Annotated in this window: 48 protein-coding genes and 2 tRNA genes; 37 read left to right on the top strand and 13 right to left on the bottom strand. The window is 67.6% G+C overall.

Annotated features, from left to right (window positions below; all coding sequences use genetic code 11):
• Both OPF83_RS14040 and OPF83_RS14045 read left to right on the top strand, forming a co-directional pair.
• The coding region (locus OPF83_RS14040) for a type ISP restriction/modification enzyme (RefSeq protein WP_309297793.1) at nt 1-632 on the top strand (632 nt) is incomplete at its 5' end.
• 6 nt (nt 633-638) lie between these two features.
• Complete coding sequence (locus tag OPF83_RS14045) at nt 639-1,856, top strand: hypothetical protein (protein WP_264888155.1); 1,218 nt, start codon at nt 639-641, stop codon at nt 1,854-1,856.
• Nucleotides 1,857-2,410: 554 nt separating this feature from the next.
• Here the strand turns inward: OPF83_RS14045 and OPF83_RS14050 are convergent.
• Entirely contained in the window at nt 2,411-2,950 is a 540-nt protein-coding gene (locus OPF83_RS14050) for a hypothetical protein (RefSeq protein ID WP_264888156.1), read from the bottom strand.
• Nucleotides 2,951-3,234: 284 nt separating this feature from the next.
• Here OPF83_RS14050 and OPF83_RS14055 point away from each other — a divergent pair.
• Both OPF83_RS14055 and OPF83_RS14060 read left to right on the top strand, forming a co-directional pair.
• Nucleotides 3,235-3,307: transfer RNA gene (locus OPF83_RS14055), tRNA-Ala, on the top strand.
• Nucleotides 3,308-3,406: 99 nt separating this feature from the next.
• Nucleotides 3,407-3,820 (top strand): hypothetical protein, encoded by a 414-nt coding sequence (locus OPF83_RS14060; protein ID WP_264888158.1) that lies wholly within the window; start codon nt 3,407-3,409, stop codon nt 3,818-3,820.
• Nucleotides 3,821-4,001: 181 nt separating this feature from the next.
• Here OPF83_RS14060 and OPF83_RS14065 read toward each other — a convergent pair whose 3' ends face one another.
• On the bottom strand, nt 4,002-4,184 hold the full coding sequence (locus tag OPF83_RS14065; protein ID WP_264888160.1) for an AlpA family transcriptional regulator: 183 nt from the start codon (nt 4,182-4,184) through the stop codon (nt 4,002-4,004).
• Between the two features lie 104 nt (nt 4,185-4,288).
• Between OPF83_RS14065 and OPF83_RS14070 the strand changes: the two genes are divergently transcribed.
• Both OPF83_RS14070 and OPF83_RS14075 read left to right on the top strand, forming a co-directional pair.
• A complete protein-coding gene (locus OPF83_RS14070) occupies nt 4,289-4,924 on the top strand; it encodes a helix-turn-helix transcriptional regulator (RefSeq protein ID WP_264888161.1) in 636 nt (211 codons plus the stop codon).
• A complete protein-coding gene (locus OPF83_RS14075) occupies nt 4,914-6,092 on the top strand; it encodes a site-specific integrase (RefSeq protein WP_264888162.1) in 1,179 nt (392 codons plus the stop codon). The genes OPF83_RS14070 and OPF83_RS14075 overlap by 11 nt, the downstream gene beginning before the upstream one ends.
• A gap of 12 nt (nt 6,093-6,104) precedes the next feature.
• Here OPF83_RS14075 and OPF83_RS14080 read toward each other — a convergent pair.
• Nucleotides 6,105-6,181: transfer RNA gene (locus OPF83_RS14080), tRNA-Leu, on the bottom strand.
• A gap of 96 nt (nt 6,182-6,277) precedes the next feature.
• Between OPF83_RS14080 and polA the strand changes: the two genes are divergently transcribed.
• From polA to OPF83_RS14100, 4 genes are all read left to right on the top strand, one after another.
• Complete coding sequence (gene polA / locus OPF83_RS14085; protein WP_375546272.1) at nt 6,278-9,076, top strand: DNA polymerase I; 2,799 nt, start codon at nt 6,278-6,280, stop codon at nt 9,074-9,076.
• Between the two features lie 89 nt (nt 9,077-9,165).
• Nucleotides 9,166-10,065 (top strand): ABC transporter substrate-binding protein, encoded by a 900-nt coding sequence (locus OPF83_RS14090; RefSeq protein WP_264888163.1) that lies wholly within the window; start codon nt 9,166-9,168, stop codon nt 10,063-10,065.
• Nucleotides 10,066-10,073: 8 nt separating this feature from the next.
• Nucleotides 10,074-11,048: an amino acid ABC transporter permease gene (locus tag OPF83_RS14095; protein WP_264888164.1), complete on the top strand. Its 975-nt coding sequence runs from the start codon at nt 10,074-10,076 to the stop codon at nt 11,046-11,048.
• Entirely contained in the window at nt 11,045-11,806 is a 762-nt protein-coding gene (locus OPF83_RS14100; RefSeq protein ID WP_309297794.1) for an amino acid ABC transporter ATP-binding protein, read from the top strand. The genes OPF83_RS14095 and OPF83_RS14100 overlap by 4 nt, the downstream gene beginning before the upstream one ends.
• A 132-nt stretch (nt 11,807-11,938) precedes the next feature.
• On the opposite strand, the gene OPF83_RS14105 is transcribed toward OPF83_RS14100, so the two are convergent.
• Nucleotides 11,939-12,745 (bottom strand): class I SAM-dependent methyltransferase, encoded by an 807-nt coding sequence (locus OPF83_RS14105; RefSeq protein WP_264888166.1) that lies wholly within the window; start codon nt 12,743-12,745, stop codon nt 11,939-11,941.
• Nucleotides 12,746-12,836: 91 nt separating this feature from the next.
• Here OPF83_RS14105 and rpsA point away from each other — a divergent pair, with 91 nt between their 5' ends.
• Entirely contained in the window at nt 12,837-14,309 is a 1,473-nt protein-coding gene (rpsA, locus tag OPF83_RS14110; protein WP_264888168.1) for a 30S ribosomal protein S1, read from the top strand.
• A 226-nt stretch (nt 14,310-14,535) separates the two neighbouring features.
• Here the strand turns inward: rpsA and OPF83_RS14115 are convergent, their stop codons facing one another.
• A complete protein-coding gene (locus OPF83_RS14115) occupies nt 14,536-14,748 on the bottom strand; it encodes a DUF4185 domain-containing protein (RefSeq protein ID WP_264888170.1) in 213 nt (70 codons plus the stop codon).
• Between the two features lie 269 nt (nt 14,749-15,017).
• Here OPF83_RS14115 and coaE point away from each other — a divergent pair, with 269 nt between their 5' ends.
• Nucleotides 15,018-16,103 (top strand): dephospho-CoA kinase, encoded by a 1,086-nt coding sequence (gene coaE / locus OPF83_RS14120; RefSeq protein ID WP_264888172.1) that lies wholly within the window; start codon nt 15,018-15,020, stop codon nt 16,101-16,103.
• Nucleotides 16,104-16,125: 22 nt separating this feature from the next.
• Here coaE and OPF83_RS14125 read toward each other — a convergent pair whose 3' ends face one another.
• Nucleotides 16,126-17,691, bottom strand: coding sequence for a DUF4185 domain-containing protein (locus tag OPF83_RS14125; protein ID WP_264888174.1), 1,566 nt, complete (start codon nt 17,689-17,691; stop codon nt 16,126-16,128).
• Between the two features lie 261 nt (nt 17,692-17,952).
• On the opposite strand from OPF83_RS14125, the gene uvrB reads away from it, so the two are divergent.
• Nucleotides 17,953-20,082: an excinuclease ABC subunit UvrB gene (gene uvrB, locus OPF83_RS14130; protein ID WP_264888175.1), complete on the top strand. Its 2,130-nt coding sequence runs from the start codon at nt 17,953-17,955 to the stop codon at nt 20,080-20,082.
• A gap of 93 nt (nt 20,083-20,175) precedes the next feature.
• Nucleotides 20,176-20,625 carry a universal stress protein gene (locus OPF83_RS14135; RefSeq protein ID WP_264888176.1) on the top strand — a complete coding sequence of 150 codons (450 nt, stop codon included), beginning with the start codon at nt 20,176-20,178 and terminating at the stop codon, nt 20,623-20,625.
• A 91-nt stretch (nt 20,626-20,716) separates the two neighbouring features.
• Here the strand turns inward: OPF83_RS14135 and OPF83_RS14140 are convergent, their stop codons facing one another.
• The 4 genes from OPF83_RS14140 to OPF83_RS14155 all read right to left on the bottom strand — a co-directional run bounded on the left by OPF83_RS14140 (nt 20,717) and on the right by OPF83_RS14155 (nt 25,634).
• Nucleotides 20,717-21,139 (bottom strand): DUF732 domain-containing protein, encoded by a 423-nt coding sequence (locus OPF83_RS14140; RefSeq protein WP_264888177.1) that lies wholly within the window; start codon nt 21,137-21,139, stop codon nt 20,717-20,719.
• A complete protein-coding gene (locus OPF83_RS14145; protein ID WP_264888179.1) occupies nt 21,136-23,505 on the bottom strand; it encodes an ATP-binding domain-containing protein in 2,370 nt (789 codons plus the stop codon). Before OPF83_RS14145 ends, OPF83_RS14140 begins: the two co-directional genes overlap by 4 nt.
• Nucleotides 23,506-23,650: 145 nt before the next feature.
• Nucleotides 23,651-24,733 (bottom strand): DoxX family protein, encoded by a 1,083-nt coding sequence (locus OPF83_RS14150; protein WP_264888181.1) that lies wholly within the window; start codon nt 24,731-24,733, stop codon nt 23,651-23,653.
• Nucleotides 24,734-24,932: 199 nt separating this feature from the next.
• Nucleotides 24,933-25,634, bottom strand: coding sequence for an MBL fold metallo-hydrolase (locus OPF83_RS14155; RefSeq protein WP_264888183.1), 702 nt, complete (start codon nt 25,632-25,634; stop codon nt 24,933-24,935).
• Nucleotides 25,635-25,771: 137 nt separating this feature from the next.
• On the opposite strand from OPF83_RS14155, the gene uvrA reads away from it, so the two are divergent.
• Nucleotides 25,772-28,825 (top strand): excinuclease ABC subunit UvrA, encoded by a 3,054-nt coding sequence (uvrA, locus tag OPF83_RS14160; protein ID WP_264888184.1) that lies wholly within the window; start codon nt 25,772-25,774, stop codon nt 28,823-28,825.
• 113 nt (nt 28,826-28,938) lie between these two features.
• Here the strand turns inward: uvrA and OPF83_RS14165 are convergent, their stop codons facing one another.
• Nucleotides 28,939-29,337, bottom strand: coding sequence for a DUF1844 domain-containing protein (locus OPF83_RS14165; protein WP_264888185.1), 399 nt, complete (start codon nt 29,335-29,337; stop codon nt 28,939-28,941).
• A gap of 325 nt (nt 29,338-29,662) precedes the next feature.
• Here OPF83_RS14165 and infC point away from each other — a divergent pair, with 325 nt between their 5' ends.
• The 5 genes from infC (at nt 29,663) to OPF83_RS14190 (ending at nt 33,596) form a co-directional block, all read left to right on the top strand.
• Entirely contained in the window at nt 29,663-30,283 is a 621-nt protein-coding gene (gene infC, locus OPF83_RS14170; RefSeq protein WP_264888186.1) for a translation initiation factor IF-3, read from the top strand.
• Between the two features lie 98 nt (nt 30,284-30,381).
• On the top strand, nt 30,382-30,576 hold the full coding sequence (gene rpmI / locus OPF83_RS14175; RefSeq protein ID WP_264888188.1) for a 50S ribosomal protein L35: 195 nt from the start codon (nt 30,382-30,384) through the stop codon (nt 30,574-30,576).
• A gap of 71 nt (nt 30,577-30,647) precedes the next feature.
• Nucleotides 30,648-31,028 (top strand): 50S ribosomal protein L20, encoded by a 381-nt coding sequence (rplT, locus tag OPF83_RS14180; protein ID WP_264888189.1) that lies wholly within the window; start codon nt 30,648-30,650, stop codon nt 31,026-31,028.
• A 52-nt stretch (nt 31,029-31,080) separates the two neighbouring features.
• The gene (locus OPF83_RS14185) at nt 31,081-31,938 is read left to right on the top strand and encodes an RNA methyltransferase (protein ID WP_264888190.1); all 858 of its coding nucleotides are present in this window, start codon (nt 31,081-31,083) and stop codon (nt 31,936-31,938) included.
• Nucleotides 31,935-33,596 (top strand): ABC-F family ATP-binding cassette domain-containing protein, encoded by a 1,662-nt coding sequence (locus tag OPF83_RS14190; RefSeq protein WP_264888191.1) that lies wholly within the window; start codon nt 31,935-31,937, stop codon nt 33,594-33,596. The genes OPF83_RS14185 and OPF83_RS14190 overlap by 4 nt, the downstream gene beginning before the upstream one ends.
• Before the next feature lie 71 nt (nt 33,597-33,667).
• Here OPF83_RS14190 and OPF83_RS14195 read toward each other — a convergent pair whose 3' ends face one another.
• Both OPF83_RS14195 and OPF83_RS14200 read right to left on the bottom strand, forming a co-directional pair.
• Complete coding sequence (locus tag OPF83_RS14195) at nt 33,668-34,546, bottom strand: alpha/beta-hydrolase family protein (RefSeq protein WP_264888192.1); 879 nt, start codon at nt 34,544-34,546, stop codon at nt 33,668-33,670.
• Nucleotides 34,543-35,094, bottom strand: coding sequence for a hypothetical protein (locus OPF83_RS14200; protein ID WP_264888193.1), 552 nt, complete (start codon nt 35,092-35,094; stop codon nt 34,543-34,545). Before OPF83_RS14200 ends, OPF83_RS14195 begins: the two co-directional genes overlap by 4 nt.
• A gap of 150 nt (nt 35,095-35,244) precedes the next feature.
• On the opposite strand from OPF83_RS14200, the gene OPF83_RS14205 reads away from it, so the two are divergent.
• The 17 genes from OPF83_RS14205 (at nt 35,245) to tyrS (ending at nt 52,932) form a co-directional block, all read left to right on the top strand.
• Nucleotides 35,245-36,624, top strand: coding sequence for a sensor histidine kinase (locus OPF83_RS14205; protein ID WP_264888194.1), 1,380 nt, complete (start codon nt 35,245-35,247; stop codon nt 36,622-36,624).
• 5 nt (nt 36,625-36,629) lie between these two features.
• Complete coding sequence (locus OPF83_RS14210; RefSeq protein ID WP_264888195.1) at nt 36,630-37,283, top strand: response regulator transcription factor; 654 nt, start codon at nt 36,630-36,632, stop codon at nt 37,281-37,283.
• Nucleotides 37,284-37,333: 50 nt separating this feature from the next.
• Nucleotides 37,334-38,452: a phenylalanine--tRNA ligase subunit alpha gene (gene pheS, locus OPF83_RS14215; RefSeq protein ID WP_375546270.1), complete on the top strand. Its 1,119-nt coding sequence runs from the start codon at nt 37,334-37,336 to the stop codon at nt 38,450-38,452.
• Between the two features lie 61 nt (nt 38,453-38,513).
• The gene (gene pheT, locus OPF83_RS14220) at nt 38,514-41,003 is read left to right on the top strand and encodes a phenylalanine--tRNA ligase subunit beta (RefSeq protein WP_264888197.1); all 2,490 of its coding nucleotides are present in this window, start codon (nt 38,514-38,516) and stop codon (nt 41,001-41,003) included.
• The gene (gene thiD, locus OPF83_RS14225; RefSeq protein ID WP_264888198.1) at nt 40,996-41,820 is read left to right on the top strand and encodes a bifunctional hydroxymethylpyrimidine kinase/phosphomethylpyrimidine kinase; all 825 of its coding nucleotides are present in this window, start codon (nt 40,996-40,998) and stop codon (nt 41,818-41,820) included. Before pheT ends, thiD begins: the two co-directional genes overlap by 8 nt.
• A gap of 145 nt (nt 41,821-41,965) precedes the next feature.
• Nucleotides 41,966-42,715: a DUF2786 domain-containing protein gene (locus OPF83_RS14230; protein WP_264888199.1), complete on the top strand. Its 750-nt coding sequence runs from the start codon at nt 41,966-41,968 to the stop codon at nt 42,713-42,715.
• Nucleotides 42,716-42,824: 109 nt separating this feature from the next.
• Nucleotides 42,825-43,862: an N-acetyl-gamma-glutamyl-phosphate reductase gene (argC, locus tag OPF83_RS14235; RefSeq protein WP_264888200.1), complete on the top strand. Its 1,038-nt coding sequence runs from the start codon at nt 42,825-42,827 to the stop codon at nt 43,860-43,862.
• A complete protein-coding gene (locus OPF83_RS14240) occupies nt 43,859-44,368 on the top strand; it encodes a hypothetical protein (protein WP_264888201.1) in 510 nt (169 codons plus the stop codon). Before argC ends, OPF83_RS14240 begins: the two co-directional genes overlap by 4 nt.
• Before the next feature lies 1 nt (nt 44,369).
• Complete coding sequence (argB, locus tag OPF83_RS14245; protein WP_264888203.1) at nt 44,370-45,305, top strand: acetylglutamate kinase; 936 nt, start codon at nt 44,370-44,372, stop codon at nt 45,303-45,305.
• Entirely contained in the window at nt 45,302-46,516 is a 1,215-nt protein-coding gene (locus OPF83_RS14250; protein WP_264888204.1) for an acetylornithine transaminase, read from the top strand. Before argB ends, OPF83_RS14250 begins: the two co-directional genes overlap by 4 nt.
• Nucleotides 46,513-47,472 (top strand): ornithine carbamoyltransferase, encoded by a 960-nt coding sequence (argF, locus tag OPF83_RS14255; protein ID WP_264888205.1) that lies wholly within the window; start codon nt 46,513-46,515, stop codon nt 47,470-47,472. The genes OPF83_RS14250 and argF overlap by 4 nt, the downstream gene beginning before the upstream one ends.
• A complete protein-coding gene (locus OPF83_RS14260) occupies nt 47,469-47,966 on the top strand; it encodes an arginine repressor (RefSeq protein WP_264888206.1) in 498 nt (165 codons plus the stop codon). Before argF ends, OPF83_RS14260 begins: the two co-directional genes overlap by 4 nt.
• A gap of 54 nt (nt 47,967-48,020) precedes the next feature.
• Entirely contained in the window at nt 48,021-49,220 is a 1,200-nt protein-coding gene (locus OPF83_RS14265) for an argininosuccinate synthase (protein WP_264888207.1), read from the top strand.
• Nucleotides 49,217-50,656: an argininosuccinate lyase gene (gene argH / locus OPF83_RS14270; RefSeq protein ID WP_264888208.1), complete on the top strand. Its 1,440-nt coding sequence runs from the start codon at nt 49,217-49,219 to the stop codon at nt 50,654-50,656. The genes OPF83_RS14265 and argH overlap by 4 nt, the downstream gene beginning before the upstream one ends.
• Before the next feature lie 5 nt (nt 50,657-50,661).
• Nucleotides 50,662-50,898, top strand: coding sequence for a Trm112 family protein (locus OPF83_RS14275; protein ID WP_264888209.1), 237 nt, complete (start codon nt 50,662-50,664; stop codon nt 50,896-50,898).
• Between the two features lie 67 nt (nt 50,899-50,965).
• Nucleotides 50,966-51,655: a DNA-3-methyladenine glycosylase gene (locus OPF83_RS14280; RefSeq protein WP_264888213.1), complete on the top strand. Its 690-nt coding sequence runs from the start codon at nt 50,966-50,968 to the stop codon at nt 51,653-51,655.
• A 5-nt stretch (nt 51,656-51,660) separates the two neighbouring features.
• Nucleotides 51,661-52,932 (top strand): tyrosine--tRNA ligase, encoded by a 1,272-nt coding sequence (tyrS, locus tag OPF83_RS14285; protein ID WP_375546271.1) that lies wholly within the window; start codon nt 51,661-51,663, stop codon nt 52,930-52,932.
• Nucleotides 52,933-53,142: the final 210 nt, after the last annotated feature.

Below are 53,142 nucleotides of genomic sequence, written 5' to 3' on the forward strand. Positions count from 1 at the left end.
ATGTGGTCGGCCCCGAGGTTGGTAAGGACGACATTTTCTACTACGTGTACGGCCAACTCCATGACCCGCATTACCGGATCGGCTACGCGGCAGATTTGAAGAAGATGCTGCCGCACATTCCGACGCCAGAGACCCAGGAACGATTCGAGACGGTCACTCGCGTGGGTAGGTGGCTTGCTGACCTCCACACTGGCTACGAGAAAGTCGAGCTGTATCCCCTGAAGGTCGAACTTAAAAAGGGCGTCTCGGCGGAGGATCGTGAGACGTGGCGGGTGTCGAAGATGAAGTGGGCCCGCGTCCGAGATGACGAGACGGGCAAGCTCGTCAATGACCCGACCACCATCATCTACAACCCGAAGGTGACCATCACGGGCATCCCGATAGAGGCCGACGACTACATGCTCGGCTCGCGCTCCGCCCTCGGTTGGATCATCGACCGGTGGCAGGTCAAGACCGACAAGGCCTCCGGCATCGTCAACGATCCTAATGACTGGTGCGACGAGGTGGGAGACCCGCAGTACATCGTCGAGCTGATCAAGAAGGTCACTACCGTGGCAGTGGAGACCAACAAGATTGTCGACGCGCTCGGCAGGGTCGACGCTACCGGACCCAAGCAGTCCAGCGGTATGTGATTATAGGTGAGCTTCCTCTTCGACCACCCGCTGTACAAGCCGACGCCGGAGCTATTGCTCGGCTGGTCCGACGACCAGATAGAACCAGTCGTCGAGGCATTGAGACAGGCTGCGACCTTTAAGAACGAGGAGATCAGACGCAGCGCCGCATCCATCTCGCGGTCGCTGTTCTGCGCTCACTTCGTCTCGGGTAACGGTGTGCATTATCCCCGCGGGCGCGGCGCGTACAGCGTTCCGACCAGGTATAGGTCCGAGGGGAAGTACCGCACTTACTACTACGTCATTAACGCGATGGCAGGCCTTGATGAGGCGGGTCTCGCGAGGCTCTATACAGGCCGCTACGGCGGTGCTGGTGGGCAGGGGAGAGAGTCGGTGGCTGTTGCCACCCGCAAGCTGCTGGACCTTCTCGATGGGTTGGTAGATCCGGGAGAGCAGCGCGCTGGGCTGGGGTCTGTGGAGACGATCGTATTGCGTGACTCGAAAGGTCTGCCACTCGACTACGAGGACTCCTCGGCTACCGAGGAAATGCGTGCTGATGTACGTGAGGTCAACCGATTACTTCGGAGCCAGGACATCCGGCTGGAGGGCGCTCGGCGACGAGTTCTGCCCGGACGCCGGATCTTCAACAAGTTTTTTGATCGAGGCGGACGGTTCTACTTTTTCGGGGAGTCCGTCCAGAACCTCTCACTTCGTGAGCGTATGAACTTGCGATGGCACGAGGGAGACAAAGTCCATCCGGTCGCCGAACTGGATTTCTCGGCGCTTCACATCACGATGGCGTTAACCAAGGCTGGTGTGCGCGTCCCCGATGGGGATCCGTATGAGATCGAGGGGTTCGATCGAGACGATGTGAAGCTTGCGGTGAACGTGCTCTTTAACGCAGCGAACTTCGGATCGGCAAGCCGTGCCATTGCGAAGGATCTTGGGGGAAGAGCCGTTGGTACTGACTTGGCCAGAAATCTCGTGGAGGCGGTGAGGGAAGCTCATCCGGACCTAGAGCCGTTCTTCGGATCAGACTCCGGAGCGAGGTTCCAGAGAGACGACTCGGACATCGCTATGGAGGTCATGCTTCAGACCTACAGTCGAACCGGTCGATGCCCCTTCCCGATTCACGACTCGTTTCTTGCCCCAGTGGGGGACCTTGAGGTGCTTGAGGACGTCATGCTCTCGGTAGGCGAGCGTTGGGGTCTTCCGCTACGAGTGAAGCGGGCCTCCGTCTCTTGAGTGGTCAAGCTGAGAGATCACCTCAGTGGTACTGTATCTCTTTTGTCAACCCCCCTCCTCTCCTATACCCGTTGTAGGACACAGCTCCTGAGCAGGCATTATTCATAGCAAACCGGGCCTCGAAGATGGGGCTCGTCCATTGGCGACTGGGGGACGGGTCGAGCCTCCGGTTCGGTGTGCATGAGCTTTAACGTGGCTTCTGTTCTGGACGTCCGCTAGCACGCGGGGCCCGCGGGATGGCCTGCTCGGCGTCTTGCCGACCGTAAGCCATCTCCGGTCGGCGACTTCTTAAGCTGTACCCGTCCGTGCCGTCGCCTGGTTCGCCCGTAGAGGCCCAAGCGGAGCTTCCCGGCAGGGGGAGGGGGAACAGGAGGGGGCGGGCGTCACGGGGCAAACTAGGACGAACCCACCGACGCTTGTGCAATGCGCGGCTTCCGTAAAGCGGTAGTCTCCCCGGCCACCAACGGCCGCTTCGGTCTGGCTGGGTCGGCGTGCCCGTCGGAGCGGCGGTCGGTGCTCTTGTCGTGGGGGCGGGCCTGAGAGGAACTTGGGAGTCAGTAGCCGTCCTCGGTGCCCTTAAGGCGCTCGACGATCTCGGGCCAAAGTTCCTCGGGGACAGTCTCACGAACTGCTCTAATGACCTGGTCCATTTGCACCATGACGCGGGCGATCTCCATCCCATCCGAGGAGCTCGCCGCGGCCTCCTGGAGGTGAGCCGCGGCGCTAAGACCGGCCTGGATACTCACGTCAGCCTTGTCGTCAACGAGGTTCTCGAATGCCTTGAGCATGACGGCCTCGAAGTAGGCAAGGGGAGTCAACGCCGTGCGGACCCCCTCCTCCAGGTCGAGCTGCTGCTCGCGAGCTCGCCGCTCAACGATCTCCCGGTAGGTAGCCCCCGCGACATGCTGAACGGGGAAGTGACGATCCGCGTGCCGCCTCACCGAGTCCTCCGAGATTGCCTCACCGCCTCCGATGGCGGCGCGGGCGATGGCGGCGAAACTCAAGCCCTTCGCGAGGAGAGAGTTCACCTTCTCCCGAGTCTTGTCGTCCCTGCATACCCGGCACCGGGGTTCGACTACCGCCGTGTCGTTCATGGGCCACCTTCGGACTTGAGGAGGGATACCTGTGCAGCACTTGCACGCACTTCGTCGCTCATCCATTCGGCTGCCGGGAGCGAGCGTTCCCATGGCGTCGGAGACCCCAGAGTTTGCCGTCGTGCCTCTGGTTGAGTTCTCCGGGTGGTCCGTGCGGAGCTTCGAGCGCTGTGGGCGGTGCCCACGTATTGCCCACGCATTGCCCACAATCTCCGGTCATCCGAGGTTATTGATTGTGAGCCGCGGAGATTATAAACGCAGGTAGAAAGCCTGTAAGTGCGTTAGGGGCTATAGCGCAGTTGGTAGCGCGTCTCGTTCGCATCGAGAAGGTCAGGGGTTCGATTCCCCTTAATTCCTCAACTCGGAACCCTCTTTGGCCTGCTACGGCGCAGCCGGAAGGGGTTCCTAGTACCTTGAGTTGCTGGGGGAGGGCACAGGCGGAAAGGGAGAGAAGCCGTGGGACCGAGACTGATCCGCGTCTACCACTACACATCGACCGATCACCTCCCTTACATCCTGAACGACGGGTTCCTCAAGACGGTCGAGTCGAACATCAGCTTCAAGCGGGATCACGCCGGGCCGGACGTCGTGTGGTTGTCCAGCAACCCAGACCCGCAAGACGGCACCCTCGGCCTAGCCGGGAGCAGCGTTGACAAGCTAGCGGTGCGGTTCACCGTGGAGTTGCCCAAGCGCCTTGTGCACAAGTGGCAACCTTGGGCGCTGGCGCACGGTAGTTCCACCCAGACCATCGAGAGTTTGATCTCCGCCGGAGGCGGTGCGTCATCCTGGCGGGTCTACGAGCGCTCCGTCCCCAGCAGCGAGTGGGTCGAGGTCCTTAACCGGCGGACCGGCGAACTGTACGGGTTCTAGATCGCGGGGGTGGTCTGCCCGGTCAGCGATTGCGATGGCCCGTTGCTCTGAGTCTCCCGGCTGTGGCGGGCGGAGCTGGGACGCACTTGGCGGCACTCCATCCCTCCAGTCGCCTCCCAGGACCCCTACCTGTGTATGTCCTCGAGTTTGATTGCTGAGGTCTAGGTAGTCGGGTGCATCATCACGAGGCCTCTTCGAACTTCGCGTCGATCCACGCTTCGACATCGGCTTCGCGCCAGTACAGACGGCCGCCGATCTTGGCGTGCCTCGGGGCGCTCCCGGTCTGGATCATCCAGCGAAACGCAGAAGGGCTCTTGCGTAGCAGTGGTGCGACTTCCTCGACGGTAAGCAAGCGGGGTGCCATGGGTAGTCCTCTCCTGGGCTGCAACAACCTGTTGCTGTTAAGTACACACTAGACTAAACCACAAGATGTTGCAGTGCGCAACAATGTGTGGCAATCTGGCTCTCGTGACCACACCTGACACCAGCTCACACCAAACCCCAGACCTCGTTTTCGCCAAGACCGTCGAGCGCTTGCGTGAAGGCAACGGGTGGTCGCAGACGGAGTTGGCTCGGCGGATGCAGGACAAGGGATTCGACGGTTTTCATCAGACGACGATCTCTAGGGTCGAGAAGGGGTCCAGGCCGGTTCGGATCGGGGAGGCCATCGCACTTGCGAACATCTTCGAACGGTCCCTGGAGTGGATGTATACGCCGACGCCAGAGAAGTCCGATGTGGACTTCTACCGTGCAGCGCTCGACCGGCTGCGTGATCTTCGAGCCGATGCTGTGCAGGCTGGTGGGCGATTTTTCTGGGCTCAACACGATATTGAGAGCTTCGAGCAGAGATACGTGACAAAGCCCTTGTCGAGCGAGGCTCTTGCGCTGAGCGACGACTACTTGGACGTCCTGCGATGGGAACTGGATGACCTCATGAACGCAGTTCACCAGACGTATTCCTCGATCCAAAGTGAAGGGTCGTTGAAGCTCGTCAACGAGCGGTTGAATGAACTCTGGCCAATACAGAGCTCCCACAGCAAACGTCCGCGGCTTCGTTACGTCGGGAGCGCACACGACCGGGAGGCGCGTGTCGATGGTGCGTAACAGACGTTCCGGCGTCGAAGACCTGTGGACCTCTAAGGCCACCGGTCAGCCCACCCGGCTACGCGGCAAGGGGATGCGCTGGCGGGCCCGCTATGTGGACGATGACGGCCGGGAAACGACTAAGCGGTTCGCCCGGAAGCGTGACGCCGAATCATGGTTGGACCAGACGACCGCGGATCTCGTCACTGGCACCTATGTGCAGCCCGCGAAGAAGAAGGTCCTCGTCCAGGACCTCGCTGAGGGCTGGTACGGGACGAAGTCGGAGCTGAAGCCGAAGACGCTAGAAGGGTACCGGGGTCTGCTCGACACACTCGTCCTGCCAAAGTGGGGCGGCACCCCGGTCGGCGACGTCACTCACGAGGGCGTGCAGGCGTGGATCTCGGAGATGCGCTCGAGCGGGGTGAGAGACACCGAGAAGGGCTTATCGCCGTCGCGGACGATCCAGGCCTATCAAGCGCTGCGTGGTGTTCTTGACTACGCGGTGAAGCGCCGACATATCGCGGTGAACCCTGCCTTGGGCGTCGAACTCCCGCGGAAGGTGGCCGTGGAGCGCCGATACTTGACGCACCGCCAGGTGGAGGATCTCGCGGCGAAGATGGGAGAGTGGCGGCTCCTCACCCTCGTGCTGGCGTACACCGGCCTGCGCTGGGGAGAGGCCGTCGCGCTGCGGGCCAGACGTGTCGATCTGGATCGTGGCCGGATCGAGGTCTCCGAATCGGTCACGAGGGTGGGCCGGGAACTGGTGGTCGGCCCACCCAAGTCTCACGCTCACAGGTCGGTGCCGGTGCCCGCGTTCCTCGTCGAGGAACTCCGGCCACTCATCGAGGAGCTGGACGAGGACGAGCTGGTCTTTGAGTCGCCCATAGGCGGGTATCTGACGTCGTGGACGTACCGCTCGAAGTTCGACGGTGCGCGGCCGTACAAGGAGATGACACCGCACGATCTGCGGCATACAGCGGCATCTCTGGCGATCCAGGCGGGGGCGAACATCAAGGCCGTTCAGCGGATGCTAGGCCATGCCTCGGCGACCCTGACGTTGGACCGCTATGGGCACCTGTTCGACGACGATCTGGACCATCTCGCGGCGAACCTCAGTGAGTCTCGTGCGTACTCTCTGCGTACCGAGGGGGAGAAGCGGAAGGTCGTCCCGATCAGAAAGACGGTCTGAACTGCTCTAACGTGGTGCCCCCGGTCGGACTCGAACCGACACTGGACGGGTTTTGAATCCGTTGCCTCTGCCAATTGGGCTACGGGGGCGAGTGCCGATGAAGTCTAACCCACGACCGGCGAGCGCTTGTCAGACGGCACACCTAGAGTGTCCGTGTGAGCACCTCGAGCCAGACCGTGACAAACGTGGACGCAGGATCGTCGGACGCCGACCGGAAGGACGCCACCACATCCGCTGGCGTCGACCCGGCCGGACCGGGTGGCGGGCCTGTCCGGCTTCTGCTCCTGGACGGGCATTCACTGGCGTTCCGCGCGTTCTACGCATTGCCGGCAGAGAACTTCTCGACCGCGTCCGGGCAGCACACCAACGCGGTCTACGGTTTCCTGTCGATGGTCGCGAACCTCGTCACCGACGAGGAGCCGACCCATCTGGCGGTGGCGTTCGACGTGTCCCGATCGACGCTCCACCGAACCGCCGAGTACCGCGAGTACAAGTCGACGCGGTCCGCCGCCCCCGAGGAGTTCAAGGGCCAGGTCGAGCTCATCCAGGAGGCGCTCCGCGCACTCGGCGTGCGCACCCTGTCGCTCGAGGGGCACGAGGCCGACGACATCATCGCGACTCTCGCCACCCAGACCTCAGCCGTGGACCCCGGGTCGAGCACCTTCATCTGTACCGGCGACCGTGACGCGCTCCAGCTGGTCACCGATTCGGTGACCGTGTTGTACCCCGTCAAGGGCGTCTCCGAACTCGCCCGCTACACCCCGGAGGCGGTCGAGGCGAAGTACGGCGTGACCCCGACCCAGTACCCGGACGTCGCCGCCCTCCGCGGCGACACGTCCGATAACCTGCCCGGCGTGCCGAAGGTCGGCGACAAGACCGCCGCCAAGTGGATCACCCAGTACGGGTCGCTGTCCGAGCTCATCGCCCACGCCGACGAGGTCAAGGGCAAGGTCGGCGAGAGCTTCCGCGAACATCTTCCGCAGGTCCAGCTCAACCGTCGAATCACCGAACTCACCCGCGACCTGGATCTCGGCGTGCAGCTCGCGGACCTGGTCCGCAGCACCCCGGAGCGGGCGGATGTCAACGCTCTCTTCGACAGACTCGAGTTCGGCCCGCAGGCCCGGGACCGATTCCTCACGGCGTTCCTGCCCGAGGGCGCCCCCGAGCCCGTCGCCGAGATCGAGCTCGAGCAGGCCTCGGTCCTGCACGCCGGAGACGTCTCTGACTGGCTGGCCTCATACGCGCCGGCCGGGCAGCGGCACGGCCTCGTCGTCGTCGGACCCTCGAACCCCGGCGCCGGCGATGCACAGACCCTCACCATCGCCGCCGCGGGCGGCGCCTCCGGCCACATCGACCTCGCGGCGATAGGGCCGGAGGACGAGCAGGCGCTCGGGGACTGGCTCGCCGACGACGCCGTGAGCAAGGCACTCCACGACGCGAAGTCGGCCATCCACGCGCTCGCCGGTCGGGAACTCACCCTCGGTGGCGTGACGATGGACATCGCCCTCGCCGCCTACCTCGTGCGCCCGGGGCAGCGGAGCTACGGACTGGCTGAGCTGTACCAGCGACACCTCCAGCGCGAACTGCCAGAGGTCGAGGCGGGGGAGCAGCAGTTGTCGCTCCTCGACGAGGTGGACGAGGCCGAGGCCGCGCAGCACACCGCCGACGCCGCGGCTACCCGTGCCCGCGCGGTGGTCGACCTCGCCGACAGGCTCGACGTGGAGCTCGAGCAGGTCCACGGCGCGCAGCTCCTCGCCGAGATGGAACTGCCGCTCGTGCCGGTGCTCGCCCGGATGGAGGCCCTCGGTATCGCGGTGGACGGGGCCGCACTGGAGGAACTCCGGGACGGATTCGCCGACCGGGGACGGCAGGCCCAGGAGGCCGCCTACGCGGCGATCGGCGGCGAACAGATCAACCTCGGTTCACCCAAGCAGCTCCAGGTCGTGCTGTTCGAGACGCTCGGCATGCCCAAGACCAAGAAGACCAAGACCGGCTACACCACCGACGCCAAGGCGCTCGAGGAGTTGCTGAGCAAGGAGACCGGCGAGACCCCGGGACGGGCGTTCCTCGAGGCGCTGCTGCTGCACCGCGAGACCACCAAGATGCGCACGACCGTCGAGGGACTCATCAAGACCATCGGCGACGACGGCCGGATCCACACGACGTTCAACCAGACCGTCGCCGCGACCGGGCGACTGTCCTCGACGGACCCGAACCTGCAGAACATCCCCGTCCGCACCGAGGACGGGCGGCGGATCCGGAAGTCCTTCGTCGTGGGCGAGGGATACGACTGCCTGCTCACCGCCGACTACAGCCAGATCGAGATGCGCGTCATGGCACACCTCTCGCGTGACGAGGGGCTGATCGAGGCGTTCCGGACGGGGGAGGACCTGCACTCCTTCGTCGGGTCAAGGGCGTTCGGGGTGCCGATCGACGAGGTGACCCCCGAGCTCCGGCGTCGGGTCAAGGCCATGAGCTACGGGCTGGCGTACGGACTCAGTGCGTTCGGACTCGCCGCCCAGCTCGGGATCAGCCAGGGCGAGGCACGTGAGCAGATGGACGCCTACTTCGCCCGGTTCGGCGGCGTTCGTGACTACCTGCAGCACGTCGTCGAACAGGCACGCAAGGACGGGTACACGGAGACGCTGTTCGGCCGTCGCCGCTACCTCCCCGAGCTCAACTCCGACAATCGGATCAAGCGCGAGAACGCGGAGCGCGCAGCCCTCAACGCACCGATCCAGGGAACAGCGGCAGACATCATCAAGGCTGCGATGCTGCGGGTCGACGCCGACCTGACCGAGCGCGGCCTGCGGAGTCGGCTCCTGCTCCAGGTCCATGACGAACTCGTCGTGGAGGTCGCGGAGGGTGAGCTCGACGAGGTCCGCGAGCTCGTGGTCGACCGGATGTACTCCGCGATCGAGCTGGACGTCCCACTCGACGTGTCGACGGGGATCGGGACGGACTGGGACTCGGCCGCACACTGACGGTTTTCGGCCGATTCATTTTGTGGCACTCCTCCGATGCCCTAGGTTCATTGCAGATTCGGCTTAACGACGCCTGAAAGGGCCCTGACATGTCCCTCACTTCCCGGCGCGGGCTCCGTGCCATCCTCGCCTCGACCGCCACGGCAGCACTCGTCCTCACCGGCTGCACCACCAACACGGAAGGGCCTGAGGACACCGGCGAGCCCCGCCAGGAGGTCACCGTCGAGACCGACGACGAGATCGCGGCGCTCGTCCCCGCGGACCTGCGTGAGCGCGGGACCATCGTGATCGGCACCAACACCCCGTACGCGCCCAACGAGTTCAAGGACGAGAGCGGTGAGATCGTCGGATTCGACATCGACGTGATGGACGCCGTGGCCACCGTGATGGGGCTCGAGGCCGAGTTCCGCGAGTCGGACTTCGAGAAGATCATCCCCGCCATCGAGGGCGGCACCATGGACCTGGGCGCCTCGTCGTTCACAGTCAACGACGAGCGACTGGAGACCGTCGACTTCGTGACCTACTTCGAGGCCGGGATCCAGTGGGCGTCCGCGGCCGGCAACGAGGTGGACCCCGACGATGCCTGTGGCCTGCGCGTCGCGGTCCAGCGCACGACCATCTCCGACCAGGAGGACGTCCCCGCCCGCAGCGAGGCCTGCGTCGCCGCAGGCAAGCCCGAGATCATCAAGGTCCAGTTCGACACCCAGGACGAGGCCTCGACCGCCGTCGCCCTCGGCAAGGCCGACGCGATGTCCGCGGACTCGCCGATCTCCGCGTACGCGGTGAAGCAGTCCGACGGCAAGATGCAGCTCGTCGGCGACGTCTTCGACTCCGCCCCCTACGGCTGGCCCGTGCGTAAGGGCTCCGAACTGAGCGCCGCTCTCGAGGCCGCCGCGAACAAGCTCATCGAGTCCGGTGCGTTCGAGCAGATCGCCACCAACTGGGGCGTCGAGAACGGTCTGATCAGCCAGGCCGAGATCCGCGAGTGACCTCCGTAGTGAGCAGTCCTGAATCGGGCACGCCGAAGCCCATCAAGGCGGTGCCGCTGCGGCACCCCTGGCGGTGGGTGTCGGCGGCCGTCGTCCTCGTCCTGACCTTCCTGTTCGTCTGGGGGGCCGCGACCAACCCCGCCTACGGGTGGGACACGTACGGCAGATACCTCTTCGACACCAGGTTCGGTACCGCGGCGTTCTACACCATCGCGCTGACGCTGCTGTCGATGATCCTCGCGGTGATCCTCGGCGTCCTGCTCTCGGTGATGAGGATGAGCAGCAACCCCGTGCTCAAGTCCGTGGCGTGGGTGTACCTGTGGATCTTCCGTGGGACCCCGGTATACGTCCAGCTGCTGTTCTGGGGCCTCATCTTCACCATCTATCGCCAGGTCCAGTTCGGGATCCCGTTCACCGACATCCAGTTCATCCGGTTCGACGACACGATGGTGTTGTACTCGGCCTTCTGGTTGGCCGTGGTCGGCCTGGCGATGAACGAGGCCGCCTACATGGCGGAGATCGTCCGCGCCGGCATCTCCTCCGTCCCGGAAGGGCAGGCCGAGGCGTCGACCGCCCTGGGCATGTCATGGGGACAGACGATGCGTCGCACCGTTCTGCCCCAGGCGATGCGGGTCATCATCCCTCCCACGGGCAACGAGTTCATCTCGATGCTCAAGACCACCTCGCTCGTGGTGGCCATCCCGTTCTCCGGTGAGTTGTACGGCCAGGCGCGGGACATCTCCGGCGTCAACTTCCAGCCGATCCCGCTGCTGATGGTGGCCGCCACCTGGTACCTGGTCATCACCAGCGTCCTCATGGTGGGCCAGCACTACCTGGAGAAGCGGTTTTCACGGGGAGCGACCCGTCAGCTCACCGCCAAGCAGCTCCGTGCACTGGCCGACGCCGACGGACTGACCCCGTCCGGTCTCGCCGCCGCCGAAGCCGGGGGGACGCCGGGACAGAAGTCGGGAGGAACGGCATGACACCGATGGTGAAGGCCGATCAGGTCTGCAAGAGTTTCGGCTCACTCGAGGTTCTCAAGGGGATCGACATCGAGGTCGGTGCCGGTGAGGTGTTGTGCCTCGTCGGGCCGTCGGGGTCCGGGAAGTCGACGTTCCTCCGGTGCATCAACCACCTCGAGAAGGTGGATGCCGGTCGACTCTACGTCGACGGGGAACTGGTGGGATACCGGCAGAAGGGCGACAAGCTCTACGAGATCTCCGCCAAGGAGGCCGCTCGTCAGCGGCGCGAGATCGGGATGGTGTTCCAGCACTTCAATCTCTTCCCCCACCGAACCGCTCTGGAGAACGTCATCGAGGCGCCGATGCTGGTGAAGGGCGAGTCGAAGGCCACTGCGACCGCGCGGGCGCGCGACCTACTGGACACGGTCGGTTTGTCCGCGAAGGCGGACGCCTACCCGGCCCAGCTCTCGGGTGGGCAGCAGCAGCGAGTGGCGATCGCGCGGGCGCTCGCGATGGAACCGAAGCTCATGCTGTTCGACGAGCCGACCTCTGCGCTTGATCCGGAGCTGGTGGGTGAGGTCCTGTCGGTGATGCGAGATCTGGCAAAGGCCGGCATGACGATGGTCGTGGTGACCCACGAGATGGGCTTCGCTCGAGAGGTCGCGGACACCGTGGCGTTCATGGACAACGGTGTGGTGGTCGAAGTAGGTGAGCCGGGGGACGTCCTTGGCGCACCGCAGCACCAACGTACGAAGGACTTCCTGTCGAAGATCCTCTGACCTGAGGCCTGAAGAGCCTCTGACCTGAGTCCTGGAGCTTCACTGATCCGGGGACGTCGGATCCGTCCGTCCCCCCGCTCGTGTCACCGAGTGGGGGCGGTCGTATTCGAAGTCAGGCCCGGCGGGCAGGCGTCAGGGGAGTGACGCCACGAAGATCGCGGTGCCGGGGAAAATCGCACCACGCAGTGGACTCCACTGACCCCACTCACGCTCCAACCACTCGGGCCATTCCGGTTCGATCAGGTCACGGACGATGAACCCGGCCGCGACGAGCTCGCGGATACGGTCTCCCACGGTCCGGTGGTGCTCGACGTAGGTGAGTCGGCCGTCCTCGTCGCGCTCGGTGTAGGGGGTGCGGTCGAAGTAGGGGAACACCGCGACGAGGCCGTCGACACCGGGATCATCACGGAAGATCCACCGCATCGGATGGTTGACGGAGAACACGAAGCGGCCACCCGGTCGCAGGACCCGCGCGGCCTCCGCCATCACCCCGGCGGTGTCCGCGACGAAGGGAACGGCACCGAACGCGGAGAAGACCACGTCGAAGCTCGCGTCCGTGAACGGCAGTCGACCGGCGTCGGCCTGGATCAGCGGCACCGACCCTGCCCGACCGGTGGACCTGCGCGCCGCCTCGGCGCCGACCCGGAGCATCCCCACTGACACGTCGGTCGCGACAGCTCGGGCGCCCTGGCCCGCGAGCCATCGCGAGCACGGCGCCGAGCCGGCCCCGATCTCGAGGACGTCGCGTCCGTCGACGTCACCGAGAAGGTGCCAGTCTCCTTCGTGGAGGCCCTCGGGGCACCAGATGAACTCACCGTCGGGGGAAGTCGCACCGAGGAATTCGCCATGCGTGGCGTGATATTCGGCGGCCTCGGAGTCCCACCAGTGGCGGGAAGCGCGGACAGACTCTCCATGTCCAGGGGGGTTTGTGGACGTCACTCTGGAAGCGTACAGTTGACGGTCGCGTGCATACCGCCCGCGTATTTCCAGTCCACCTACGATTCCTATCCATCTCGGAGCACCCCACCCTATGACCACCAACACCACGTCCCCGCAGGTAGCCGTCAACGACATCGGCTCCGCTGAGGACTTCCTCGCCGCCATCGACGCCACGATCAAGTACTTCAACGATGGCGACATCGTCGAGGGCACGATCGTCAAGGTCGACCGTGACGAGGTCCTTCTCGACATCGGTTACAAGACCGAGGGTGTCATCCCCTCGCGTGAGCTGTCCATCAAGCACGATGTCGACCCGGGCGAGGTCGCCGAGGTGGGCGACGAGGTTGAGGCCCTGGTCCTCACCAAGGAAGACAAGGACGGCCGCCTGATCCTGTCCAAGAAGCGCGCCCAGTACGAGCGCGCCTGGGGCACGATCGAGGAGCTCAAGGAGAAGGACGAGGCCGTCAAGGGCACCGTCATCGAGGTCGTCAAGGGTGGCCTCATCCTCGACATCGGTCTCCGTGGCTTCCTCCCCGCGTCGCTGGTGGAGATGCGCCGCGTCCGCGACCTCCTGCCGTACGTCGGCAAGGAGCTCGAGGCCAAGATCATCGAGCTGGACAAGAACCGCAACAACGTCGTGCTCTCGCGCCGTGCGTGGCTCGAGCAGACCCAGTCGGAGGTCCGCTCCGAGTTCCTGCACCAGCTGCAGAAGGGCCAGGTCCGCAAGGGCGTCGTGTCCTCGATCGTCAACTTCGGTGCGTTCGTGGACCTCGGCGGGGTCGACGGCCTTGTTCACGTCTCCGAGCTGTCCTGGAAGCACATCGATCACCCGTCCGAGGTCGTCGAGGTCGGCCAGGAGGTCACCGTCGAGGTTCTCGACGTCGACCTGGATCGCGAGCGCGTCTCGCTGTCGCTCAAGGCGACCCAGGAGGATCCGTGGCGGCACTTCGCCCGGACCCACGCCATCGGTCAGATCGTCCCGGGCAAGGTCACCAAGCTCGTCCCGTTCGGTGCGTTCGTGCGCGTCGAAGAGGGCATCGAGGGTCTGGTCCACATTTCCGAGCTGGCCGAGCGCCACGTGGAGGTCCCGGACCAGGTCGTGTCAGTCGGCGACGACGCCATGGTCAAGGTCATCGACATCGATCTCGATCGTCGTCGTATCTCGCTGTCGCTGAAGCAGGCGGACGAGGACTACACTGAGGAGTTCGACCCGTCGAAGTACGGCATGGCCGACAGCTACGACGAGGCCGGCAACTACATTTTCCCCGAGGGCTTCGATCCCGAGACCAATGAGTGGCTCGAGGGCTTCGAGAAGCAGCGTGAGGAGTGGGAGAACCGCTACGCCGAGGCTGAGCGTCGCCACAAAATGCACACGGCCCAGATCGAGAAGGGTCGCGCCGCCGCTGCCGAGGCAGCCGAGGCCGCGCCGACCAACTACTCGTCGGAGTCGGCTCCGTCTGCGCGCCCGGCCGCCGAGGCCAGCCAGTCCGAGTCGACCGGCGGTTCGCTGGCGTCGGATGAGCAGCTCGCCGCCCTGCGCGCGAAGCTGGCCGGCGGGGAGTGATCCCGCAGCCTGAGGGCGCGTAGCGCCACACTGCAGTAGACGGCCCCGGCCCGTACCCCACCTTGACGGTGGGAGTGCGGGCCGGGGCTGTTCTGTGTCGCAGGGGAGAGGGTCCGCGTCGAGGCGCGTCGCGTCGTGAGAGGGGAGCGATGTGCCAGGCGCGCCGCACCGGTGACCGCCCTCCGGGGTGCCTCCGAGGGCGGTCGCGACCGGACAGTACCGGCCGTCAGCCGACCGGCTTGTTCTCCGGCTCGGCCGCGGCGGGGGACTCCGCGGCGGCCGCCTCCGGGCGCTGCTCGTCGATGCGGCCCGACTCGTCGATCGCACCGAACGCCACGGCGTCGGTCACGGGGACGCGGGCGACGGTGGCCGGGCCGCTGCGGCCCGAGGGCGTCATGTACTCGTACAGGTAGCCGTCGGCCTCGAGGATGGCGCTCATCTGCATGCTCTTCCAACGGTGTTCAGGGACCCGGTGAGCGAGCCGTCCGCGGATCCGGTCCAACCCGTCGACTATGCGCCGGCGGTGGCAGGCAACAGCAGTGTGGTGGACAGTGCGACCTCGGGGACGGCGGCGAGGAAGGGCGTCAATCGGAAGCTGCGATTTATGAAACCAATCAGATATTAACGGCGTTGACCGGCTCAGGTCGACGGTGGGCGTACCGCCGGTGGGGGACCGGTACCACTGCGGATGTGATCTAGACTCCAGGAATGTTGATGGTGGGACTGACCGGTGGCATCGGTGCGGGAAAATCCACGGTGACCGCCGTGCTCGCCGAGGCGGGTGCGGTGATCGTCGACGCGGACCGGATCGCGCGCGAGGTGGTCGAGCCGGGGACACCGGGCCTGGCGATGCTCGTCGCGGAGTTCGGCGAGGAGATCCTCGGACCGGACGGATCATTGGACCGGGCGGCCCTCGCGGCGCTGGCATTCGTGGACGCCGAGCGGACGGCCGCTCTCAACGCGATCACGCACCCGCTCATCGGGGAGCGCACCGCGGAGTTGTTCGCGCAGGCCCCCGGGGATGCAATCGTCGTGCACGACATGCCGCTGCTCGTGGAGGGCGGGATGACGCCGGGCTACCAGCTGGTGATCGTCGTGGACACCCCGGCGGAGATCCGGCTCGAGCGACTGGTGGAGCAGCGCGGCATGCCGGAGGACGACGCCCGGGCCCGCATGTCCCGGCAGGCGACGGACGACCAGCGCAGGGCGGTCGCGGACGTGCTCATCGACAACTCCGGCGACAGGAGTGCTGTTGCCGACCTCACCCGTGAGCTCGTGGAATCCCGGCTCCGCCCGTTCGAGCACAACCTCCGCACCGCCACCCCCGTGATCGGGGACCGGACCGTGGTGCCCTTCCGCCCGGAGTGGGCGGGCGAGGCCGAGCGCGCGACCGCGCGACTCCACCACGTGCTGGGAGGCAGGGCGGAGCGCATCGACCACGTGGGTCCGACGGCGGTGGACGGGCTCGACGCCCCGGACGTGATCGACATCCAGGTCACCGTGGCGGACGAGCCGGGGCGGGACGAGGCCGTGCGAGTGCTCACCGGGGCGGGCTGGGTGCCCGACCGCACGTCGGACGCTCCGCTGCTGCACTGGTGCGACCCGGCCCGCCCGCTGGAGGTGACGGTGATCGCGCAGGACGACCCCGAGCACGAGTTCGCGCTGGTGATGTCCCAGGTGATCGCCGACGACCCGGCGGCCCGTGCCGAGTACGCCGACGTTCTCGGGCGTGAGGACCGCGAGGAGACCCGCCAGTGGGAGCGCGCCCGGTGTCAGGAGGTGCGCTCCCGCTGACAGGCCAAGCGGGCGTCAGGGATCACTCGGTGGGCACGATCCCGCTCTGCAGCTCGGAGACCGGCACCTGGCGGACGACCTCGGTGGCGGCAGGCACCGCGGCCCGCATCCGGGACCGCTCCTGCGGGAACAGTGCGTCCAGGTCGGTGCGGACCAGGAACACGTTGTAGGCGTTCCAGGTGGTGACCAGGTAGTACAGGTCGCGGCCCTGCGCCCACGGGTGCATGAAACCGCCGTACACACCGGGCAGCATCGAGTAGTCGATGAGGGTGGTGGCGTTGCTCCATGGGCCCTGCGGGTTGTCGGCGGTGCGCATGACCACAGAGTCGTAGCCGCGCGAGTACATCGCGGTGTACTTGCGCAGGTGCTCGTTCCACATGACGGACAGTTCGCTGGTGGGTGCGGGCATCACGGCGGTCGCGCGGGAGATCTCGGGCGTCCACGTCTGCGCGTCGCCGTCCCAGTACTCGTATCCGGTCGGGTCCAGGACGCCGTCCAGGAGGGTGTCTTCAGTGAGGTTGTCAGCACCCAGGGCGTCGACGGTGGGCGATCCCTCGGTCGTCACGCGCGCGAGCACCACGGCGCCCTGTCGGCCGGAAGGGGTCAGGTACTCGTACAGGTAGCCGTCGCCGCGCCCGGTGACGAACGAGCTCATCTGGGCCCGCTTCCAGTCGTCGTCGACCCCGGGCGCACCGTCGCCCACGGGGACGGTGTCGGTGATCGGGCGGGCCAGTTCGGGCACGGGGGTCCAGTTCTCGCCGTTGTCGGCGGAGTAGGCGATGCCGGAGTAGTTGGTGTTCCACCATCCCGGCTGGCCCCAGCGCGCGACGGACATGTAGCGCAGGTACTGCACGCCGTTCACGGAGATGCCGGCGGTGGGGATGATCGTCACCTCGCCGGGCTGGTTGATGCGCGGCACGATCGACTTGGCCAGACCGTCGGGGCCCATGGCGGCGGAGTCGATGGTCAGTCCGTCGTCCAGGTCGGTGTCTCCGGAGCGGAACAGGACGTTGGAGCGCCACTGGTTGCCGGGCACCGTGCAGTCGCCCATTGTGTCGCCGAAGGCCATGAGGACCTCGGGGTCGGCCGCATTGCCGTTGTCCCACATGATGCCCAGGTCGGTGCCGGCTACGCCGTACTTGCTGATTGACTCAGACGGGCTCGTGGGGCCGGTGACGAGCTGACGGAACTGGGTGGGTCCGCGCAGCACCGGCACCGTGCCCTCCTCACCCGTGATCCACGGGGGCATGCCGTACACGGAGCCGACCAGCGGGTCGAGGCTCCCGGAGAGGCTGTTGCCGACGGAGCCGGTCTCGAGCTGCTGGATGAGTGACCCGGACCGGTCGGCGGAGCCGAGAGCCTCGGAGACGGAGCCGACGGAGCCGGAGCCGTCGGAGGAGCCGAGCGACCCCAGTGACCCGGTACCCATGCCGGCGCCCGTCCGGTGCTCGAGAAGGGAACCGAAGTTCCCGAACATCTCACTGCAGGGGCCGGCGGAGGCTGTGCCGGCGCCGAGGGTGCCTACGGCGGTCAGGCCGGCGGCCGTAGTGGCGACCGCCGCGACGAGCGAGGTGAGGCGCCGGGACACGGCGCGAGGCGAGGGGCGTGACATTGGTGCGGGATTCTCCGAAGCGTGGGGGCTGAGGGCGGATGGAAGCGGATGGAACCGGACGGGGGCTGCCGGCGGAAGTGCTCGGCAATGACATCAGATCAGTGACATCAGATCATCCCTGATCGGTGCGGGGAAGGAAACCGGCGCGGGACCGCCCCGGGTGGAGGTGACGACGACAACGACAGTCTGCCCGGTGACCGGCGGCAGGGCCGAGCGCGGGCTCGTAGTCTGGACGGTATGGCATTCGCGACCGAGATCCCCGACGACGGCGTTCCAGTCGACCCCACCGTCATGTCCTATTCGGAGTTCCGACCGATCGGGGATGTCGAGCGCAGTGACGCCCGGTTCGAGGTGGTCAGTGAGTTCACCCCGTCCGGAGACCAGCCCACGGCAATCGCCGAACTGAGCGAGCGGCTGGGGAGGGGCGAACGGGACGTCGTGTTGCTGGGCGCCACCGGTACGGGCAAGTCGGCCACCACGGCCTGGCTCATCGAGAAGGTGCAGCGACCGACCCTGGTCATGGCTCCCAACAAGACGCTCGCCGCGCAGCTCGCCAACGAGCTGCGCGAGATGCTCCCCAACAACGCGGTCGAGTACTTCGTGTCGTACTACGACTACTACCAACCCGAGGCGTACATTGCGCAGACGGACACCTTTATCGAGAAGGATTCCTCGATCAACGACGACGTGGAGCGGCTCCGGCATTCCGCCACCTCCTCGCTGCTATCGCGCCGCGACGTCGTCGTCGTCAGTTCCGTCTCGTGCATCTACGGCCTCGGTACCCCGCAGTCCTACCTCGACCGCTCGGTCTCCCTGGCCGTGGGCCAGGAGGTCGACCGCGACCAGTTGCTCCGGCTGCTCGTGGACGTGCAGTACGAACGCAACGACGTGTCCATGACCCGGGGCACGTTCCGCGCCAAGGGGGACACGGTCGACATCATCCCCACCTACGAGGAGCTGGCCGTCCGCATCGAGTTCTTCGGCGACGAGGTGGACGCGCTGTACTACATCCACCCGCTCACCGGGGACGTGGTGCGCAAGGTCGACGAGGTGCGCATCTTCCCGGCCACCCACTACGTCGCCGGTCCGGAGCGAATGGCCAAGGCGATCGCCTCCATCGAGGAGGAACTGGAGGTGCGGCTGGCGGAACTGGAGAACCAGGGCAAGCTCCTCGAGGCCCAGCGACTGCGCATGCGTACGAGCTACGACATCGAGATGATGCAGCAGGTCGGGTTCTGCTCGGGTATCGAGAACTACTCGCGGCATATCGACGGGCGTGAGGCGGGGAGCGCACCGGCGACCCTCATCGACTACTTCCCCGAGGACTTCCTCACCGTCATCGACGAATCACACGTGACGGTCCCGCAGATCGGCGCCATGTACGAGGGTGACGCCTCGCGTAAGCGCAACCTCGTGGAGTTCGGCTTCCGGCTCCCGTCCGCGCTGGACAACCGCCCACTGACCTGGGAGGAGTTCTCCGAACGGGTCGGCCAGACCGTGTACCTGTCCGCGACGCCGGGCAACTACGAGATGGGGATGACCGGCGGCGAGTTCGTCGAGCAGGTCATCCGCCCGACCGGACTCGTCGACCCGAAGATCGTCGTCAAGCCCACGAAGGGACAGATCGACGACCTGCTCGGAGAGATCCGGTCGCGGGCCGACCGCGACGAGCGGGTGCTTGTCACCACGTTGACCAAGAAGATGGCCGAGGACCTCACCGACTACCTCCTCGAGTTCGGGGTCCGGGTGAGGTACCTGCACTCGGAGATCGACACCCTGCAGCGCGTCGAGCTGCTGCGCGACCTTCGCCGCGGCGAGTACGACGTCCTGGTGGGGATCAACCTGCTCCGCGAGGGGCTCGACCTCCCCGAGGTCTCGCTCGTGGCGATCCTCGACGCCGACAAGGAGGGGTTTCTGCGGTCGGGCACCTCGCTCATCCAGACGATTGGTCGTGCGGCGCGCAACGTCTCCGGTGAGGTCCACATGTACGCGGACCGGATCACGGACTCGATGCAGCACGCGATGGACGAGACGGAACGGCGTCGCGAGAAGCAGATCGCCTACAACACCGAGCACGGGATCGACCCGCAACCGTTGCGCAAGAAGATCGCCGACATCCTCGACCGGGTGGGGGAGGAGAGCACCTCCGGAGAGGGCACGGTGGATCGCCCCGAGCTCGTCGGTGCACGCGCGGTCGGCGGCGCGGCGCGTCCGCGGCAGGAACTCGAGAAACTCATCGAGGAGATGACCGAACAGATGGTTTCTGCGGCTACCGATCTACGCTTTGAGCTGGCAGGACGCCTACGCGACGAGATCGCCGAGCTACGCAAGGAGCTCAAGGGGATGCGTGAGGCGGGCATCGACTGACCGGGCACCTGTGATGTGACACTCTTACTCCCTACGGGACAGGCGTCCGAGGTCTACGCTGGGTAAAACGTGTTCCCGAGGAGAGGACAGTAAATGAGCGCCTACACCAAGGTGGTCGTGGGGACGGACGGGTCGGAGTCGTCGTATCGCGCGGTGGAACGTGCCGCCGTGCTGGCAGCTGATGCGTCCGCGACACTGGTGGTGGCCTGCGCCTACGTTCCGGCCGATCCGCGGTCGGTCAACCAGGCCGCGGACCAGTTGGGGGCTGACGCCTACCAGATTCGTGGTGACAATCCGGCCGAGGAGATCGTCCGCGGAGCCAAGGAGCGTGCCACCGCCGCCGGTGCCACCAGCATCGAGGTCCGCACCGTCAAGGGGGCACCGGTGGAGTCCCTGGTCGCGCTCGCCGACGAGGTCGGAGCCGACCTTCTCGTGGTGGGTAACAAGGGTCTCAACTCGCTCACCGGTCGACTGCTCGGCTCAGTTCCCTCTGACGCCGCGCGACGGGCGACCTGCGATGTCCTGATCGTCCACACCACCTGAGGTCCCGCGGCAGCACCCGCGCCACCGTCCGGTGACCCGCACCAGGGCAGGCCCCACGTGCCACGGGGCCTGCCCTGATCGCGTCGAGGGGTCAGTCGCAGAGATGCGAGCGGCTGGCCTCGACGATCGCCAGGCCGACACGATTGGTGTCGTGGTCGTCGCTCTGCGCAGCGATCGCACTGCTCAGCGGACGGATATGGTCCAGGATGGTGTCCGTGGTGGCGCCGTCGGCGATGGAGTCGCAGATGCCTATTCCCACCTCGATTGTGGTCTCGGCGCTCATCCCCGTCGGCAGGCCGAACCCGGTGAGTTCGTCGAGGAACTGCCGTTCACTGTCGGTTCGTTGCTCCGGTTCCGGTTGCGGGGCGGGGGTCTCAGCAGCCGAACTCGACGACGCGGGTTCGTGCGTCGCGGCCTCGGGCGCCGGGTCCTCTGCCTGTGCGCAGGCCGCGACCGAGAACACGAGGGCCAGCAGCACCGGCGTCACCAGAGCCCGCTCCGACACCAAGGTCATGCAGTGAGTTCCTTCCTACTGTCCGCGAGCGTGTCGCGGATCCCCGCGAGGAGGGGACCGAATTCCGTGGTTTGGACCAGGATGAGTTCCTGGGTCGCCCGGGTCGTTCCCACGTAGAGGTCCTGCAGCCCCTGAGGGGATCGTGCCAGCACCTGCTCGGGATCTACCAACACCACCACATCGAACTCGAGTCCCTTCGCCAACGACAGCGGCAGGACGGTCGTTCCGGGACGGGCGTTCTCGACGGCCTCGCGGAGAGCAGGATATCCAGTCGTGGCCTCGAGGGCGTGGTCATTGTCCGGAACCAGGACGGCGATGGCGCGATCCGGTTCCACGTCGGTGATCCGGTCGGACACCAGCGAGGGCAGCGAGTCGGGGTCGACCTCGACCCACTCGACCGGACGTCTCCCCACGCGGACGGGGCGGGGAGGGACGGCCGCGGGATCGATCTCGGCCAGTAGTGCCCCGGCCACCTCAGAGATGGTCGCCGGAGTGCGGTAGTTGACGGACAGTTCGCAGAGCACCCACCGATCGTCTACATACTGGGACAACGCGTCCTCCCACGTGTCGAGTCCGGCAGGGCTGGACGTCTGTGCGATGTCGCCCACCAGGGTCATCCACCGGTTCGGTGAGCGACGCATGAGCACACGCCACGCCATGGTCGACAACTCCTGGGCCTCGTCGACGATCACGTGCCCGAACGCCCACGTGCGGTCCGCTCCGGCCCGGTCGGCGACGGTGAGATCGGAATCCTCGCTGTGACGTCGCGCCAGTGATTCCGCATCCACCACGTCATAGGCCATGAGCACCTCGGGGTCGAGATCGTCCTCGATGTCCTGCACCGCGGAACCGGTGAGGATCTCCAGTGCTTCTTCAGCCTGGCGGACCTGCTCGGCCCACGCACGGTCGGCCTCGCTGCCGTCCGCTGCGGGATCCTCGCCGAGGAGCTCCGCGAGTTCGTCCAACAGCGGTACGTCGGCGACGGTGAACGCGTACCCGTCTTCCCGGAACAGCGCGGCCTGGTCCTCGGCCACATAGTCCCCGGCGGCCTCGGCTATCCGTTCCCTGCTCGACAACAGCTCGGCCAGGAGCCGCTCGGGCCGGAGCACCGGCCACCAGGCGTCGATCGCGTCGAGGACCTCGTGAGAACCCTCGACCTCGGCACGGAGGGCTGCGCGGTCACCGGTATCGAGCAGCGGACGATCGGGGTCTCCCAGGTCGCCCAGTCCGTCCCCCTGCGGGGCCCACGCCGCGTCCTCGGCGTGACCGACCGGATCGGTGAGCGCGGAGACGTACTGGTCCGTGAGGGCGTCGACGACACGTGTCGCGAACGCCTCGCGCGCCAGGTTGTGCGGGCGCCTCGTCATGCGTGCCCGGCCCCGGGCCGACCTGATCGCCGCCGGCTGGAGGACCAGGTCGTGACCTTCGACGTGGATCAGGACCTCCTCGTCGGGAGCGAGCTGCCGGGCGCGGACCGCGGCCTTGAGGATGTCCACCATTGCGCCCGACCCCTTGACCTCCTCGCCCCGGAGGGTCTCCACACCGGACGCCCTGACGCCGGGATAGAGATCCCCGAGCGTCCGGAGCACGACCCCGGACTCGCCCAACGACGGGAGCACGCGGGCGATGTAGTCGAGGAATCGGGCGTTGGGCCCCACGATGAGCACGCCGCTGCGGTCCAGTCGCTGCCGATGCGTGTAGAGGAGGTAGGCAGCCCGGTGGAGAGCCACCGCCGTCTTGCCGGTCCCCGGACCACCCTGGACCACCATCACACCCGTGTGCGGGTTACGGATGATCTCGTCCTGCTCGCGCTGGATGGTGGCGACGATGTCCGTCATATGCCCGGACCGTGCGGTGTCCAGGGCCTCGAGCAGAGCGGATTCGCCCACCACGTCGTCGTGGTCCTGGGGGAGTTCGCCGTCCGCGGGAGCGGTGAGGAACTCGTCGTGGACGCCGATCACCCGACGCCCGATCGTGCGCAGGTGCCGCCTCCGGTGTGCACCTTCCGGCCGGGCGGTGGTGGCGAGGTAGAACGGTCGGCTGTGGTCTGCCCGCCAGTCCAGTAGCAGGGTGGTGAGCTCGTCGTCGTCATCCCTCAGGCCCACTCGGCCGATCCGACGGATCTCCCCGTCCTCCATGTCCAGGCGCCCGAAGTACAGTCCCAGGTTCGCGGCGTTGTACGCCGCCAGTTCCGCGTTGTAGAGGCGCGCGAACGACTCGCGCTCCGAGCGGGCCTGGGGGGTCCCACCGGCGCCCCGGAGCACGGCGTCGAGGCGGGCGCGCGTGTCGGTGCGTAGTTCCTCGACCCGGTCAAGGAGACGGCCGAGGTGTTCTTGCTCCTCGGCGAGGGGATCGTGTCCAGTCAAGGCACTCCTTCGCTGGATGGACGGCTCTGGGCAGGAAATCCAGGCTACCGGGAAATGGCGAGCGCCCTACGACGCCGACGACCCCGCCCGGTGGGGCGGGGTCGTCGGCTGGTCCGGGTCATCCCCGGTCAGGTCGTCACTGTCGTCAGGGCCGGATGGCCTCGGCGGCCTTCGCGCGGAGCTGATCGGACTTCTTCTTGGCATCGGCACCGGACCTGCGCGCACGCTTCTCGGCCTTGAGACCCCGCTCGGCGGCGGCCACGCGGGCATCGTCGGCGGCCTTGCGGACAGCCTCGATGTCGAGACCCTGGGCGCGCTCGGCCACGGAGCCCGCTACGGCACCGGCACGGTCACGGGCCTGCGTCGCGAGCGGGCCGGCCTCCTCCGCGGCCAGATGAGCGGCGGCCGTGGCACGCTCACGCGCTTCGGCGGCGTACGGGGCGGCCTGCTCACGCGCCTCGGCGACGCGGGAGCGCACCTGGTCGGCGATCACCGGAGCCTTGGCCATGACCAGTCCGGCGATGCCGGACGCCTGCTGACGCACCTCGCCGGCGACACCGCTCGCGCGGTCCCGGACCTGCTCGGCCACCTCGGGCGCCCGATCGCGGACGGTGTCGGCCACCTCGGGTGCCTTCTCACGAACGGTCTCCGCCGCATCGCGTGCCTGACCGGCCACGGTCTGCGCGACACCGGCGACCGCGGCACCTGCGCCAGCCGCCTCGGCTTTCGCGCCGGGCAGCTTCGCGGAGACCTTGTCGCCGGTTTTGCGGGCACGCCACATCAGGCCGGGCTGGCCCGCGGTGTCCATGGAGGCGAGCATCAGTGCGCCGAGGAGCGACACGTCAGTGGCCAGGCCTGTGGTCTTGCGGCTGCGGGCAGCCGGATCCGATTCCGTCCAGAATGCGTGCCGACTGACCGTCGACGGCAGGTGCGAGGCGGTCAGGGCCAGCGCGGACAGCCGCGGGGCCTTGCCCATCGCGAACAGGACGCCCGCACCGATCTTCACCCCGGCGAGCGCCTTGACGAGTGTCTCCGGGTCCTTGGTCACCGGCGGCACGGTCGCGGACACCCGCTCGTTCACGGCCTGCTCGCCCTTCTCGACCAACGGTGCGGCCTTGTCGACCAACGGCGCTGCTTCGGTGACATGGGGCTGGGGATTGCGCAACGTCTCGACGCCATCGATCACGAAAACCGTGGCGAGCATGGGTCGTGCAAGTCGTCGGATCATCGTTCCTCCTGAATGAGTGGGAGTGCGTGGTCGAACTTAACCCGAACCGGTGTCCAGCGCTTCCGATCGCCGCATACCGCTTCCGCGTGAGCCAGGTCATCCGACTGCTGTGCTGGGGAGATGGTGAACCGAGTGAACTTCCTTACGATTCGCTCATCGAGGTGGGGTGCCTCTGGCGCTGGCGCTCGGGGGTGGCTTCTCACCAACCCCGCTCGCGCCAGGCGTCCAACTGGGGCCGTTCGGTGCCCACGGTGGTGTCGTCACCGTGACCCGGATGGACCACCACCTCGTCACCGAGGACGTCGAACACCCGGCTCTCGAGGTCGTCCATCAACCGGGTGAAGTCTTCCGGGGAACCGGTCTTGCCCGGTCCGCCCGGGAACAGTGAATCGCCGGAGAAGAGATGGCTGCCCTCGTCAGTGCTGAGCAGCAGTGCGATTCCGTCGGGGGTGTGACCGCGGAGCCCGATCACCTCGAGACGGAGATCTCCGACGGCCAGTACGTCTCCGTGGGACACATGACGATCGGTCGGGACATCGATCGATCCCGCGTCGCCGGGGGAGGCGATCGTCTGGAGAGCGAGTTCCCGGACCGTCTCCGCGAGCCCGATCCAATGATCTGCGTGCAGGTGTGTGGTGAGCACCTCCTTGAGCGCCGGTGCGTTCTCGCGGAGGTAGGCCACCAGTTGCGGCGCGTCGTTGGCGGCGTCGATGAGGAGGACGTCGCCGGTCGCCAGGGATTCGACGAGGTAGACGTTGTTGTCCATCTGTCCGACCGAGATCTTGGTCAGCCGTGCCGGGCCGACTGTCCAGCGCTCGCCGGTGAGTTGCCCGCCGAGGCGTCCCGTATACCCCTCGGTGATGGTGATGCGGTCGGGAAGATCAGTGGCTGCGTTCGACATAGGTGCAGGCTACCGACCCCGCGCGAGGTGAGTGGGCGGAAGCGTGTCGTAAGACGTTGGTACCTTCGTGTGCGGGAACGGCGGCCATGCGGCACATATGACGATGTGGCGACCTCCCCCCCTCGGAAGGAGAACCCATGGTGGACCGGCTGGTCGTCCGCGGCGCACGGGAACACAACCTCAAGGGTGTGGACATCGACATCCCTCGTGACTCGCTGGTCGTGTTCACGGGATTGTCCGGTTCGGGCAAGTCGTCCCTGGCGTTCGACACGATCTTCGCGGAAGGGCAACGACGGTACGTCGAATCGCTGTCCTCTTACGCCCGGATGTTCCTCGGGCAGATGGACAAACCCGATGTCGACTTCATCGAAGGGCTCTCGCCGGCGGTGTCCATCGACCAGAAGTCTACGAACCGCAATCCCCGGTCGACGGTGGGCACAATCACCGAGGTCTATGACTATCTCCGACTGCTTTACGCCCGGGCCGGTGTTCCTCATTGCCCGACCTGTGGTGAGGTCGTCTCGCGTCAGACCCCGCAGCAGATCGTCGACCAGATCCTGGCGGGGGAGGAGGGCGTGCGCTTCCAGGTGCTCGCCCCGGTGGTGCGTACCAGAAAAGGTGAGTTCGTCGACCTCTTCGCCCAGCTCGCAGCGGACGGGTACAGCCGAGTCCGGGTGGACGGAGAGCTGTACACGCTCACCGAGCCGCCCACGCTGAAGAAGCAGGAGAAGCATGACATCGAGGTGGTGGTGGACCGCCTCGCGGCGAAGCCCACGGCCCGTCAGCGCCTCACCGACTCCGTCGAGACCGCACTCGGCCTCGCCGACGGAGTGATCGTCATCGACTACGTGGATGTCGACGAGACGGATCCGGGGCGTCGACGGCGCTTCTCCGAACACATGGCGTGCCCCAACGGTCACCCCATCGCGCTGGACGACATGGAACCCCGTGCATTCTCGTTCAACTCCCCGTACGGCGCCTGCCCGGTCTGTGACGGTCTCGGTTCGCATCTCGAGGTGGACCCGGACCTCGTCGTGCCGGATCCGGCGGTGTCTCTCGCGGACGGCGCGATCGCCCCTTGGGCGGGTGGTCAGAGCGCGGACTACTTCCAGCAGCTCCTCCGCGGCCTCGCAGAGGACATGGGCTTCGATCTGCGGACACCCTGGCGGGATCTGCCGGCGAAGGTGCGCAAGGCTGTGCTCGGGGGCGCGTCGACCAAGGTTCGCGTGCGGTACAAGAACCGGTACGGGCGGGTCCGCACCTACGACGCGAAGTTCGAGGGCGTCATGTCCTTCCTCAAGCGCCGACTGGAGCAGACCGAGTCCGAGTCCCAGAAGGAGCGGTATCAGGGCTACATGCGGGAGGTTCCCTGCCCTGCATGCGACGGCACCCGCCTCAAGCCCGAGATCCTGGCGGTCACCCTGAGCGGCCCGGGCGGGCAGGACCGGTCGATCGCCGACATCAGCCGGATGTCGGTCGCCGATTGCGCAGCCTTCCTGGACGGGCTCGAGCTGAACTCCCGGCAGGCGATGATCGCCGGGCGTGTTCTGAAAGAGATCCAGGCACGAATGGGCTTCCTGCTCGATGTCGGACTGGACTATCTGTCGCTTGACCGTGTGGCCGGCAGCCTGTCGGGTGGAGAGGCGCAGCGGATCAGGCTCGCCACACAGATCGGGTCCGGACTCGCGGGAGTGCTCTACGTCCTGGACGAGCCCTCGATCGGCCTCCACCAGCGGGACAATCGGCGCCTCATCGACACCCTCGTCCGATTGCGGAACCTAGGCAACACACTCCTCGTGGTGGAACATGACGAGGACACGATCAGGGCCGCGGACTGGATCGTCGATATCGGCCCACTGGCCGGTGAACACGGTGGCCGGGTAGTTCATTCGGGTGACTACGAGGGACTGCTCGCCAACAACGAGTCCCTCACCGGTGACTATCTCGCCGGCCGCCGCGAGATCGCCGTACCCAGCTCCCGCCGACCCACAGATCCCGACAAGCAACTGCGCGTCCGGGGTGCACGGGAGAACAATCTCAAGAACGTCGACGTGGTGTTCCCCGGTGGCGTGCTCTGCGCCGTCACGGGTGTGTCGGGTTCCGGGAAGTCGACGCTCGTCAACGACATCCTCGCCACGGCGTTGGCCAACCAACTCAACCGTGCCCGGCAGGTGCCGGGTCGACACTCCGGTATCGATGGAGTGGAGGCGTTCGACAAGCTGGTCCAGGTCGACCAGTCACCGATCGGCCGCACCCCGCGGTCCAATCCCGCCACGTATACCGGGGTGTTCGACAAGATTCGTACCCTGTTCGCGGCGACGTCGGAAGCCAAGGTCCGGGGTTACAAGCAGGGCCGGTTCTCGTTCAACGTCAAGGGCGGCCGCTGCGAGGCATGCCAGGGCGACGGCACTCTCAAGATCGAGATGAACTTCCTGCCGGACGTCTATGTGCCATGTGAGGTCTGCCACGGTGCCCGGTACAACCGAGAGACCCTCGAGGTGCACTACAAGGGCAAGACCATCGCCGAGGTCCTGGACATGCCGATCGAGGAGGCGTGCGAGTTCTTCGAGCCGATAACCTCGATCCACCGCTACCTCAAGACGCTGACACAGGTCGGCCTGGGCTATGTCCGTCTCGGCCAGTCCGCGCCGACGCTCTCCGGTGGCGAGGCGCAGCGCGTCAAATTGGCCGCCGAGTTGCAGAAGCGGTCCAGCGGTCGAACGGTCTACATCCTCGATGAGCCCACCACGGGGCTGCACTTCGAGGACATCACCAAACTGCTCCTCGTCATCCAGGGACTGGTCGACAAGGGCAACACCGTGATCGTCATCGAGCACAATCTCGACGTGATCAAGAGCGCCGACTGGGTCATCGACATGGGGCCGGAAGGCGGAGCCGGTGGCGGGACCGTGGTCGCCGAGGGAACCCCGGAAGACGTGGCGCTGGTCAACGAGAGCCACACCGGACGCTTCCTAGCGGAGGTGCTTCCCGCCGCATCTCGCACAGAATCCGACGCGGCGGCAATGAAGCCGGCCACGAAGTCTGCGGCCAGGAAAACACCTGCGAAGAAGTCACCCGGCCCCAAGGCTGCCGCTACGAAGAAAGCCGCGACGACGAAGACAGCCGCGACCAAGACCGCGGCGCAGAAGACCGCCGCCAAGGCAGCGCGAAAGGCACGAGGACTGCGCTGACCGCGTGAGGCCACAACACAGCGTCAGCCCGGGTCATCTCGACCCGGGCTGACGTGGTGTCTGGCCGGCTATCGCGGCGCGAGGCACCCCGATGTGGGTGCCGGGAGGTCCGATCAGTACACCGGGCCGGTGTACTTCTCTCCCGGACCCTGGCCGGGCTCATCGGGGAAGGCACTCGCTTCACGGAAGGCGCGCTGCAGACCCTGCAATCCGTCGCGCACGACCGAGGCCTGCGGTCCGAGGTACTCGGAGGAGGCCACAACGAGGCCGGCCAGAGCGGTGATCAACTTGCGGGCCTCGTCGAGATCCAGGTGCGAACTGGACGACGGATCGTCTTCGGACAGGCCGAGCTTCTCCGCGCCCGCGCTCATGAGCACGACGATCGACCGGAAGATGACCTCCTGGGCCGAGACGTCGGCCAGGTCGACCACATCGACCTCGCGGGCATCGACATGATCTTCGAGGAGATTCTCGCGCCCCTGTTCGGCGGCTGCAGGCTGGTCGCTGGTCATGGCTACACTGTTCCACGTACCACGCGTACCCGGTGGAGCGGGCACCAGTTTGGGGGTCCCCGTTCAGCCTGGTACGCTGAACTCCGACTGTGGGAATCCGTCACCCGACAGATTCCACCGTCCAAGAGGAGCCCGATCTCCCACCATCCGACGCCGCTGGGTAGTTTGATGGTCAGCATCCCCGCCCAGGGGCCTGTGTTGTCGAAACACGGGTGTAGTAGGTGGTGGATGCGGAGTGAGTGGCCCCAGGCATCCGTGCCATGGGGCTTTCTCGGTTTTCCCCGACCTGTGTCGGGATGACCTCGGGGTCCGCGAGGACGGATGAGTGACCACGATCGTGGTTGTGAACGCACGCGCACCGTACTACCGAGGAGGGCCCATCAGCTCCGAAGCACGTATCAACGAACGAATCCGCGTCCCCGAAGTCCGACTCGTCGGCCCGGGTGGCGAGCAGGTGGGGATCGTTCGCGTCGAGGATGCACTTCGTCTGGCCCTCGAGGCCGATCTGGACCTCGTCGAGGTCGCGCCCAACGCCCGTCCGCCGGTCTGCAAGATCATGGACTACGGCAAGTTCAAGTACGAAGCCGCGCAGAAGGAGCGCGAGGCTCGGAAGAACCAGCAGCAGACGGTCGTCAAGGAGCAGAAGCTCCGTCCGAAGATCGACACCCATGACTACGAGACCAAGAAGGGGAACGTCGTCCGTTTCCTGGAGAAGGGCTCCAAGGTCAAGGTGACGATCATGTTCCGCGGTCGTGAGCAGTCCCGACCCGAGCTCGGATTCCGCCTGCTCCAGCGGCTCGCGGACGACATCACCGACTACGGATACGTCGAGACCAGCGCCAAGCAGGACGGACGCAACATGACGATGGTCGTTGCCCCGCACCGTGGTGCCAAGACCCGCGCCAAGGCGCAGGAATCCAAGGTCACCGACCCCGCTTCGGAGTAGTCCGCAGGCACTCCACGCCGACCAGACCACGGACGTCAGACGTCCGCACCCCGTTACCCCACCGGGTCCCGGGACGAACCATGTGAGGAAGACCGATCATGCCGAAGATGAAGACCCACAAGGGCACCGCGAAGCGTTTCCGGACCACCGGATCCGGCAAGCTGGTCCGCCAGCAGGCCAACCGTCGCCACATCATGGAGAAGAAGCCCACCAAGCGCACCCGTCGCCTGGACGGACGCACCGACGTCGCGCCGGCCGATGTGCCCCGCGTGAAGCGTCTCCTCGGGCTCTGAGCCCCTCCACCTGACACGTAGAACTTTCGGTCGCCTCGAGGTGACCACCCCAGACCAGTAAGGATTTTCCAGTGGCACGCGTGAAGAGGGCAGTCAACGCCCAGAAGAAGCGTCGGACCGTACTTGATTCGGCCAAGGGCTACCGGGGCCAGCGGTCGCGGCTGTACCGCAAGGCCAAGGAGCAGATGCTCCACTCGATGACCTACAGCTACCGCGATCGTCGCCAGCGCAAGGGCGACTTCCGCAAGCTGTGGATCTCGCGCATCAACGCTGCGGCCCGCGCCAACGACATGACGTACAACCGCTTCATCCAGGGCCTGCGGCTCGCCGAGGTCGAGGTCGACCGCAAGGTGCTCGCCGACCTGGCCGTCTCCGACCCGGCCGCCTTCACGGCGCTCGTCGAGGTCGCGCGTAAGGCCCTGCCGGCCGACGTCAACGCCCCGGCGGCCTGACGTTCGCGAATTGACGCACACCACCCGGCCCGGGGAGGGCACAGGACGACCCGTGGATCCGTTCACCGAACGGACTCCGCGGGTCGTTTCCGCGTCGAAGCTCCACCGCGCCGCGGCGCGGCGAAAGTCCGGGCGGTTCCTCGCCGAGGGCGCCAACTCCGTCGAGGCGGCCCTGACCACGGGTCGGACGGTGGAGGTGTTCTGCGAGGACGGCGCCGCCGACCGCTTCTCCGCTCTGGTCGAGCTGGCCAGTAGCTCTGGCGTACCCGTCTCTCCGGTCACCCCGCGTGCGCTCCGCTCGTTGTCGGACACGGTGACGCCAGCGGGGATCGTCGCGGTCTGCCGTCAGGTGGTCCTCGGTCCCGACGCCGTCGAGGCGTCCGGAAGCGAAACCGACGGTGGAGACCGCGGCGGTGGCGAGGGCGTCGGTGGTGTGACGCCGCCGCGGCTGGTGGCCATCGGCCAGGCGGTGTCCGAACCCGGCAACGTGGGAACCCTGATCCGTGTCTCTGACGCGTTGGGTGCGGACGCGGTGTGGTTCACGGAAGGGGCGGCCGACCCGGAGAACAGCAAGGCGGTCCGCGCCTCCGCCGGGAGTCTCTTCCACGTGCCGGTGGTGCGCGGCGTCGCCGAGGTGGATCTCGTCTCGCGTGCCCGAGCCGCAGGGCTGCAGGTGGCGGTGGCGACCGCGGACGGCGAGGTGGACGTGGAGCACGCCGACGAGCTGCTCGCGCGTCCGACGGCCTGGGTCTTCGGCAACGAGGCCCACGGAATCCCTGACGATCTCGCCGCGGCCGCTGAACTGCGGGTACGTATCCCGATCCGGGGGAGGGCCGAGAGTCTCAACATCGTCACGGCTGCGTCGATATGCCTGCACACCAGCGTCCGCGTCCAGGGCGCCAGGCCATGAGCGCCACCCTCACAGCACGCGGGGTCGGGGCGATCCGTGGTGCCCGGACCCTGTTCGACGGACTCGACCTCGTCGTCTCCGGCGACGCCGTCTGGGGCCTGACGGGCCCCAACGGTGCGGGGAAGTCCACGCTCCTCCACGCGTTGGCGGGGATCCCCGACGCGGAGATGGCGGGGAGTGTCACCGTCAGTCCGCCGGAGGCGACCGTGGGGCTGCTCCGCCAGGAGGTGGAGTACGACGACGACGAGGACGTGCGCTCCCTCCTGCGCCGCGTCACCGGGGTGGCCGCTGCGCAGTCCCGGATGGATGCGCTCGCGGAGGAGATGGCGGAGTCGGCCGGAGCCGCTGACGCCTACGGCGACGCGCTCGAGCGGTGGCTCGCGCTCGGCGGTGGCGACCTCGACGAGCGGATCCTGGTGACCGCGGCCCGGCTCGGGTTGGCAGAGTCGGTGCTCGAGCTCCCAGTTGCCGCACTGTCGGGCGGGCAGCGGGCGCGGGTGAATCTCGCCGCGGTGTTGCTCAGCCAGTACGACATCCTGCTGCTGGACGAGCCGACGAATGATCTCGATCTCGAGGGCCTGGACGTCCTCGAGGAGTTCATGCGGACAGAGCGCCGGCCGATGGTCGTGGTCAGTCACGATCGCGAGTTCCTGGCCCGGTGCGTGACGGGAATCGTCGAACTGGACGCGGCGCAGCGACAGATCACGGTCTTCGACGGCGGGTACGAGGCGTACCTGACTGAGAGGGCCCTGGCCCGCCAGCGGGCCCGTGAGGCGTACGAGGAGTACGCCGGCCGGGTCGATCAGCTGAAGGACCGCATCCAGACGCAGAAGACCTGGCTCGACAAGGGTGTGCGCAACACCATGCGCAAGTCCGGTGGGAAGGACGCAGAGAAAGATAAGCACATCCGCAACCGTGCAGGTCAGAGGTCGGAGAAACAGGCCGCAAAGATCGCGCAGTCCGAACGCGCGATGGAGCGACTCGAGGTGGTGGAGGAGCCGCGCAAGGAGTGGGAACTCCGGATGGAGATCGCCGCGGCGCCGCGATCGGGCACGGTGGTCTCGGTACTGGACTCCGCCGTCGTCCGCCGGGGCGACTTCGTGTTGGGGCCGGTGTCCCTGCAAATCGATGCGGGGGACCGGGTCCTGGTCGGCGGGGCCAACGGGTCTGGTAAGTCGACTCTGCTCAGCCTGATCCTGGGAGATCGTGAGCCCGACTCCGGGCGGGTCACGCTCGGATCGTCGGTGGAGACAGGCCGCGTGGACCAGGCCCGGGCGATGTTCGCCGGTGGGGGAGAACTGCTCGACGTGTTCTGTGCGGTCGCCGATCCGGACGGTGCCGACCCCACCGAGGTGCGCACGTTGCTGGCGAAGTTCGGGCTCGGCGGAGCACACGTGTCGCGCCGATGCGACTCCCTTTCTCCGGGTGAGCGGACCCGGGCGGCGCTGGCGCTCCTCCAGCACCGAGGCGTCAACCTGCTGGTGCTGGACGAGCCGACCAACCATCTGGACCTGCCCGCGATCGAGCAGCTCGAGAGGGCCGTGGAGGATTTCGCCGGCACCGTCCTGCTGGTGACCCATGATCGCCGGATGCGCGAGACGTTCCGGTCGACCAGGGTCCTGAACGTGGACGCGGGCGCGGTGAGCGAGCAGCGCTGATCAGTCGGAACCGGCGGGCGCTCAGTCCGTCGGCACGGGCGGGCTCTCACTCAGTCGGCACCGGCGGCCACTCAGCTGGCTCGCTCGAGGCAGCCGGCCGGGGGGACGATCGGCCGGTAGCGGTGCAGGTGCCCGGGAGGGGCGGAGTCCGACCCCGGGAGCGCGGCCAGGACGCGGAGACCGTGCAGCGGCTCACCCAGTAGGCCCCAGGAGAGTTCGGCGACCGGGTCGTCGTCGTTGACCTCGGTGACTGTGCAGTCGCCGGAACCCTCCGCCCCAGTGCCTGTCTCGCCGTGCCTGCTGCCCGCCCCGCCGAGCCGGGTTCCCGGTTCGCGGTCGACTCCCGTTTCCTCACGGGGTCCCGCGCCGGGCGGGCCCTGCCACAGCGCCGCGTCGACGTATCGGGCCAGGTCCGGATCGGTAAGTGCCCGGATCCCGGCGAGGGCACCCAGACTGAGCCCGTGGACCACCAACTGCGGCCGGTCTCCGGCGGGGAGTGCGCGGATCCGATCGATGACCTCCCGGAGGAGTGTCTGTGCCGACCGGGTCGCCACCTCTGGACGCAGGATGAACACGGCGGCCGACGGTGCGGCGGAGTAGCGCACGGCGACGGTGGCCACGTCCCCTCCCGTCGCCGATTCCATGGCGGCGACCTGATGCGGATCGACCCATCCGGAGCCGGTGGGGATGGTCACCACGATCACCGACCGGTCGAAGCCGCCGGCGCCGTCGAGCGAGTCGACGGTGCGTTGTGCGGCGGACTGCGGGTCGAGGTCCGGGTAGTCGCCGTAGACCCGCAGTGCCGGGCCTGACGAGCGGTGGGTGAGGACGAGTTCGGTCTCGGGGGCCAGCGGGCCGGAGTCGAACGCCCACCACAGGGCCGCGTCGACCGCCCCGAGGAGGGAATGTGCCGCGAGCACGACGATCAGGAGCCGGGCGAGGATTCTCATAGCCGCCAGATCCGTTCCTCCACGGGGGCGCCGTGGCCCTGGCGCACAGTGTTGAGCCCCACGGCGGCGCGTGCGACGGTCGCCGCCCCCACGCAGAGGAGGTCGCCTTCGCACGATTGCCGCATCTGCCGGCCGAGCAGCGAGTCGAGGTCGGCGCGGAGTCCCCGCGGGATGTCCGCCCCGTGCCGGTATGCGACGCGCAGCAGGTCGTACCCGAGGTCATGGACGCGGCACGCCGGCTCGAACGAGCGGGGGAGAGGGACAGGCGACGAGCAGTCGCCCGAGGCCCTGGACGCGAGTGTCCCTTCGAGAACCGGCGTGTAGCCCAGGTCTGTCTCGAGATCGGGGCCGATGATCCCTGTCCCGGGCTCGCCCTCGGCGAGCGATCGCGCGGCGGTCAGTGCGGCAGCGGACACACCACCTGTAAAGGGTGCGTGGGATCCGGACGGGAGAGGTGCGGCCGTGGCGAGGGGCCCCGAGGCGAGACCTATGACGACGACGAGGCCGGCGACGACCCGGGACGGAACGGCTGCTGAGGTGATCGGCATGAGGGCGAAAGTAGGAATCGCGGATCGTCGGCCGGATCCCCCTGGAAGGTGATCTCGGTGTACCTCTGTGGCGCTAACCCGGAGGGGGTACCCCGATGTCACTCCTCAGGGGGATATCCCCGGCGGGCGGCGCGCAATACCGTTGACGCCATGCGATCGACCAGCTCGGATCCCGTCTCCCCAGACCTCACCTCGCCCGACGACGCCGCCGGTGATGCGCGACGCGCGACTAGCGACAATCGCGGACGCGCTGTCCTCAGCAGCTTCCGAGCCCACCCGGTGGACGTGATCCTGCTGGCACTGGCAGGGCTCTTCTTCTCGGTGGCCTGGCCGACTTTCTTCGTGACCCACGACGCCTGGACGTCGCTCGTGCCGTTGCTCGCTGCCCTGGGCACACTGCCGGTGGCCGTGTGCGGGCGGTGGCCGCTGCCCGCGTGGTGTGCGGTGGCATTCGCCTGTCTGGTGGCCGTGCCGCTTCGCACCGAGCCGGACTTCGCGCTGGGCTGGCCTGTGGTGTTCCACCTCGCCCTGGCGGTGTGCCTGGGGGCGGCGATCCTGCTCGCTCCGCCGAAGCGGGTCGCGGTGGCGGTTGCGGTGACCGTGGCCCTGATGGCCTTCAATCCGGGCCTGGAGGTCGGAGTCGGATGGATGGTGGGCGCGGCCGTCTTCTCCACCGTGATGGTCCTCGTACGGTGGCTGCTCATCTCGCGCCGCCAGCTGGAGAGCTCGTCCCTGCGTTTGGAACGCGAATCGCGGCGATCCGCGCAGCAGGCCGATCTACGGGTCCTGGCCGAGGAACGCAATCGACTGGCTCGCGACCTACACGATGTGGTGGCCCACCAGATGTCGATGATCGTGGTGCAGTCGCAGTCGGCGCCGTACCGGTTGCAGGGCGTCACCCCGGCCGTCCACGCGGAGTTCGACTCGATCGCCGAGACCGCGCGCGAGGCCCTGGACGAGGTCCGCGGGCTGCTCGGGGTCCTGCGGACGGACGCGGAGGAGCAGACCACCGAACCCGTCGGAATCGACCAGATCGAGCCCACCCTCCGTGCGGCCCGCCGTTCCGGAATCGACATCACGTGGCAGCTGATCGGGGAGATGGACCGGATCGACGAGACCACCGGTGTGGTCCTGCACAGGGTGCTCCAGGAGTCGCTGGCCAACGCGTCCCGGCACGCGCCCGGCGGTGTCGTCGTCGTCACCCTCACCGCGGACACCTCCGCGTCCACCTCCACGGGCCCCTCCGCAGGCACCACTGCGGACACCGCCGCGGACAGCGCCGCCGATCCCACCTGGAACGGTGAGCTGCCGCCCTCGGCGGTCCTCGAGGTGGACAACGGCCCGGCGGCGCCCGGCGCGCTCGTGTCACCGGGCACCGGCGGTGGCTCGGGGATCGCGGGAATGTCGGCGCGGGTCCGCGCGGTGGGCGGGAGCTTCTCGGCATTGCCCGCCTCCGACGGCGGGTTCACCGTCACCGCGTCAGTCCCGCTGCGATCCGGCAGGCGCGGCGGTACCCGTCTTCTAGGGTGAGTCCCATGGCCATCTCCGTGCTGATCGTCGACGACCAGGCGATGGTGCGGCAGGGCTTCGCCGCGCTGCTCGACTCCCAACCCGACATCGCGGTGATCGGCGACGCCGCCGACGGTGCGGAAGGCGTGGCCAAGGCCGATGCCCTGCGCCCGGACGTGGTGTTCATGGACGTGCGGATGCCGACCATGGACGGTCTTGAGGCGGCCCGGCGGATCCTCGGTGCCGGCCACGACCCCGCCCCGCGGATCATCATGCTCACGACCTTCGACCTCGATGACTATGTGTACGAGGCACTGCGCATCGGCTGCTCCGGGTTCCTGCTCAAGGACGCCCCCGCCGAGGAGTTGTTCCGGGCGGTGCGGGTGGTGGTGACCGGTGAGGCGCTACTCGCCCCGACCGTCACGAGGCGTCTCATCGAGGCTGCGGTCACGAACGAACGGCGGCCGCGCCGCGAACCGACCGAGCTGGCCTCACTCACCCCTCGTGAACGCGAGACGGTCGAGCAGGTGGCCACCGGACGCTCCAACGCCGAGATCGCCCGGGCCCTGTTCATCTCCGAGGAGACCGTCAAGACCCACGTGCGGCGCGTGCTGCAGAAACTCTCCCTGCGGGACCGCGCACAGGTGGTCGTGTACGCCTACGAGAACGGCGTCGTCTGAGGTGGACGCACGGCCGGGGTGACCGGTGCGATCGACTAGGATGGCACCCGATGCCGCCGGCGGTCGCCGGAGATGACCGGGACGGGGAGGACACAGCACAGGTGAGCGAAGACACAGGCACGGTCGAGAGCGCGGACACGCCCCGGATCGACGAGGAGTCGCTGGCGGGATACGCGGCCGACGCGGAGAGCGCGTTCGCCTCCGCCGAGACCCTCGACGCACTGGCCGCCGCCAAGACGGCGCACCTGGGGGACCGCAGCCCCATCGCGCTCGGCCGCCGGGCGCTCGGGTCGCTGCCCAAGGAGCAGAAGGCGTCCGCGGGCAAGGCCGTCAATGAGGCCCGCGGCCGCGTGCAGAAGGCCTATGAGGCACGGCTCGAGGTCCTCCAGGCCGAGCGTGACGCCGCGGTCCTCGTGGCCGAGACGCTCGATCTCACCGTGCCCGCCGGCCGCGGGCCGGTCGGTGCCCAGCACCCCATCACGATCATCACCGAACAGGTCGCCGACGTGTTCGTGGGCATGGGATGGGAGATCGCCGAGGGGCCGGAGATCGAGGCGGAGCACTACAACTTCGACGCGCTGAACTTCCTCCCGGACCATCCGGCGCGCACCCTTCAGGACACCTTCCACATCGCCCCCGAGGGCAGCCGGCAGGTGCTGCGCACCCACACCTCGCCGGTGCAGATCCGCACGATGCTCGACCGTGAGCCACCGATCTACGTCGCCTGCCCGGGCCGGACGTTCCGTACCGACGAGCTCGACGCCACCCACACCCCGGTGTTCCACCAGGTCGAGGGACTCGCGATCGACAAGGGACTGACCATGGCCCACCTGCGCGGCGCGCTCGACGCGTTCGCGCGCGCCCTGTTCGGCCCCGAGACCCGCACCCGCATGCGGCCCAACTACTTCCCGTTCACCGAGCCGTCGGCCGAGGTGGACGTGTGGTTCCCCGGCAAGAAGGGCGGGGCCGGATGGGTCGAGTGGGGCGGCTGCGGCATGGTCCACCCCAACGTGCTCACCGCCTGCGGGATCGATCCCGAGGAGTACTCCGGCTTCGCGTTTGGCATGGGCCTCGAGCGGACCCTGCAGTTCCGGAACGGACTGAACGACATGCGCGACATGGTCGAGGGCGACGTGCGGTTCTCGCTCCCCTTCGGCGTCCGGTACTGACCCGCGGTACCGATCCACCCCGAGCTCACCCCACCACCGAGAATTTACGAAGGACCCCACAGTGCACATCGCGCAGTCCTGGCTGACCGAGATCCTGCAGCGCGCCAACGACGGCTGGTCGGTGACCCCCGCCGAGCTCGACGCGGGCTTCGTGCGCGTCGGCCTCGAGGTGGAGGGCGAGCCCCGGACACTCCCGGAGATCACCGGTCCACTGACCATAGGCCGCGTCGACTCGATCGAGGAGCTCGAGGGATTCAAGAAGCCGATCCGCTTCTGCCTGGTCGACGTCGGCGGCGAGGAGCCGCAGCAGATCGTCTGCGGTGCCCGGAACTTCGCCGAGGGTGACCTCGTGGTGGTGGCCCTGCCCGGCACCGTCCTGCCCGGCGGGTTCGAGATCGGCAAGCGCAAGACCTACGGCAAGCCCAGTGAGGGCATGATCTGTTCCGCCTCCGAGCTCGGGATCGGCTCCGATCACAGCGGCATCATCGTGCTCGCGCCCGGCACCGCCGAGCCCGGCGACGCGGCCGGCCCGGTGCTGGCCGCCGGCGGCCCCGAGCAGGACACGGTCATCGAGCTCAACGTCACGCCGGACCGTGGCTACTGCCTGTCCGCTCGCGGCCTGGCCCGCGAGCTGGCGTGCGGGTTCGACCTGGACTTCGCGGATCCGGCCACCGAGCTGGGACTGCCGTCGCAGGGGGAGACGTGGCCGCTCGAGGTCACCGAGGAGGCCGGTGCACAGCGCTTCGCCCTGCGTCGCGTCACCGGGGTCGATCCCTCGGCGGTGACCCCGTGGTGGCTCGCCCGTCGCCTGCTGCTGTCGGGCGTGCGTCCGATCTCGCCGGCGGTCGACGTGACCAACTACGTCATGCTCGAGCTCGGGCATCCCATGCACGCCTTCGACGCCGCGACCATCTCGGGCGGACTCTCCGTCCGTCGGGCCCGCGCGGGGGAGAAGCTCACCACGCTCGACGACGCGGTGCGCACCCTCGACCCCGAGGACGTCGTGATCTGCGACGAGACCGGTCCCATCTCGCTGGCCGGCGTCATGGGCGGTGCCCGCACCGAGGTCTCCGACACGACCACGGACGTGCTGCTCGAGGCCGCCGTCTGGGACACGCTCGCGGTGTTCCGGACCATCCGCCGTCACAAGCTGCCGAGTGAGGCGGGCAAGCGCTACGAGCGTGGCGTGGACGCCGCGGCCTCGATCGCCGCGCTCGACCGGGCTGCCACGCTGCTCGCCGAGATCACCGGCGGCACCGTCGAGGCGTCGCTCACGGACGTGGGCTCTGCCCCGGACATGCCCACGATCTCCTTCGATCCGGAGCGTCCCTCGCGGGTCGCCGGTCTCGGGTACCCGGCCGGTACCGCGCGTCGTCGCCTTGAGCAGATCGGTGCCGAGGTGACCGGCGACGACGCCGTGCTCCTCCAGGTCACCCCGCCCACGTGGCGACCGGACCTGACCGGCCCGGCGGACCTCGTGGAGGAGGTGCTGCGCCTGGAGGGACTCGAGGACATCCCGTCGGTGGTGCCCACCGCCCCCGCTGGCCGGGGCCTCACCGCCACCCAGCGGGGTCGCCGCGCCGTGGGGCGCGCCCTGGCCGCCGCCGGCCATGTCGAGGTGCTCACCTCGCCGTTCTGCGATCCGTCCGTGTTCGACGCGATGGGATTGGACGACGACGACGAGCGCCGCGCCACCATGTCCGTGGTCAATCCCCTCGAGAGCGACAAGGCGCATCTCGCGACGACGCTCCTGCCGTCGCTGGTGGACATCGCGCGTCGCAACCTGACCCGGGGCACCCGCGACCTCTCGCTGTACTCGCTCGCCCAGGTGGCGTTCCGCACTCCGTCCACTACAGGCGTGGAGATGCTGCCAGTCGACCGGGAGCCCACCGCCGACGAGCAGAAGGTCCTCAGCGACTCTCTGCCGGACCAGCCGCTGCACGTGGCGGCGGTGTACACGGGCAAGCGCGAGCCGGCCGGTCACGCCTCGGCGGGACGCGAGGCCGACGCTCTCGACGCGGTCCACGCCGCCGAGATCGTCGGGACCGTTCTCGGCGTGGAGACCGAGGTCCGAGCGGCCACCTTCGCCCCGTGGCATCCCGGCCGCTGTGTCGAGGTCCTGGTGGACGGCACCGTCGTAGGTCACGCCGGTGAGTTGCACCCCGCTGCCTGCGAGCGGCTCGGGCTACCGGCACGGACGTGCGCGATGGAGATCGATCTCACGGCGATGGGCGTGCGCGAGGTACTGCCCGCGCCGGCGATCTCCGCGTTCCCGTCCGTGAACCAGGACGTGGCCGTGGTGGTGGACGCCGACGTCCCCGCCTCGTCCGTCGAAGCAGCGCTCGTCTCCGGCGGCGGCGACCTGCTGGAGAGCATCAGGTTGTTCGACATCTACACCGGTAGCCAGCTCGGTGAGGGCCGCAAGTCGCTCGCCTATGCACTCACGTTCCGGGCATACGACCGGACCTTGACCGAGGACGAGGCCAGCCAGTGGCGGACGGCGGCGGTGGACGCGGCCGCGAAGGCGGTCGGGGCGAGCCTGCGTGGCTGACGCGGTGATGGCTCCCCGCGTTCTGTGCATCGCCGGCACCGATCCGTCGGGTGGGGCCGGATTGCTCGCCGACACCAAGGCCGTCACCGCGCTCGGTGGCTATGCCATGGGTGTGGTGACCGCGGTGACGGTCCAGAACACCCGCGGGGTGTACGACGTCCACGCGGTGCCCGTCGATACCGTCATCGCGCAGCTCGACGCCGTCGCCGACGACGTCCAGATCGATGCCGTGAAGATCGGGATGCTCGGGGAGGCCTCACTCGTCGAAGCGGTGGGTGAGTGGCTTCGTCGTCGTCGTCCTCCTCACGTGGTACTGGACCCCGTCATGGTGGCCACCACCGGCGGTCGCCTCGCGACCGACGACGCCGCGCGCATGCTGCGTGACCTCGTCCCGGTGGTCGAGCTCGTCACCCCGAACGTCCCCGAGCTCGGAGTGCTGAGTGGGGTGGACACCGCCCCGGACATCGAGGGGATCGTCGGTCAGGCCGAACTGGTCCACGAACAGACCGGCAGTGCCGTACTCGCGACCACCGGTGACCTCCTGGACGGCAGCGCCGAGGACGTCCTGGTGCAGTCGACAGGGGAGCGCCGCACCACGCTGCGTCTGCCGTTCGTTCGCGTCGACACGCCGCACACGCACGGCACCGGTTGCTCACTATCCTCGGCGCTGGCGACCGCGCGGGTGGGCGCGCCGGACTGGGAAGCGGCCTATCGACGGGTCCGTCCGTGGATGGACGGTGCCCTGCACGGTGGGCTGAGCCTCGACGTGGGGAAGGGCTCCGGTCCGCTGGACCACACCTGGTTCCTCCGCCGCTGATCGCCTGCGGTTCCCGTCTGACCACCGTCGTTGCCGCTCCGCGGTTCCCCTCTGACCTCGGACGATGATGTCGCGACGACGATCGTGTCGTACGTCTGTGCGAATGTTGGTGCCGACATCCACACCAGACCAGCAGGAGACCACCATGAACGCCGCCGATACCGCACAGAACACCGCCGCGTCCGCCCGCTCGGAGGGCAAGGCACTCGACCGGGTCCGCAAGCTCTTCGCCAAAGCCGAGAGCGTGGCCGGCACGCCCGAGGCGGAGGTGCTCCTCGAGCGTGCCTATGCGCTGTTGGCCAAATACGGGGTGGATGAGGCGCTCGCCAGATCCGGGCCGGATTCGGCGGCGTCCGAGGTGACGGTCCACGAGTACGTCCTGAGGGGGAAGTATCAGCCGGATCAGATCGGGCTCATCGCCTCGCTCGCCTCGGCGATGTACTGCAAGGCCGTGTCCTCCCGGCGCGCGGACGGCGCGCGCATCGTCTACGTCGTGGGGGTGCGACGGCATGTCGACCGGGTGGTGATGCTCGCGGGTGCCCTCATCGGGATCATGCTCGCCGGTGCGGCGCGACAGCGTCCGGGCCCCGGGGTCTCCGCGGTGAGCCACCGCAAGTCGTTCATGACCGGGTTCGCCTTCGAGGTTGGACGACGGCTCGCCGCGGCGGAGGCGAGTGCGGTCACCTCGAGCGCTGACGCGGTGGGTGCCGGCCTGGTGCTCTGCAACGATGCCGACCGGGCGGAGTCGGAGATGAGGCGGCGCTTTCCGCACACGGTCAGGGGAGCGAAGCGACGCGTCGGTTCCTCGGGGCTCGCGGCCGGGCGGAAGATGGGCGGTTCCGTGGATCTGGGCCAGCGTAGGTTCGACGGCGCGAGGCGGCAGATCGGCGCGTGAGCCGGGCCGGCACGGGGCGGCGGCGATCCCGGGCAGGGAACTGCGCGCGACACGACTCGCTTTGCACCCGGAGGTGCAAAAGATTGCAACGTGATGCATACTTGTGCGTATGGCAATCACGGTAGCGGTCGCAGGAGCATCAGGTTACGCGGGCGGGGAGTTCCTCAGGCTTCTCCTGGCGCACCCGTCGTACCTCTCGGGTGAGATGGAGATCGGGGTCCTGGCCGCCGGCTCGAACGCCGGCCAGACGCTGGCGGAGCACCATCCTCACCTTCTGCCTCTCGGGGACCGCGTCCTCGCGGAAACCAGTGCCGAGACGTTGTCCGGCCACGACGTGGTGGTCCTCGGCCTGCCGCACGGTCATTCCGCGGCGATCGCCGAGCAGCTCGGCCCAGAGGTTCTCGTTATTGACCTCGGGGCGGACTTCCGGCTGAAGGATGCGGCCGACTGGGAGGCCTTCTACGGTTCGGCGCATGCCGGAACCTGGCCCTATGGCTTGCCCGAGCTCCCCGGGGCGCGCGACGCACTGCGGTCGACGCGGCGCGTCGCCGTCCCGGGGTGCTTCCCGACCGGTGCGTCGCTGGCACTGTTCCCGGCTGTGGCGGCGGGACTCGTGGACGCCTCCGACATCACCATCGTGTCGGTGACGGGAGCCTCCGGCGCGGGCAAGTCGGCCAAGGTGCCGATGTTGGCCTCGGAGGTCATGGGATCGGCCAAGGCGTACGGCGTCACCACGCATCGGCACACCCCGGAGATCACCCAGAACCTCAAGTCGGTGACCGATGCCGAGGTGTCGGTGAGCTTCACCCCGGTTCTCGCGCCCATGGCGCGCGGCATCCTCACCACGGCCGTCGCACCGACCACCGCCACCGCCGATCAGTTGCGTGAGGTGTATGCCGAGGCCTTCGGTGACGAGCCGTTCGTCCACGTGCTTCCCGCCGGCGTTCAGCCCATGACCGCCTCGGTGCTCGGCTCCAACGCCGTGCAGTTGGGGATCGAGGTCGACGAGCGGGAGGGTCGCGCGGTCTTCACCGCCGCGATCGACAACCTCGCCAAGGGCACCGCCGGAGGGGCCATCCAGTCGATGAACCTCGCGCTCGGGCTGCCCGAGACCGCGGGGCTCAGTACGGTCGGTCTTGCGCCGTGAGTCACGGTGTCCTGTCCGGTGTGACTCCGGAGGGGAGGGAACACGGTCTGGAGCGCTACGCGCACCCCGCCGGTGGCGTGGCGACGTTCTGGCTCGCTCCGGAGGGCTCGACCGCCACCGTCGAGATCGACGACAACGGATCCGCCGATGACGTTGTGGAACTGCAATGGAGCGAATTGAGCGCCCAGGTCCCGTCAGTGCGTGCCATTGTCATGCTCGATGGTCCCGGTTCCGACGACCCTGCCTCCGACTTCACCACCGTTCACGAGGTCGCGGAGGACATGGCCCGCTTCGCCACCGACCGGTCCGGGACCGAGGTCGGGCCGATCGACGTCCTCGTGTTCCGTCCTGAGACCGCTCCCGACGCGGAGCCTGCATCGCCACCCGGGCCTGTCCCTACCGCCCATGGTGCGGAGTTCCGCTTCCGTCACCGAGGCGGAACCCGGGTCCACGTGATTCTGACCCTGCCCACTGCTGATCTTCCTGACACCTACGGAGGCGACTGACATGCCCACTTCGATGAACGACGGGTCGACCCAGCTGACGCCGTTCGTCCGCGCGCACGTCCTCGCAGAGGCGCTCCCGTGGCTTCAGAAGTTCCACGACAAGATCGTCGTGGTGAAGTACGGCGGCAATGCGATGATCGACGAGAAGCTCAAGGCGGCGTTCGCCGCCGACATGGTCTTCCTGCGCACGTGCGGACTCAAGCCGGTGGTCGTCCACGGTGGAGGTCCGCAGATCAACGCGATGCTCAGTCGACTGGGCATGGAGGGGGAGTTCCGCGGAGGGTTCCGCGTCACGACGCCCGAGGTGATGGACATCGTCCGGATGGTGCTGTTCGGCCAGGTCGGACGCGAGCTGGTCGGCCTCATCAACGCCCATGGTCCGTACGCCGTGGGCATCTCCGGTGAGGACGCCGGCATGTTCACCGCCGTCCGCCGCACCGCGATGGTCGACGGTGAGCCCACCGACATCGGACTCGTCGGGGACGTCGCTGCGGTCGAGCCCGGTGCCGTCCTCGACATCATCGAAGCCGGACGGATCCCGGTGGTCTCCACTATCGCGCCCGATGCCGACGGTGTCGTCCACAACATCAACGCAGACTCCGCCGCAGGTGCGCTCGCCGCATCGCTCGGTGCGGAGAAGCTTGTCGTCCTTACAGATGTAGAGGGCCTCTACACCGACTGGCCCGACAGGTCATCTCTCGTCACCCACCTCGGGACCACGCCGCTCGAGGCGATTCTCCCGACTCTCGAGAGCGGCATGGTGCCCAAGATGGAGGCCTGCCTCCGTGCAGTCCAGGGCGGAGTGGGCGCGGCCCACGTCATCGACGGCCGGGTCGAGCACTCGGTGTTGCTCGAGATCCTCACCGAGGGCGGCATCGGCACCATGGTCACCGAGGGTGACCACCAGACCAGAGCAGCAGCAGGAGCAGCACAGTGACAACGTATGATGCCAGCGATCTCACCGCACGGTGGGATACCGCCCTGATGCGCAACTACGGCACTCCGCCGCTGGAACTCGTCGCGGGCCGTGGTTCGGTCGTCACCGACTCGAGCGGTAAGGAGTACCTCGACCTGCTCGCGGGGATCGCCGTGAATTCGCTCGGGCATGCTCATCCCGCGATCGTGGAGGCTGTCAGCCGCCAGATCGGCGAGCTCGGGCACGTGTCGAACCTCTACGTTCACCCGACGGTGGTCGCCCTAGCCGAGCGGCTCGAGTCCCTCCTCGCGGTGGACCAGCCGGTCCGCGCCTACTTCTGCAACTCCGGCGCCGAGGCCAACGAGGCGGCGTTCAAGATCGCCCGCCGTACGGGGCGGTCCCGGATCCTCGCCGCGGAGAACGGTTTCCACGGCCGGACCATGGGTTCGCTGGCCATGACCGGGCAGCCCGCCAAGCGGACACCGTTCGAACCCATGCCCGCTGGTGTCGAGTTCTTCCCCTACGGCGACATCGATGCTCTCCGGGCCCTCGTCGAGCAGGCGCCGGCGGATACCGCCGCGGTGATCGTCGAGCCGATCCAGGGGGAAGGCGGGGTCGTGGAACCCCCGGAGGGATTCCTCGCCGACGTGCGCGCACTGTGCACCGAGTACGGCGTCCTCATGATCGTCGACGAGGTGCAGACCGGAATCGGCCGGACGGGCGCGATCATGGCCACCCGCAAGGCGGGCGTCGTACCCGATGCCATCACCCTGGCCAAGGGGCTCGGCGGCGGACTACCGATCGGTGCCTGCCTCGGGATCGGCCTCGCCGGAGATCTGCTCACGGCCGGGCAGCACGGCAGTACCTTCGGCGGGAACCCCGTCTCCTGTGCCGCCGCGCTTGCGGTCCTGGACACGATCGAGTCCGACGACCTGCTCGCCCATGTCGGCCGACTCGGCAAGATCCTCACCGCCGAGATCGAATGTCTCGATCACCCGCTCGTGGACCACGTCCGTGGCCAGGGGCTGCTGCTCGGCATGGTGCTCACCGAGCCCAGGTCGAAGGAGGTCGAGGTGGCCGCCCGGGACGCCGGGTACCTCGTCGGGGCAACCGCTGCAGACGTGGTGCGCCTGGCCCCGCCGCTCATCTTCACCGAAGACGAGGCAGCACGGTTCGTCACCGCGCTGCCGTCGATTCTCGATGCCGTATCCAGTAAGGAGACCTCGTCATGACCGCCCCGTCCACCACCGATGCATCGGCTCCGAAGGTCCGGCATTTTCTCCGCGACGACGACCTGAGTCCCGCTGAGCAGGCGGAGGTACTCGACCTGGGACTGAAGCTCAAGGCCGAGCCCTTCTCGGCTCGCCCACTGGAGGGACCGAAGTCGGTCGCGGTGATCTTCGACAAGACCTCCACCCGCACACGCTTCTCCTTCGACGCGGGAATCGCCCAGCTGGGCGGGAACGCGATCGTGGTGGAGTCCGGATCCACCCAGATGGGCAAGGGGGAGACACTCGCCGATACCGCCATGGTGATGTCCCGGTTCGTCGAGGCGATCGTGTGGCGCACGTACTCACAGGCGGGACTCGAAGACCTCGCCGCGAACTCGTCGGTGCCGGTCGTCAATGCCCTGACCGACGACTTCCACCCGTGCCAGATCCTCGCCGACCTGCTGACGATCCGCGGGAATTTCGGACGTACAGAAGGCCTCCGCGCGGTCTACCTCGGTGACGGCGCCAACAACATGGGCCACTCGTACCTGGTCGGATTCGCGACGGCGGGTATGCACATCACCATCGCCTCTCCGGAGGGCTACCAGCCGGCCGGCCAGGTGGTCGCCGACGCCGAGGCGATCGCCGCGGAGACCGGTGGATCGGTCACCATCACGACAGATGTGAACTCGGCGGTCGTCGACGCCGATGTCCTCATCACCGACACCTGGGTGTCGATGGGGATGGAGGACTCCGCCGCAGACCGTCTGCGCGACCTGGCGGACTACCAGTTGGACCAGGCGGCGGTCGAGAAGGCGTCGGACGACGTGATCGTGCTGCACTGCCTTCCCGCGTACCGCGAGAAGGAGATCACCGGCGAGGTCATCGACGGACCCCGGAGCCGGGTGTTCGACGAGGCCGAGAACCGTCTCCACGCACAGAAGGCGCTACTCGTCTGGCTGCTGGAGCGGGCATGACCTCCGTCGGCGGGGTCAGCCGGGCGGCACGCCATGCCCGCATCGCCGAGATCCTCCGCGAGCGCCCCGTCAGCAGTCAGACCGAGCTGGCGGCAGTACTTGCCGGCGACGGTATCGCGGTGGCGATCGCCACCCTGAGCCGAGATCTCGACGAGCTCGGTGCGGTCAAACTCCGCGCCGCCGACGGGGGATCGGGCCGCTACGTGATCCCGGAGGACGGGAGCCACGTGCCCGGGATCCCGGGCGGCACCGACCGTCTCGGGCGGCTCCTCGGCGAGCTGCTCGTCTCTGCCGACCACAGCGGGAACATGGCGGTGCTGCGGACCCCGCCGGGCGCGGCGAATTTCCTCGCCAGTGCACTGGACCGGGCGAATCTCGACGACGTGGTGGGGACGATCGCCGGGGATGACACCATATTTGTGATGGCCCGTGAACCGGTCCGTGGCGCAGCGCTCGCGGAGCGACTCGCAGCCCTGGCTCGACGCCAGCTCTGACCCGACCACCTACCCTTGAACACCTAGACAAACAATCACCACAAGGAGAACACCATGACCGATCGCGTCGTCCTCGCCTACTCCGGCGGCCTCGACACGTCTGTTGCCATCAGCTGGATCGGCAAGGAGACCGGCGCCGAGGTCGTCGCCGTAGCCATCGACCTCGGTCAGGGCGGCGAGGACATGTCGGTCGTGGGCCAGCGTGCCCTGGACTGTGGCGCGGTCGAGTCGATCGTCGTGGACGCCCGCGACGAGTTCGCGAACGACTACTGCGCCCCGACCATCAAGGCCAACGGCATGTACATGCGCGAGTACCCGCTCGTGTCGGCTATCTCTCGCCCGTTGATCGTCAAGCACCTCGTCGACGCGGCCAAGGAGCACGGCGGAACGGCCGTCGCCCACGGCTGCACCGGTAAGGGCAACGACCAGGTGCGCTTCGAGGTCGGCTTCGGTGCCCTCGCGCCTGACCTCGACGTGATCGCCCCCGTCCGCGACTACGCCTGGACCCGCGAGAAGGCGATCGAGTTCGCCGAGCAGAACGAGATCCCGATCAACGTCACCAAGAAGTCGCCGTTCTCGATCGACCAGAACGTGTGGGGCCGCGCGGTGGAGACCGGCTTCCTCGAGGATCTGTGGAACGCCCCGACCAAGGACGTCTACGACTACACCGAGGACCCCACCCTCAACTTCGCCGCCCCGGACGAGGTGACCATCTCCTTCGCCGGCGGCGTGCCCGTCGCCCTCGATGGCCGCAAGGTCACCGTGCTCGAGGCGATCGAGGAGCTCAATCGTCGCGGTGGCGCCCAGGGCGTCGGCCGGATCGACATGGTCGAGGACCGTCTCGTGGGCATCAAGAGCCGTGAGATCTACGAGGCCCCGGGCGCAATGGTGCTCATCACCGCGCACAAGGCCCTCGAGGACGTCACGCTCGAGCGCGAGCTGGCCCGCTACAAGTCGGGCGTCACCGACACCTGGTCGAACGCGGTCTATGACGGCCTGTGGTTCTCCCCGCTGAAGTACGCCCTCGACGCCTTCATCGAGCAGACCCAGGAGCACGTCAACGGCGACATCCGCCTGGTGCTCCACGCCGGCCAGATCATCGTCAACGGCCGTCGCTCGGACTCCTCGCTGTACGACTTCAACCTGGCCACCTACGACGAGGGTGACGCGTTCGACCAGAGCTACGCCAAGGGCTTCGTCAACCTCCACGGCCTGAGCTCCAAGATCGCCGCAAAGCGGGATCTCGGACTGTGAGCGAGGAGCAGGGCCGGGAAGACCGGCACGGTACCAACACCGGGGCGCTGTGGGGCGGCCGCTTCGCCGGTGGTCCCGCCGAGGCCATGGCCGCCCTCAGCAAGTCGACCCACTTCGACTGGGAACTCGCCCCGTACGACATCCGGGCGTCGAAGGCACACGCCCGGGTATTGCACCGCGCCGGCCTGCTCACGGGTGCGGACCTGGACACCATGCTCGACGGACTCGATCGGCTGGCCGCCGATGTCGATTCGGGCGCGTACGTTCCGGCCGAGTCGGACGAGGATGTCCACGGTGCACTCGAGCGCGGGTTGATCGAGCGCGTGGGCCCCGAGGTCGGCGGGCGTCTGCGGGCCGGTCGGTCACGCAACGATCAGGTGGCCACTCTGTTCCGCATGTGGCTTCGTGACGCGGTGCGCGCGGTGGCGGCCGGGGTGCTCGACGTGGTCGACGCCCTCGTGGCGCAGGCCGACGCCCACCCGGACACGGTCATGCCCGGCAAGACCCACTTTCAGGCCGCCCAGCCAGTCCTGCTCTCGCACCAACTGTTCGCCCACGCCCAGCCGCTGCTGCGCGACCTCGACCGGATCCGCGATCTCGACAAGCGGCTCGCCGTGTCGCCGTACGGTTCCGGCGCCCTGGCGGGCTCGTCTCTCGGTCTGGATCCCGACGCGATCGCCGCGGAGCTCGGCTTCGACCGGGCGTCCGACAATTCGATAGACGCGACGAGCTCCCGGGACTTCGCGGCCGAGGCCTCGTACGTTCTCGCCCAGATCGCGGTGGACCTGTCTCGCCTGGCGGAGGAGATCATCGCCTGGTCGACGCCGGAGTTCGGGTACATCACGCTGGCCGACGAGTGGTCGACGGGAAGCTCGATCATGCCGCAGAAGAAGAACCCCGATGTCGCGGAGTTGATGCGCGGGAAGACCGGGCGCCTCATCGGCAACCTGACCGGCCTCCTTGCCACCCTCAAAGCCCAGCCACTCGCGTACAACCGCGATCTGCAGGAGGACAAGGAGCCGGTCTTCGACTCCGTCGCCCAGCTCGACCTGCTCCTCCCGGCGATGGCGGGACTCGTCGGCACGCTTGAGTTCCATCCCGAGCGGCTCGCCGAACTCGCCCCTGCGGGCTACACCCTCGCGACCGACATTGCGGAGTGGATGGTCCGCCAGGGCGTCCCGTTCCGCGTGGCGCACGAGGCGGCGGGGGAGTGCGTGCGTGTCGCCGAGGCACGTGGGGTCGGTCTTGACGAGCTCGACGACGACGAACTCGCCGCCGTCGATCCCGCACTGACCCCCGAGGTACGTGACGTGCTGACGGTGACGGGTTCCATCGCGTCCCGTAACGCGCGTGGGGGCACCGCCGCGGATGCGGTGGCCCAGCAGCGAATCCGCCTCGTCGAGTTCCGTGACGAACTCGCCGGATGGGTAGGGTAAGCGCCATGTCCGTCATCGATGCACGTCTGCTGGAGATTCTCGCCTGCCCCGAGGACAAGGGGCCGCTCCTGTTGGTCGGCGACGACACGCTGTACAACGAGCGACTGCGCCGCGCCTACCGGATCGACGACGGCATCCCGGTCCTGTTGGTCGACGAGTCCCGCGCTGTCGACGAGACCGAGCACGCGGACCTGCTGGCCCGCGCGACCCCCGGCCCGGTGGAGAATCCCACCTCCGAGTGATCACCACCGAGTGAGCAGCGCATCTCACGACACGTCGGCCGGCGCCGTCCACCCGCTCAGGACTCTCTTGCGGGAGGCGGCGCCGTTCGACGCTGCTCTCATCGTGCTCGGCGGGACCCTCTCGCACGGCCCTGTCACCCTGCGGATCGTCGAAGTCGAGGCCTACGGAGGACCACCGGATTCGGAGTATCCGGATCCAGCGGCCCACACCTGGCCAGGGATCACACCACGTAACGAAGTCATGTTCGGCGACGCCGGGCACCTGTACGTCTACCTCAGCCACGGGATCCACCAGTGCGTGAACATCACGTGTAGACCTGCTGGCGAAGGGGGCGGCGTCCTCCTGCGAGCGGCACGCGTCGAGGAGGGACATGACGTCGTCGAACACCGCCGGCCCGGCATCCGACCGAGGTCTCTGGCCCGCGGCCCGGGGAATCTGGGCCGCGCACTGGGGATAGACCTGTCGTTCCGAGGTCGGGACGTACTCTCGTCGTCGTCGTCGTCGATGTCGGCACCGGCGCAGTCACCGGTGTTGTTACCGGCGTCGCGCGATCTGACCCCGGTGACGTTCCGTCCCGACCCGGTGCCCTCGCGACTGGTCGCCTCCGGACCTCGCGTCGGAGTCTCGCGCGAGGCCGACCGTCCCTGGCGGTTCTGGATCGACGGCGCACCCGAGGTCTCGGCCTACCGGCGGAGCCCGAGGGCACCCGCCCCGGTACGCCGCGCGGGCGGCTCCGGCGGTGATGGGGGACAATGAACGCCGTGACCAACAACATCCTCGATGACCTGCAGTGGCGTGGACTGATCGCCCAGTCGACGGACCTCGACGCCCTTCGTGCCCATCTCGACGAGGGGGCGGTGTCGCTGTATTGCGGGTTCGACCCCACGGGGCCGAGTCTGCACGCCGGTCACCTCATCCCGCTCCTCACGCTTCGCCGATTCCAGCTCGCCGGGCATCGTCCGGTGGTCCTGGCCGGTGGCGCGACGGGGATGATCGGCGACCCCCGCGAGGTGGGTGAGAGGGTCATGAACACCTCGGACACCGTCGCGGAGTGGGCCGAGCGGATCTCCGGTCAGCTCGAGCGCTTCGTCGATCTCACCGAGGGACCGACCGGCGCCCGGGTGGTCAACAACATGCAGTGGACCGGTCACCTCTCGGCGATCGAGTTCCTCCGGGACATCGGCAAGCACTTTTCGCTCAACACAATGCTCGGACGCGACACCGTCAAGCGCAGGCTCGAGGGCGACGGCATCTCGTACACCGAGTTCTCCTACATGCTGCTCCAGGCCAACGACTTCCTGCAGTTGCGTCGGAACATGGGAGTCACGCTCCAGGTCGGTGGTTCCGACCAGTGGGGCAACATCATCGGTGGCGTCGACCTGAACCGTCGCGTCGACTCCGAGTCGGTGCACGCCATGACGGTTCCGCTCGTGACGTCAGCGGACGGTAAGAAGTTCGGCAAGTCCACCGGTGGTGGAAGCCTGTGGCTCGATCCGGAGTTGACCAGCCCCTACACCTGGTACCAGTACTTCCTCAACACCGCGGATGCCGATGTCGTGAAGTACCTGCGCTGGTTCTCCTTCCTCAGCAAGGAGGAGATCGAGGAACTCGAGGCGATCACCGCCGAGAAGCCGCACCTGCGTGCCGCGCAGAAGCGACTCGCCGAGGAGATGACGACTCTCGTCCACGGAGTCGCCGCCACCGAGTCGGTGCAGCTCGCCTCGCAGGCGCTGTTCGGTCGCGGGGAGCTCACCGGTCTTGACGAGTTGACTCTCGCCGCCGCACTCGAGGACGCCGGCTCGGTCGAGTTGGCCGCCGACGCACCCAGGTCGATCACTGATCTCCTGGTGGCCTCGGGTCTCAGCGAGAGTAAGGGCGCGGCCCGTCGCGCCGTCGGGGAGGGGGGCGCATACGTGAACAACGAGCGCATCTCCGATCCGGAATGGGCGCCGGCCGCCGAGGACCTTCTCCACGGCAGTTGGCTGGTACTGCGGCGAGGAAAGAAGAGCTTTGCAGGAGTGCGGATCCGCTGATTCGGGGGACTGCACTAACACGACAACGTCGGCTTTGCCGGCATTTTCGTGCATTTGGGACCTTTGACCTGCAGGTTTGCTTTTCCGTTCATGCGTGCGTAACTTAATTGGAGCCGGAGCAAGCGAGACCAGCCGAGAGGCGCGGGACTCGCTCGCAAAAGGCGCGCTCCAGAGAGTGATTCGAGAACCACGGTTTTGGCTGAGGTTCAA

The organism is Dietzia sp. NCCP-2495 (genome assembly GCF_026011735.1).
Classification (GTDB): domain Bacteria; phylum Actinomycetota; class Actinomycetes; order Mycobacteriales; family Mycobacteriaceae; genus Dietzia.

Bases quoted from the DNA above. Each gene is read 5' to 3' on its own strand.
- OPF83_RS14050 (WP_264888156.1), bottom strand. From the start codon at position 2,950: ATGAACGACACGGCGGTAGTCGAACCCCGGTGCCGGGTATGCAGGGAC.
- OPF83_RS14065 (WP_264888160.1), bottom strand. From the start codon at position 4,184: ATGGCACCCCGCTTGCTTACCGTCGAGGAAGTCGCACCACTGCTACGC.
- OPF83_RS14075 (WP_264888162.1), top strand. From the start codon at position 4,914: ATGGTGCGTAACAGACGTTCCGGCGTCGAAGACCTGTGGACCTCTAAG.
- OPF83_RS14090 (WP_264888163.1), top strand. From the start codon at position 9,166: ATGTCCCTCACTTCCCGGCGCGGGCTCCGTGCCATCCTCGCCTCGACC.
- OPF83_RS14100 (WP_309297794.1), top strand. From the start codon at position 11,045: ATGACACCGATGGTGAAGGCCGATCAGGTCTGCAAGAGTTTCGGCTCA.
- rpsA (WP_264888168.1), top strand. From the start codon at position 12,837: ATGACCACCAACACCACGTCCCCGCAGGTAGCCGTCAACGACATCGGC.
- OPF83_RS14115 (WP_264888170.1), bottom strand. From the start codon at position 14,748: ATGAGCGCCATCCTCGAGGCCGACGGCTACCTGTACGAGTACATGACG.
- coaE (WP_264888172.1), top strand. From the start codon at position 15,018: ATGTTGATGGTGGGACTGACCGGTGGCATCGGTGCGGGAAAATCCACG.
- uvrB (WP_264888175.1), top strand. From the start codon at position 17,953: ATGGCATTCGCGACCGAGATCCCCGACGACGGCGTTCCAGTCGACCCC.
- OPF83_RS14135 (WP_264888176.1), top strand. From the start codon at position 20,176: ATGAGCGCCTACACCAAGGTGGTCGTGGGGACGGACGGGTCGGAGTCG.
- OPF83_RS14140 (WP_264888177.1), bottom strand. From the start codon at position 21,139: ATGACCTTGGTGTCGGAGCGGGCTCTGGTGACGCCGGTGCTGCTGGCC.
- OPF83_RS14150 (WP_264888181.1), bottom strand. From the start codon at position 24,733: ATGATCCGACGACTTGCACGACCCATGCTCGCCACGGTTTTCGTGATC.
- OPF83_RS14155 (WP_264888183.1), bottom strand. From the start codon at position 25,634: ATGTCGAACGCAGCCACTGATCTTCCCGACCGCATCACCATCACCGAG.
- uvrA (WP_264888184.1), top strand. From the start codon at position 25,772: ATGGTGGACCGGCTGGTCGTCCGCGGCGCACGGGAACACAACCTCAAG.
- OPF83_RS14165 (WP_264888185.1), bottom strand. From the start codon at position 29,337: ATGACCAGCGACCAGCCTGCAGCCGCCGAACAGGGGCGCGAGAATCTC.
- rpmI (WP_264888188.1), top strand. From the start codon at position 30,382: ATGCCGAAGATGAAGACCCACAAGGGCACCGCGAAGCGTTTCCGGACC.
- OPF83_RS14190 (WP_264888191.1), top strand. From the start codon at position 31,935: ATGAGCGCCACCCTCACAGCACGCGGGGTCGGGGCGATCCGTGGTGCC.
- OPF83_RS14195 (WP_264888192.1), bottom strand. From the start codon at position 34,546: ATGAGAATCCTCGCCCGGCTCCTGATCGTCGTGCTCGCGGCACATTCC.
- OPF83_RS14200 (WP_264888193.1), bottom strand. From the start codon at position 35,094: ATGCCGATCACCTCAGCAGCCGTTCCGTCCCGGGTCGTCGCCGGCCTC.
- OPF83_RS14205 (WP_264888194.1), top strand. From the start codon at position 35,245: ATGCGATCGACCAGCTCGGATCCCGTCTCCCCAGACCTCACCTCGCCC.
- OPF83_RS14210 (WP_264888195.1), top strand. From the start codon at position 36,630: ATGGCCATCTCCGTGCTGATCGTCGACGACCAGGCGATGGTGCGGCAG.
- pheS (WP_375546270.1), top strand. From the start codon at position 37,334: ATGCCGCCGGCGGTCGCCGGAGATGACCGGGACGGGGAGGACACAGCA.
- OPF83_RS14230 (WP_264888199.1), top strand. From the start codon at position 41,966: ATGAACGCCGCCGATACCGCACAGAACACCGCCGCGTCCGCCCGCTCG.
- argC (WP_264888200.1), top strand. From the start codon at position 42,825: ATGGCAATCACGGTAGCGGTCGCAGGAGCATCAGGTTACGCGGGCGGG.
- argB (WP_264888203.1), top strand. From the start codon at position 44,370: ATGCCCACTTCGATGAACGACGGGTCGACCCAGCTGACGCCGTTCGTC.
- argF (WP_264888205.1), top strand. From the start codon at position 46,513: ATGACCGCCCCGTCCACCACCGATGCATCGGCTCCGAAGGTCCGGCAT.
- OPF83_RS14260 (WP_264888206.1), top strand. From the start codon at position 47,469: ATGACCTCCGTCGGCGGGGTCAGCCGGGCGGCACGCCATGCCCGCATC.
- OPF83_RS14265 (WP_264888207.1), top strand. From the start codon at position 48,021: ATGACCGATCGCGTCGTCCTCGCCTACTCCGGCGGCCTCGACACGTCT.
- OPF83_RS14275 (WP_264888209.1), top strand. From the start codon at position 50,662: ATGTCCGTCATCGATGCACGTCTGCTGGAGATTCTCGCCTGCCCCGAG.